This is a genomic window from Aeromonas sp. BIGb0445 (assembly GCF_024809075.1).
Taxonomy (GTDB): domain Bacteria; phylum Pseudomonadota; class Gammaproteobacteria; order Enterobacterales; family Aeromonadaceae; genus Aeromonas; species Aeromonas rivuli.
In genome coordinates this window covers 1-52992 of sequence record NZ_JANUES010000018.1, presented here as the reverse complement: position 1 = coordinate 52992, position 52992 = coordinate 1, and the positions used below count along the sequence as shown (strand labels likewise).

The window sequence follows — 52992 nt, the reverse complement described above, 5'->3', positions numbered from 1 at the left end:
AACTCGCGACCCCGACCTTGGCAAGGTCGTGCTCTACCAACTGAGCTATTCCCGCATCGATTCGACTGGCGTCGATGCATCTGCAAACACGGCTTCTTCGATTGGAGCGGGAAACGAGACTCGAACTCGCGACCCCGACCTTGGCAAGGTCGTGCTCTACCAACTGAGCTATTCCCGCACCGGGTACTGCTGGCGATCTGCAACTGCTTGGAGCGGGAAACGAGACTCGAACTCGCGACCCCGACCTTGGCAAGGTCGTGCTCTACCAACTGAGCTATTCCCGCATCATCTCGGTGTGAAACCGATGCAGCTGCATATCAATTGCTTTTTGAATCGATGTTGGAGCGGGAAACGAGACTCGAACTCGCGACCCCGACCTTGGCAAGGTCGTGCTCTACCAACTGAGCTATTCCCGCACAATCATCAATAAAAAAATCGTGCAGCATTTGGTTGCTTGCGCTACTACACGGGAGCCGAATTATAAGAGCAGAGTGATCAATTGCAAGGGCTTTTTTGTCGGGCAGAGTCCGTTCGCTCAAAAGCTGGTCGAACTGTCGATTTTCCCAACCAATGATGCCACTCCCCCTCTGCCTTGCCATCGAAACGGCCCCACGCAGAGGAGTAACCGCCGCTGACGCTGACAAGGGCTGCGCCCTTGTCACTACCCTTCGGCCATGCTGGCCGCTTGGTGCAGATAGCGGCCCCTTAAATCTTGAAGACGTGGCCGCGGTAGAACTGCAGCTCGGCAATGGACTCGCGAATGTCGTCCAGCGCCTGGTGAGAACCGCTCTTGGTGAACTGATCCAGCAACTCGGGCTGCCAGCGGCGTACCAGCTCCTTGATGGTGCTGACATCGATGTTGCGATAGTGGAAGAAGGCCTCCAGCTCGCCCATGTGTTTGACCATGAAGCGGCGATCCTGACCGATGCTGTTGCCGCACAGCGGGCTGGTGCGCTCCGGCACCCACTGCCGGATGAAGTCGAGGGTCTCCTTCACGGCGCGGGCTTCGTCATACTCGCTCGCCTGTACCCGAGCCACCAGGCCGGAGCCGGTATGTGTGCGCACGTTCCACTCATCCATCTTGGCCAACTCCGCCTCGCTCTGATGAATGGCGAGCACCGGGCCCTCGGCCAGCACATTCAGATCCTTGTCGGTGATGATGGTGGCTATCTCGATAACCACATTCAGTTCCGGGTCCAGCCCCGTCATCTCCATGTCGATCCATACCAGGTTCTGCGCGCTGACACTCATGCTTGTTCTCTCTCTATTGGGAGGAATGGCGGAACTTTGCCAATTTGCATGTATCATACTGGCTTTGGATCTGTTCATAAACTGGCGAATCGAGTGGCAAAGAAAGCAAAACTCAATCTGGGTCAACAAAGGCGCGTCCAGGTCAACCGCGACAAGCGGCTGCAAAAAGAGCACAACAACCAGGTCGATGACACCCTGTTCGGCCCGGCTATCGAAGGCATGGTGATCAGCCGTTTCGGCCAGCATGCGGACGTGGAAGCGAGTGATGGCAGCATCCACCGCAGCAACCTGCGCCGCAGCAGCATCACCAGCCTGGTATGCGGCGATCGTGTGGTATGGCGTCCGGGCCTCAACGAGGCGACTCCGGGCGTGATAGAGGCGGTACACCCCCGCCACTCGGTGCTGACCCGCCCCGATTTCTATGACGGCGTCAAACCCATCGCCGCCAACATAGACCAGATCATCATCGTCTCGGCGGTGATGCCCGAGTTCTCGACCAACATCGTCGACCGTTATCTGGTAGCCGCCGAAGATGTCGAGATCCAGCCGCTCATCGTGCTGAACAAGGTCGACATGCTCGATGACGCCGCCCGCGTGCGCATCGATGGCCAACTGAGCGCCTACCGCAAACTCGGCTATCAGGTGATCCTGGTCAGTTGCGAGAGCGGTGAGGGGCTCGAGGAGCTCAAGGCCCAGTTCAACGGCAAGATCAGCATCTTCGTCGGCCAGTCCGGGGTGGGTAAATCCTCCCTGGCCAATGCCCTGATGCCCGGCCTGGGTGTCTTGACCGGCGAGATCTCCGAAAACTCGGGGCTCGGCCAGCACACCACCACCACGGCGCGACTCTATCACTTCCCGAGTGGCGGCGATCTCATCGACTCCCCGGGGATCCGTGAGTTCGCCCTCTGGCACCTGGAAGCCGATCGCATCACCTGGTGCTTCGTCGAGTTCCGCGACTACCTGGGGGGCTGCAAGTTTCGCGACTGCACCCACAAGGAGGATCCCGGTTGCGCCCTGCGCACCGCGGTCGAGCGGGGCGACATCAGCGCGGATCGCTTCTACAACTATCACCGCATCCTGGAAACCATGCAGGAAGCCCGCCATGGCCGGCAACAAGCCCGGCTGTGACCCACTAAACCCCTCTTTCTATTAAAAGAGCAGATGAACATCATGAGCATTACTGACAACCTGAAGATTGCCGGTCAATACTGTCTGCCCAAGCATGCCCTCTCTCGCTTGCTCGGCAAGCTGGCTGCCGCCGAGGCGGGCAACCTCACCACCAAGGTGATCGAGGCCTTTATCAAGCAGTACCAGGTCGACATGAGCGAAGCGCTCCATGAAGACCCCGCGTTCTACAAGAGCTTCAACCACTTCTTTACCCGCGAGCTCAAGCCGGGGATCCGTCCCCTGGTTGACGATCCCATGACCCTGGCCCTGCCGGTAGATGGTACCGTCAGCCAGCTCGGCCCCATTAACCAAGGCCGTATCATCCAGGCCAAGGGCCACGACTACAGTGCCCGCGAGCTGCTGGGTGGTGATGAGGATCTGGTTGCCCCCTTCAAGGATGGTGACTTTGCCACCATCTATCTGGCCCCCAAGGACTATCACCGCATCCATATGCCCCTGGATGGCGTGCTGGAGAGCATGGTGTTCGTGCCCGGCGACCTCTTCTCGGTCAACCCGCTGACCGCCGAAAACGTGCCGAATCTGTTTGCCCGCAATGAGCGGGTGGTCGCCACCTTCCGCACCGCTCATGGCCCCATGGCCCTGGTGCTGGTCGGCGCCACTATCGTCGCCAGCATCGAGACCATCTGGGCTGGCAACATTGCGCCAGCTAAGCAGAAAGGACCGACCAAACAGAAAGAAGTGGTGCGTTGGGACTACAACGGCGATGAGGCCATCACCCTGCAAAAAGGGGCGGAAATGGGGTTGTTCAAACTCGGCAGCACAGTAGTCTGTCTGTTTGGCCCGGGTATGCTGGCCAGCTTCGATGCGCCGCTGGCGCCCGGCGTCACTACCCGCATGGGTCAGCCCTTTGCCACCCTGGCGAGCGATGCATGAGCGAACCGACCGATAACCCCCAGTCCGACCAGGTTGCGGCCGACAAGGCCCAGCCCAGGAATCCACTCCATGGCTTGACCCTGGAGGCGATCCTGACCGACCTGGTGGCGCACTACGGCTGGGAGGCCCTCGGACAGCAGATCAATATCCGCTGCTTTACCGACGATCCCAGCATCAAATCCAGCCTGAAGTTTTTGCGCAAGACCCCCTGGGCCCGGGAGAAGGTCGAGAGCCTCTATCTGTACGTCCAGCGCAAGCAGTCCAAAAAGAAGGAAGGCCCCCATGGCGTTTAAAATTACCTACACATACAAGAGTCAGGCCAAGGAAATCGGCTATTCCAACGACAAATTCCGCAGCATCTATGATGCCATCGCGGCCGCCGAGGGGCTCGACCTCAAGGCATTCCACGCCATGGAGGCCCAGTTGGCTCAGGTGTGCCGCCGTGACAAGAAGAGCGTGAAGGATTATCAGGAGAACCACTTCAAGGAGCTGGGTTTCTCCGCCATCACCATTTTCCGCGACGAAGAGTGAGCGTGGCGACAATAAAAAACCGGGCCTTGGCCCGGTTTTTTATTGCTGCGTTTTTCATGCCTGCCTGTTTGATGACTCGGCCAGGCAGCCACGCAAGGGCCGGGTCGTTCAGACCCCCTCTTAATTACCCAGGGTGGCGAACAGTCCCTGCTCCAGGGTACCGCGCGAGACGCAAACGGGTGTAATGGAAGGCGCGGCAACCCGCTCACCAGAACCTTCGACGAAGAACAGTTCGGTATTGCCCTTGACGTTGACGGTAGCCACGCTGTTGGTACCGCTCTGGGTGACGATCAGGTTGATCTGCAAGTTGGGGTTACCCAGTGCGACTTTGGATCCCATGGTGCCGCAATCGAGCCACTCCAGACCATCGGCCGCATTCTCGACATTGGCCGTCATCAGACCGGTGGCACGCTGGCTGGTCTCGATCTTGAGGCCGTGGTCGGCAAACCACATCTCGGCGCGAGCCCAGACCAGATCGACCGGGATCTGCATCTCCTGGGTGTTATTGGTCGCCTTGGCGATCGGCGGGTTATAACGGTACTGCTCACCACCATTGTTGTCCGCTGCACAGCCTGCCAGCAGCAGCGCTAGGGCGCTCCCCATTATCTTTTTCATCTGTCTCTTCTCGTCTCATCATGAGGCCATAGGCCAACCGGCGGCTATTATGGCGCCAGCGTCAACGGCTGTCAGCAGGACAATAAAGAAATGATCGAGGCCCGAGCGGGCTTTACAAAAAGAGTGTCCTATCATAGATTTGCTCGAAACTTGCCCTTTGAGCCCACCTTCACACCTTGTTCACCCCAGATCAGTTGCAAGCCATCATAGATCAACTCCCCATCAGCATTTTCTGCCGGGGTGCAGATGGCCGCTACCTGCTGGTCAATCGCCATTTTGCCCTGCATGCTGGCGCCACACATCCGGGCGAGCTCATTGGCAAGAGGGATGCGCAGCTCCCCTGGGGAGACGTATTTCACGAGGAGGACAGCCAGATCCTGGCACGGGGTGAGCCCTTGCTGCACCAGCAACAGCTCTGCCTGCGTGACGATAACGAGTTCTGGATAGAGACCCACAAGGTTCCTATCTACGACGAGGAGGGAGCCCCCCTCGCGCTGTTTGGCGTCGTGAGCGAGATAGGGCAACACAAGGAGCTGGAGCAGACCTTCAAGCAGCAGCAGCTGTTGCAGCGCCGCTTGCTCGACGCCATACCGGATCCTATCCGGTTCGAGGATCACGACGGCCGGGTGCTCGACTGCAACCAGGCTTTCCTCGATTTCATGGGGTTGCAGGCCAGCGAGGTGCTGGGCCAGAACGTCCGTCAGCACCTGCCCCCCCAGATGCCCATGGGCCGTGGTGAATATTGCCTGCTCGATGCCAAGGGGCAGGGTCGCCATCTGGAGATCATCAGAGTTGAGGTGCCAGACGACAACGGCCTCTCCCTCGGGATACTCACGCTGAGTCGCGACATCACCGGGCTGCGTACCACCCAGGCCCAGTTGCAGCAGGAGCAGCATTACGACAGCCTCACCGGCTTGCTCAAACTCTCCCATTTCTTGCAGACCAGCCGCCATCTCGGCGGGCGCCCAGCCAGTCTGCTGCTCATCGATCTGCAACATTTTCGCGAGATCAACGACAGGTTCGGCATCCGCATCGCCGATCGCCTGCTCAACCAGGTCGCTCAGCGCCTGCAACGCCTGACTCCGGCCAATGCCTTGCTGTGCCGGGTCGCCGCCGATGACTTCGCCCTGTTACTGCCCGAGCTGGACAAACCCCTGGCCGAATGGAGCCAGCGCCTGCAAGGGGAGCTGATGGCACCCTATCAGGTCGAAGAGCATCGCATCCAGATCACCTGCTTCCTTGGCATCGCCCAGGGACGAGCCAATGACGCCGAGCGCCTGCTGGGCCATGCCGAGGCCGCCCTGGCCGAAGGCAAGCGCCTGCAGCAGCACTGCACCCTGTTCGATCCCGAGCTCTACCAGCAGTTGCAACGCCGCAAGCAGCTCAGCGCCGACTTGCCCCAGGCGATCCGCTCGGCCGAGCTCACCGCCGTCTACCAGCCCATCATCTGCGCCAGGCAAGACAAGCTGCATGGCGCCGAACTGCTCTGCCGATGGCCCCACCCAACCCTTGGCATGGTGGCGCCGGACGAGTTTATCCCCCTGGCCGAAGAGCTGGGGCTCATCGGGCGACTCGGCGAACTGATGCTCGAGCAAGGCTGTGCCCAGCTCGCGCGCTGGCAACAGGTGTGGCCAGCTCTCATGCTGTCGGTCAACCTCTCGCCACTGCAGTTCCGCGACCCCGAGCTGGGCCAGCGCATCCAGGCCTGCGCCCTGCGCCATGGCATAGCCCCCGCGACCCTGGAGCTGGAAATTACCGAAGGGGTATTGATGGAGAATGCCGACGAGATAGAGCAGAACCTCTCCAGCCTGATCCAGGCTGGCTTCCAGCTTGCCATCGATGACTTTGGCACCGGCTACTGCTCCCTCGCCTATCTGCCGCGCCTCGAAGTCGCCACCCTCAAGCTGGATCGCAGCTTCACCCGGGATCTGGTGAGCAATGCCGCCACCACGGCCATAGTGCGTTCCGTCATCGGCCTGGGCCATGAACTCGGTATCCAGATCACCGCCGAAGGGGTCGAGACCCAGGAGCAGCGCCGCTGGTTGACCGAGGCGGGCTGTGACAGGCTGCAGGGCTACCTGTTCAGCCGCCCCCTGCCCCCTCAGGAGTTCGGTCGCAGTTACGGCCTGAGCGATACCTGAGCCCTGGGGCTCCATCCCGCATCTCATCGCCCGCCTGCGCTGTCACAGCTAAAAAAGCGGTCACCCTGGGGTGACCGCTTTTTTAGCTGCTGTACTCCCGGCGCCCTCCATGGCGGCGGTTTGGCCTTCCCTCACCACCCATCTGGCGGCGCCGGGCCCGGGAGATACGGCCTCACCCCTGGATATTACTCCTGGAAGTAAGTGCCCCAGCCATCGTAATCCACCCCGTATTTCTCGAGGATGGGACGCATCTTCTCGATGTCGGCGAGAATGCGCTCCACATTCAAGGCGCATTCGGCCGTGGCATCGAAACAGAAGATAGTGGCGCCGTCATCCAGCTCCATCTCTTCGGCATCGGTCACTTCGAAGCCCGCCTTGAACAAGTCCACCGCCGCCTTCTCCAGCAGATCGAAATCCTGGCAGGCGAAGTGGTGCTCTATCTCGTAGTCGAGCTCAGGGTTGCTGCCGTCGGCCAGCAGTTCGGTCACTATTGCGGTCGTTTCGTCGCGCCACTCTTGCATATCCAGACTCATGTTGCCTCCCAGGCGGTATGGTTGCGCAAAGCATACCTGTCCGGCGCGCCCCGCTCAACGAGTGTCGGTGTCCATCTGCCCTTTGTTCAGGCGCGCTCCCTCTCCCCCAAATGGGGACATGCCCATTTTGGGGGCCAATCCGCACTATCTGCCATACATCACCTGATGGGCCGCACATCCAGCAGACAAGCGCATCCAAACCAGAACAAATGAGTCACCAATAGCCTCTTCTCCAGAACAAGAATGCAATGAAGCCGCGATGACAAAGGGTACGCATCGGGTTATCAAGGGTCTGCAAGCCGAGCTTGCCGACGAGAGAGGAGCCCCTGCTGGCTCCTTTTTTTCACGTGATGGAGCACGTTAATAATGACTAAAAAAACCATACTGAGCCTGCTGATTGGCTCGACCCTTATGATTGGAAACCAGGTCAGCGCCGCCCCGGTGCATGGCCCCTTCGATGCCCCCCTGGCCGATGAGGCCAAGGTGCTGGAGATGCTCAAGAAGAGTGGCAAGATTGCCACCTTGGCCTCGCCCGAGATGGAGCAGGCCGCCCTGGCCAGCTTCTACCGCCAGAAGGCGCGTGCCCACCAGGGCCATGGTGCGCTGGCGGTGCAGGAGGGCAAGGTGCGCGAGCGCATCCTCAAGAAGATCCGCTTGAACGGCACGGCCCGTCCCGGCGATCGCATCCCCACCCTGCTGCTCAAGTCCATCGAGAAAGAGCACTATCGGGGCGCCAAGCGGCAGGACAAGATCCTCGCCATTCTGGTCGACTTCCCCGACTACCCGAAAAACAGTGTCCGCCCCGAGCTGACCAAGATGTATTACCCGGACTACACCCCGGCGCACTACAACGACCTGCTGTTCTCCCCTAAGGGTTACCAGGGCCCCAATGGCGAGACCTTCATCTCGATGCGCCAGTTCTACGAGCAGCAATCCGGCCAGAGTTACAGCGTGGGCGGTCAGGTGGCTGGCTGGTACACGGCCAGCAAGCCTGCCGCCGACTATGGCAATAACCAGAACGAAACGGCGGTGCGGGAGCTGGTGAAGGAGGCGCTGATCCAGGTCGCCAATGACCCCAGCATCGATCTCGCCGAGTTTGATCAGGAGGATCGCTACGACTTGAACGGCAACGGCAATCGCAACGAACCCGATGGCCTGATCGACCACCTGATGATCTTCCACGCCAGCGTGGGGGAAGAGGCCGGTGGCGGCGATCTGGGTGAAGATGCCATCTGGGCCCATCGCTGGAACCTGGGCAACCCCTACCCCATTCCCGGCACCAGCAGCCCGGCCGGTAACTTCAACGGCCAGTATGCCGCCTACGACTACACCATACAGCCCATCGATGCGGCGGCCGGGGTCTGCGCCCATGAATATGGCCACGATCTCGGCCTGCCGGATGAATACGACACCAAGTACACCGGCAAGGGCGAACCCGTCGCCACCTGGTCCGTGATGTCTTCCGGCTCCTGGGCGGGGGTGATTGGCGGCACCGAACCGACCGGCTTCTCCGCCTGGGCCAAGGAGTTCCTGCAAGCCTCCCTCGGCGGCAACTGGCTGCACGGCAGCAATGTGCATGTCGACGATCTTAGCCGACGCGGCAACGTCTATATGCTGGATCAGGCCAACGACAAGGGACGCAACGATGATGTGTTGCGCATCAACCTGCCCCCGAAACAGGTGCCCCTCAATCCCCCCTACGCCGGCCAGTTTGAATACCATGGTGGTAACGGCAATGATCTGGACAACCGCATGGTCCTCAACCTGGACTTGACCGGCAAGCAGAGTGCGACCCTTGGCTTCAAGGCCTGGTACCAGATAGAAGATGGCTTCGACTACGCGCGGGTGCTGATCAACGGCCAGCCCATTGCGGGCAACCTGACCACCTCGGACGATCCGAACGGCATCGGTTTTGGTATCGGCATCACGGGCCATTCGGGGGGCTGGGTCGATGCCGACTTTGACTTGAGCCCCTGGGCCGGTCAGCAGATCCAGCTCAGCCTGCAGTACCTGAGCGATGGTGGCGTGGCCGAGCAGGGTCTGTTCGTGGACGAGATCCAGATAGTCGCCGACGGCGAGACTCTGGTCAGCGACGGTGCCGAGGCTGCCTCAGCCTTCAGCCTGGTCGGCTTCGTGAAGAGCAATGGCAACGAGGCCAAGGATCACTACTACCTGGCCGAGTGGCGCAACCATGCGGGCGTCGACAAGGGGCTGGCCCACATCAACGTGAGCGACCAGCTGATGCGCTACGAGCCGGGCCTGCTGCTCTGGTACGTGGATAACAGCCAGAGCAACAACTGGGTCGGACAACACCCGGGGGAGGGTTTCCTCGGCGTGGTGGATGCGGATCAGCGCCCGCTCACATGGAGCGATGGCGCCGTGGCCAGCACCCGCTACCAGATCCATGATGCAACCTTCAGCCTGGGGATAGCCAAACCGCTCATCCTCAACCACCCGAGCGGCTCCTTCCTGCAGGATCTGTGGATAGCGCCCAAACGCATCTTCAAGGATGGCAACAGCTATCAACAGGCTGCCATCCCGGATGCCGGCAAGCGCCTGCCCCAGCTTGGCCTCAAGATAGCGGTCACCGGTCAGGCCAGGGACATGAGCACCGGCAGGATCATCGTCAGCAAGCAGTAACATTGATGTCAGTCGAGGCCCCTGCGGGGGCCTTTTTGCTGCCCCCAGTCCCGCGTTCGGCCAGCGCCTCCCGATTGATCGGCCAGTCACTGGCCAGGAAAACAGCGGATTGCACAGATGTCGAGCGAACGGCGAATTTATCCGGCCCTCAGGTTGACAGTGTCATCTCAAAAGGGTTTAATGCGCGCCGTTGCCCAGATAGCTCAGTCGGTAGAGCAGGGGATTGAAAATCCCCGTGTCGGCGGTTCGATTCCGTCTCTGGGCACCAATAATTCCTCCTTAGTTCAGTCGGTAGAACGGCGGACTGTTAATCCGTATGTCGCTGGTTCAAGTCCAGCAGGAGGAGCCAAATTTTTGCAAAAAGCCCGCTCAATGAGCGGGCTTTTTGCATCTGCGTGGCGGCACACCCAGCTTGGCGCGCGGCCACCACAGGGCGGGTAAGCGAGACGTCGTCAACCCGACTTCTCGCTCTGGATCCCGAGCGGGACGGGACAAATCACCAAACTTGCGGATGCAGCCAAAACCGGCGTGACCGGCTCCTGGGCCATGGTTATGATGTGGGTCCCCCAGTTGCCTCGTTTCGGGAGTACACCAGATGAATCGCCCCTTGAGTTATGTGCTGGATGGCATCCAGTGTGAGCCTCGCCTGTTCACAGTGCCACTCGACCATCAGCATGAGGACGGCCCTGAGCTCACTCTGTTTGCCCGCACCCTCTGTCGCAAGGACAAGCTGGATGCCGACTTGCCCTGGCTGCTCTACCTGCAAGGGGGACCCGGCTTTGGCGCGCCCCGCCCTACCAATCAGAGCGGCTGGCTCAAGCGCGCCTTGCAAGAATTTCGCGTCGTGCTGCTCGATCAACGGGGCACCGGCCACTCTACCCCGGTCAACGCCGAGGCGCTGGCGCACCTGAGCCCCGCTGAACAGGCCAGCTACCTAAGCCATTTTCGCGCCGACAGCATAGTGCGCGATGCCGAACTGATCCGTGCCCAGCTCTCCCCACACCGTCCCTGGAGCCTGCTCGGTCAGAGCTTTGGCGGCTTCTGCTGCCTCAGCTATCTGTCGCTCTTTCCCAAGGCCCTGCACGAGGTCTATATCACCGGCGGCGTCCCGCCAATGGGCCGCAGTGCCGAGGAGGTCTATCGCGCCACCTACCTGCGGGTGGCCGACAAGAACCGCGCCTTCTTCGACCGTTTCCCCCATGCGCAGGCACTGGTCAATCGCCTCGCCAAACATCTGCACCAGCATGAGGTCAGGTTGCCCAATGGGCAGCGTCTGACGGTAGAGCAGTTGCAACAACAAGGGTTGGATCTGGGGGCCACTGGCGCCTTCGAGGGCCTCTATTTCCTGCTGGAAGACGCCTTCATCGGCGAGCGGATCAATCCCGCCTTCCTCTACCAGATCCAGGCCATGCAGCCCTTCAACGCCCACCCCATCTTCGCCATCTTGCACGAGGCCATCTATGCCGAGGGGCGGGCGAGCGACTGGGCGGCCGAGAGGGTTCGCCGAGAGTATCCCGAGCTGGCCTGGGCGCCGGGCCAGGACCTCGCCTTCACCGGCGAGATGATCTACCCCTGGATGTTCGAGCAGTTCCGCGAGCTACTTCCTCTCAAGGAGGCGGCCCAGCTGCTGGCAAAGAAAGCGGACTGGGGCCCGCTCTACGACCCCAGCCAGCTGCAACAAAACCAGGTGCCCGTGGCCTGCGCCGTCTATGCCGATGACATGTATGTGGAGTTTGATTTCAGTCGTGAAACCCTCAAGGGCCTTGGCAACAGCCGCGCCTGGATAACCAACGAATACGAGCACAACGGCCTGCGCGCCGATGGCGAATATATTCTGGACAGGCTCATCAGGTTGAACCGGGATCGCTAGCACCGCCCCCTGAGTGGGGAGAGGGCGGCAAGTTCGCCCGAATGTGGAAGCAAACAATAACAATAAGGAAAGTGAACTTGGATCATCCGGAACTCTCGGCCGGCTGGCTGAGTCGTCTCTTCTATCACTGGACCGGCCCCTTGCAGCGCAAGGGATTGCAGGAACCCAGCGTCAGTCTGGACGATCTCTACCCCCTGCTGCCCCAAGACAACAGAGATGCGCGAGCCGACGCCTTCCTGGCCCTGACCGCCCGCCTGCCGGTGGGTCCCTGGGCCATCACGACCTACATCTGGCGCCACTATGGCAGCCGCATCGCCCTGCTTACCTTGCTGCAACTGCTGGCCATGCTGGCCACTCTGGCCAGTCCCTGGCTGCTCAACCATGTCATGACGCAGCTCGGTACTGGCGCCGCGACCGAGCACAAATTGCTGCTGGCCTTCGCGCTGTTTGGCTCTGTGCTCGCCGCGGGCATGCTGGCAGAACATGCCCTGCAACTGGCGCTCAAGATGCACGTCCCTATCCGCCGACTGCTGGCCGAGGCCCTGCTCGCCAAGGTGATGAAGCTCGGCGGCAAGAGCTTCGATGACAGAGCCGGCGGCCGAGTGCAGAACCTGATCAATCGCGATGTCTGGGACATCACCTGGATTCTTGCAGACCCCGCCATGCCAATCACCATGCTGTTGCAGCTGGCGGGTACTATAGCCCTGCTGGTGTGGCAGGTGGGCAGCGCCGGCCTGGTAGGCTGCGCCGTGCTGACCCTGTTGCTGCTGCTCTCGACCCGATTGATCCGCCGCATGAACCAGCAGGAACAGCACCTCAAACACAGCCAGGATGAGCGCAACGGCATCTTGGCCGAGTACATCAAGAAGCTGCGACTGGTACGCCAGAACGGGCTGGGCCCATTCTTCACCCGGGCCGCGGAGCAGAAACGTCAGCAGGAGCTCAGGGTGCTTGGCCGAGTGCTCAGGCTCGATGCCATCAATGATGCCCTCATGCTGGGGACACCGCTGCTGGTCACCCTGGCCACCTTCACCACCTACCTGGTGTCAGGCCAGAACCTGACCCTGCCCCAGGTGTTCACCACCATAGCCCTGTTCGCCGTGCTGCGTATTCCCATGCAGCGCCTGCCCTACCTCATCCGTACCCTGATCAACTTCAATACCGGCTTCCAACGGCTGTGCGAACTGCTCAACAGCCCGGAGCAGCATCGCCAGCTCGATGATGACAGCCTGACCAGGGGCACAGTGCTCCTCAACAAGGTGAGCGCCCATCACCAACAGCACCCGGTGCTGAGCGACGTCAACCTGACCATCAACCCGGGCGAGTTAATCGGCATCACCGGCAAGACGGGAGCGGGCAAGAGCTGTCTGCTGCACCTGATTGCCGGCTTCGATGATGACTTCGAAGGGGAGATCCGCCGTCACGGCAGGGTCGCCCACCTGGGTCACAAGCCCTGGCTGATGAATGACAGCATCCGCAACAACATACTGTTCGGGCAGCCCTGGGATGAGGCTCGCTACCTCTGGGTGCTGGAGGCTTGCACCCTGACCGGAGATCTCGCCCTGCTCGGCCACGGGGATCAGACGCTAGTCGGCGAACTCGGCACCCGGCTCTCCGGGGGACAGCAGCAGAGGGTAGCCCTGGCGCGAGCGCTCTACACCCAGGCCGACATACTGCTGCTCGATAATCCGCTCTCGGCACTGGATCCCATGGTCTCGGCTCAAGTGTTGCGCCTGGGGCTAACGTTCCGGCCCGGTCCGACCCGGCTGCTGGTAAGCCATGACCCCGAGGTGCTGGCGCACTGCGACCGGGTATTCTCCATTGAGCAAGGATCCTTGACCGAGCTGGCCCCCCGCCAGCTCGCCGACTTGCCCGTGCCGGTATCCGAACAAACTCTCCTCGTCCCCCAGGAAGCCGAGCTGTTCAATGAGGAGAAAATGGTCGAAGGCAAGGTGGATTGGGGACTGTTTGGCTTTCTGTGGCAGCGGCTCCAGGCTCCCGGCCTTATCCTGTTGACCCTGCTGCTGGCCCTGGGTCAGGAGGGGCTGCGCATCGCCTCGGATCTCTGGCTGGGCGGCAAGGCTGCCAACACTGAACTGGCGCCCCTGCTCGGCACCTACATGGCCCTGGGGCTCGGCTCCCTGCTCTGTATCACCCTGGTACGGGTGCTCAACTACAAGCTGGGCCTCAAGCTTGCCTGGAGTCTGTTCGAGGGCATGCTCGGCCGCATCAGCCGTGCCCCCATGGCTTTTTTTGACAAGGTGCCCCAGGGCAGGATCCTCAATCGCTTCGACAGGGATCTCGCCGAAACCCAGGAGACCTTGTTGCCCATGATGAGCGGTCTGTTTGGCATGCTGATCTCGGTGCTGCTGCAAGTGTTGGTCATCGGTATCAATCTGCCGCTGTTGCTGCTGGTGACGCCCCTGGTCGGCGGCGTGCTCTACCTGCTGCAGCGCCGTTACCGCGCGGTGCAGCTCAAGCTCAGACGCCAGGCATCCGTGCTGCGCTCGCCCCTCTATATCAGCATCAGCGAGACCATTCGTGGTGCACCCGCCCTGCGTCTGGCCGGGGCCGAGCGTTACGCCCTGGATCAGGTGCTGGTTCACTATGACAACAACCTGCGCAGCTGGTACACCACCACCTCCATCAACCGCTGGCTCGGCCTGCACCAGACCCTGCTCTCCGCCGCCCTGGTCGGCGCCGTGGCACTCATGGTTGCCCTGAGCGACAGCACGCTATTCGGGGCCGTGGCCATCACCTATGCCTTCACCACCTCGGCCATGCTCAATGCCCTGATCCGCACCTTTGCCGAAGTCGAGCAGATGATGAATGCCGTCGAGCGGGTGCGCGAATACAGCGAGATTGCCAGTGAACGCCAGGAGGGAGAGCCGCTGCGTACTCCTCATCCCCCAGTGCGCTTCGTCAACCTTGGTCTGCGCTATCCCGAGGCGAGCCAGTGGGCCCTGCACAAGGTCAACTTCGAGCTGGCTCCCGGTGAGAAAGTTGGCGTGTGCGGGCGCACCGGGGCGGGGAAAAGCTCACTGCTCGGTGCCTTGCAGGCCATGTACCCTTATGCGCAGGGGGAGATCTATTATGGGGAGCAACCACTGTCGACCCTGGCCCCCGAGGCCGTGCGCGCCCTCTATGACACCGTATCCCAGACGCCACTCACCTTCTTCGGCACCCTGCGCGCCAACCTGGCTCCCCTTGAACAGCAACATGATGTGCCCTCCGGCAGCACCGAGCTGCAACCTGACAATCTCAGCGCCGAACACAGCGACGCTAGGCTGACAGAGGCCCTGCAACGGGTGGGACTGGGTGAACGCTGCGCCGGCAGGCTGGATGAGGATCTCGACAGGCTTCAGCTCTCCGCAGGGGAGACCCAGTTGCTGGTGATCGCCCGCATCCTGTTGTCGCAGCGCCCGCTGATCGTGCTGGATGAGGCGACCTCGGATCTCAGCCACAGTGGCATGCGCGAGATGGCCGAGTTGCTCTATCGCTATAGACCCGATGCCAGCTACCTGGTGATAGCCCACCATCTGGAGCCGCTGCTCTCCCTCGACAAGGTAGTAGTCATGGAAGCCGGTACTGTGGTGGAGCAGGGCTCGCCGGTCGGCCTGCTGGCCAACCCTGGATCGCGCTTCCATCAGCTGTTTGCCCGCCAAGTCAATCGGCAGATCGATCAGATAGCCTGACCACACACGGCAGAGGGCTGCCCATGGGCAGCCCTCTTACCAAGAGAACAAGTTGGATCAACGCTCCATTATCTGAGTCACATCGTCCTTCCTGATCAGCATCTCCCTCCCCTCCTCATCGTAATACCGATACATGCCAGTGCTCTCATCCAGCTTGGGTCTGCTATCAGTGGTGATCAGCTTGCCATCCCGAGTGCTCATTATGTATTGGGAGCTGCATGCCGTGACACCCAACGCGCAGCAGAGTAACACCATGGAAAATCTCATCGCCTGCTTTCCTTGCCCGCCCCTCACCATGAGGGGAACACTCCAACAGCCTAGCTGAAGCGAATTTAAATCAATAATAAAAACAAGAAAGTCAACCACCAGAAAGAAACCTAAAAACCAACAATCAAGCACAAAAACACAACAGCATTTATACAAACACTCCTTCATCTCAGCACAAAAAACCATGAATGGCTCTAATGGCACCCATTTATTGAGAATTGTCTGATATTTGTTGCAAAAAAATACATTTTTGATAGATTCCGCCACTGAATTCAAATGGCAACCTAATTACTAAAACCATCAATAATAAATCTTTTTCGCCCACCTAAGTGCGACACAGGTTGTCTGGTGAACAGGTTAGGCAACAAATAATTCACAAAGCATGCCGGGATGTCATTCGGATGCGGTAGCTATGCCCATTTTTCCCTACATCTTGTCGATGGGATGAGACTCTTTATTGAGTAATTTGGTCGCACAGTTGGCAAGATAGTGATTTGTGCCATAAGTCAATACTGATTTTCTGTGAGCTCCATGTCATGTCATCCGCTATAAATGTCAATTTTTCGTAATTTACAATTTTAATACGTTTATTTCATGTGACTCGTAAATACTTAAAATAATTTCACCACAGAAAATAAAAATATATTTAATAGGCCCAGTTCCTTTCAGGGTGTGATGCACAGCAATAGTTAATATAGTCAACATGGAATGTCAGATACGTTCTGGCAACCATTTCTAATAGTTAGAACAAACACATTTCAAGGCTTTACCAAAAATGAAATTCATAACAGCGCCATGGATACTTGCTGCGGTTAGCTTAAATGCGTTCGCCGCACCGCAAATAAGCCCACAGATGATGGAACAGTTCAAGCGTCTATCGCCTGTAGAACAGCAATCATTGGCAAAACAATATGGTATATCAACAGAGCAACTGAAAAGCACAAGCGCCATTACCCCTGTCACGCCATCAGTCCCTGTTGCAGCCCCACGTGAACTCGATTACACCCAGGTATCCCAACGTCCGCTCATTGCTGGTGTGGCGCAACCCGGAGACTTACAGCCATTTGGGTATAATGTATTTGCCGGTGAGCCCATCCTGGATGCCCCTATTACCGACATGCCAGTTGCAGATGACTATGTTATTGGCCCTGGAGATGAAATTCATGTTCAACTCTACGGTAAAGAAAATGCGGTTTACGATTTGAGTGTCGGCCGGGAAGGCTTTATTGATTTTCCCAGTCTCGGCCCTATCTCCGCCAGTGGCTTAACCTTCCAGCAATTCAGAAGTGACCTTGAATCCAGGATCAAGGAGCAGATGATTGGTGTAAATTCCTTCATCAGCTTTGGTTCAATGCGTTCCATGCAGGTGTTTGTCATGGGAGACGCCTACCGCCCAGGTGCTTACAATGTCAGTGGCATGGCGACCGTGACTCAGGTATTGCAGGCCGCTGGTGGCATAGACACAGTCGGTTCCTTGCGAAAAATCCAGGTAAAACGCGCAGGGCAAAAAATCATCGATGTGGATCTCTACAAGATGCTTGTCTGGGGTGATACCAGCCAAGACATCCGTTTACAGGCCGGAGATACAGTGTTTGTGCCTGCCAAGGGCAGTGAGGTCGCCATCAACGGGCTGGTCAAGCGCCCCGCCATTTACGAGCTGAGGAATTCGGCACCACTGGCGGATGTGCTCGCACTGGCTGGCGGCGTCAAAGCCGCCGCGTTGCAAGAAGTTTCCGTAGAACGTCACACCGACAGCGGTCTCAGGGTATTCAACCTGACACTGGCCAACGCCCATGATCGCCTGTTCAGTATTCGGGACGGGGACAAGATATCGGTCAAACCGAGCAGCACCGAATATAGCCAGGCCATTGTGGTCAAAGGCGCTGTGGTTCGTGACGGCGTCTATAGCTTCTCTCCCGGTACTCGGGTCAGCACCATCTTGCAGAGTGTTGAGCGAGACCTCATTTCGGCTACCGATTTGAGTTACGCACTCGTGGTCAGAGAGATTGATTCCCAACGTAATATCAACGTGATTCAATTCAACTTGGGCAATGCCCTGCAACACCCTGGTGGCAAGGATGATGTCCTGCTTCAGGCCCGGGATCAGGTGCTGGTGTTCCGAAATGATGCTACTGACCGCCTCAGAGAGACAGCCACAACCTCAACCAAGGTGAAGGATCTCAAGGCGAAGTCTCGAGAACTGGACAACGCTGCCATGATGCGCACAGATGCATCCACCGGCGCCAATGTCACAAACGATGAATTGAATACCGATAGCCAGATCAAGCTCTCTTCACTTTCCGATAAAACCGCAACAGATGCCGTTGTGGCGGACTCCAGACAAGCCTTGTTGGCGCCAGTCATCGAGCGCCTGAAAGCGCAGTCGACTCAGGGCCAGCCGGTCAAAATCATGGAAGTCAGGGGGGAAGTGAAATACCCGGGCCTCTACCCACTGACCGAGAGCAGTCGCATGTCCGATGCCATTCTCGCCGCCGGTGGGTTCAATGAGCAGGCCAACATTGTCGAACTGTCCCGCGTCAATGAGCGTGGTGACAGCATCCTGGTCCAGAATGAGCGATTCTCCCTGGATACAGCCAATAGCCCGTACAGTTCGCCCCTACTGCAATCCAAAGACAATATCAACGTCCTGCCCCACCCACAGTGGCGGGAAGAAGCGACCGTCCAGGTCTTCGGTGAAGTGAAATTCCCCGGCACATATACCGTCCGACGCGGAGAAAGCCTGCACGATCTGATCGAGCGGGTGGGTGGCATTACGGCCTACGCCAATCCCAACGGGGCGATATTTGCTCGTAAGGCCTTGCGCCAGCAGGAAGAACAACGGTTGGTGATGCTGCGGGATGAGCTTCGCCAAGAAATATCGACCATGACCTTGCGCAGACAGAGTACCATTGCCAACTACAGCAGCTCTCCTGCCGAAGCCATGACGGTTGTGAATCAACTGGAGAACAGCAAGGCCATTGGGCGGATGACCATAGATATGCCAGCACTGCTCTCCGGAGAAAAGCAATCCGATATATTGCTGGAGGATGGCGATAAATTATATATCCCGACCATGCAGAATGTGGTCTCCATCGCAGGGATGGTGCAGTTCCCATCAGCTCACATATACAAAGGGGATACCAGCATCAATGAATATATCAGTCTTGCTGGCGGAACAAAGAAGCAGGCCGATACCGATCGCGTCTATGTGATAAAAGCCAACGGCAGTGTGATGTTGCCTAATGACAGTTGGTTTGGTGGACGAAAGAGTCTTGAGCCTGGCGATACCATCATAGTCCCGGTGGACTCTGATTATCTGGACAACCTGAGCATTATGTCCTCAGCAACTCAGATTATGTATCAATTGGGTGTGGCCTGGTCCGCAATAAAATAATGCTATTGAACGCATCAGTTCATATTCCATAGGACTCATTACATCATAATGGAAGCACAAAAAGTGAATGTCATTCCCTTACCGAGAGATATGTCTCCGGTAAGTGATGAAATTGACCTGCGGGAGTTAGTGGTTGCCTTGTGGCATGGCAAGTGGTGGATTTTTTCCACCACTTTCATTGCCACCGGTCTCGCCGTCGCCTTCGCACTCTGGAGCCCCAATATCTATCGCGCCGAGGCCTTGCTGACTCCCTCTCTTGAGCAGCAAGGTGGTGGACTCTCCGCGCTGGCATCCCGCTTCGGTGGGCTAGCCAGCCTGGCTGGTGTCGATCTTGGCAACAAAGGCGGAGATAAGGCCTCGATAGCCATCGAAGTGGGCAAATCACGGCTGTTTCTTGGAGATTTCATCCGCCACCACCAGCTGGCTGTCCCTCTGCTCGCCGCTACCGGTATGGATAAAACCACCGGCGAGTTGATCATCGACCCTCAGATCTACGATACGGTGACCCAGAAGTGGGTGCGCGAATTACCTGCTGGCAAGTCACCCGAGCCCACGGACTGGGAACTGATCAAGGCTTTCAGGGGGCTGGTCTCCCTCAATAGCGATCCCAAGACCGGATTGTTGACAGTCAACGTTGAATTTTATTCACCACAACTGGCCAAACAGTGGGTGGACTGGTTGATCAATGATCTCAACCACACCATGAAACAACGGGATCAAGAGGAGGCAAAGCGCAATATTTCCTATCTGACCGAGCAATTATCCAAAACCTCCGTCGCCGATATGCAGAAGGTTTTTTATCAACTGATCGAAGAGCAGACCAAGGCCTTGATGCTCGCCGAGGTCAATCAGGAATACGTATTTAAGGTACTTGATCCTGCCGTCATCGCCGAAGAGAAAATAAAACCAAAACGGGCACTGATTGTTGTATTGGGTGCACTATTGGGCGGCATGTTGGGAGTGATGATAGTTTTGGTTCGGTTTGCATTCCGTCATGATAAAAAATAATGGATGCAAATTAACCAAAAACGATGGTTTGCCATCATAATAGAGTAGAACGAACCTCGACTATTCTGATTTTATAAGGGAAATATATGAAGAAGAGTGTTTTGATTATGACTGCCCTGCTGGCCCTGTCCGGCCAGACCATGGCTGCCGAGACTGGTGGTGCTGCTGCCGGTGCAGGTGCTGCAGGCAGCGCTGCCGCTGGTGGTCTGACCGTTGGCGCCATCGCTGTTGGTGTCGCCGCTGCGGCTGCCATCGGCGTCGCCGTCGCCGTTGCCAGCAACGACAAAGACGACAACAGCTCCACCTCGACTGTGACCAGCACAGCTCGTTGATATTACGATTTAAAGACTGCCTGAGGGCAGTCTTTATTTTTATACCGATTCATTCAGCGATGTTTTTATGCTAACTAAGCGCATTATTATAGTGTTATCAATGTTGTTGTTTGGCTGTGCAGACAACAACGTTGATAGCTATCAGCAACTTAAATTTCTTCTCTCCGGAAATGAAGAAATAACTATCACCCCGGAAGCCATCAATAAACTCCCTTATGCCAGTGCATATGTCACCGTAGATGACAGACCAAAAATATTCGTCGTGCTTGCGTTTGCAGATGAAAATAGGTTGTCCTGGGTTAGCAGCGACAGGGGCATGATAGTGACCGAGCATGGTAGAATTACTAAAACATTGAAACTGGAAAATGATCTTCATTATTATTCCAGTACGATGAAGGACCCCTTGATTCAAGCATCCTTCGCCTCGGGTGCACAGTTCAGTTACAGCGCCGAATGGGCAAAGGATCGTCGCAGTGGGAGAAGCATGCGCAGTGTATTCCGCCAGCTCGCGGATGAAAGTCTGGATATCAATGGCACCATCATTGCGACCTCCCTCTATGAGGAAACCGTGCAGTCGATAAAAGATGATCAAATATGGAATAATTATTACTGGTTGGACAAAAAGTCTGGCCTGATCCGAAAGACCGTTCAAAAGCTAGGCCCTGACAACAGCACCATAGAGATGGTCTTTACCAAGCCTTACGCATCATGAAAAAAATAATACTCTCGTTATTGATAGGCTATACGCCCATTCTTCACGCTGACAGTGTTACCAAAGTAGTCTTAGGTAATGTCAATGGCACCACCATCTCCCTTTCGGATAGTCAGCGCCTTGAACAGCTACTGAATAACAGCCAGCTACCTGACCATATCTATTGGCCTGCCGCCATTATCTCATCCCCCGCAGAAGAGCGTGTGGTCCAGCAAGCCAAGGAATTATTGCTCAGCGATGTGAAATCGCTCCAGGTGATATGGATGAGAGAGCATCAAGGCGGTCTGGTTCAAACAACCCAGCAACTGTTGCGAGAGCTGGATCAGCTTGATGTCACCGGCCGGATTGATATAAAGCTGGATCCCGATCTCAGCAGAATTGAACCTGATAACAACCCCCGCTTGAGCGGCAACTACTCATTGTATGTCTCTCCTCGGCCATCCCGTTTATATTTGATGGGTTTAATCAATAGCCGTAAGTCATTGCCTCATGAGCATGGAAAAGGTTTGGCTGAATATTGGCAGGGCCATAGCTTGTTGGCCGGAGCCAACCCGGGTGAGGTATATCTCATCCAGCCAGATGGCAGCACCCAGTTATCACCTGTGGCCGTATGGAATGAATACCATATAGAACCCATGCCCGGTGCAACACTGTTTGCCGGGTTCGATCCCGAATTGCTGCCAGCCAAATTTAAAAACATCAATCTCCGTATTGCCGAAATGATTGCTAATCGGATACCCGAGTAATGCTAACCAGAATCGCCACTCTCTCTATTCTTGTCTCTCCTATCGCTTGCGCCAATACGGATAGTTTCTCCCCTGCCTTTCCGACCCAGAGTGACTTTGGTGGTGTAGGTCTGCTCCAGATGCCAACGGCGCGCATGGCCCCAGAAGGTGAGTTCTCTTTCAACTACATGGATAACCAGGAATATCGACGCTGGTCTATCTCCATGCAACCATTCGACTGGCTGGAAGCCACCCTGAGATACACCGACATTCGCACCCGCCTGTATAGCAATGATGAGAGCTTCAGTGGCGATCAAACCTATAAAGACAAGGGGCTGGATGTCAAAGCCAGGCTCTGGAATGAATCCACCTGGCGCCCTCATGTCTCTGTCGGGCTTCGCGATGTAATGGGGACCGGACTCTTTGATAGCGAGTACATCGTTGCCAGCAAGCGCTATGAGAACCTTGATTTCACCCTGGGCATGGCATGGGGAAACATGGGGCAGAGTGGCAACATCAAGAACCCCTTCTGTGAACTCCGCGATGGCTGGTGCCAACGGGACGACGGGTTCTCGGGCAGTGGTGGCAAATTTGAATTTGGCAGCCTGTTCCATGGGCCTGCCGCTCTCTTTGGCGGAATAGAGTACCAGACGCCCTGGCAACCATTGAGGTTGAAGCTTGAATACGATGGCAATGACTACAGTCACGAGTCGGCGGGCGTCATCACACAAAGCACCCCCATCAATGTGGGCATAGTCTACCAGCCCTATGATGCTCTCGACATGCACCTCAGTTATCAGCGCGGCAACACGCTGATGTGGGGGATGACACTGCATACCAATTTCAACGATCCCTCCTTGTCGCTGCCAAAGCTCATGGATCCCCCGGTTCCGGCCTATCAGACCAGCGAAACGGCCTCTCTGGATGAGGTGGACTGGCAAGATTTGTCCTCCCAGCTGGCCGCCAATGCTGGCTGGCAAGAGGTCTCCCTCTACGGTGATGACGACACCCTAACCCTGGTGGGTGAGCAGACCCGCTTCCGGGAGCAGGCTCAGGGCGAGCACAGGGCTACCATGCTCGCCGTCAATGAACTGCCTGCGTCGGTGAAGCAGTTGCGGATGATCGAGCAAAAACAAGGGATGCCACTGCAGGAGACCCGCGTCGATCTGGACTCGGTGCGCCGCGCCAACAGCGATCTTCCTCTCGGCCAGAAACAGGAGATCGAGGTCAGCCGGCAATCACCGACCCAGGTTCAGGGAGCACGGCGCCATGAGGCGGAGCCCCGCTCATGGAGTTTCAAAATTGTGCCCAAACTGAACCAATCCATCGGGGGCTCAGAGAGCTTTTACATGTATCAGGTCGGGTTGAATGCCAATACCGACTGGTACATGACAGATCACAACTGGCTGAGCAGCACGCTCTTCTTCAATCTGTTCAACAACTATGACAAGTTCAATTACACGGCTCCCCCGCCCGATGGTGAGGCCTTGCCCCGGGTCAGAACCTGGATCCGGGAATATGTCACCTCCTCAGATGTGCTGCTGAATAACCTTCAGCTCACCCATATGGATAAATATGGTAAAGATTGGTACGCCCAGACATATGGCGGCTATCTGGAGATGATGTACGCCGGGGTCGGCGGTGAAGCCTTGTATCGCCCCTTCAACCAATCCTGGGCCATAGGGGCAGATCTCAATCTGGTGAAACAGCGGGACTGGGAAAACACCCTCCAGCTTGCTGACTATCAGGTGGCGACCGGCCATGTCACCACCTACTGGCAGCCGGAGTTTCTCGACAAGGTGACGGCCCAGATCTCGGTGGGTCGTTACCTGGCAGGGGATTATGGTGCCACCCTCAACTTCGCCAAGCAGTTTGATTCGGGCATCAGTGCCGGTTTCTTTGCGACCTTCACCAATGTGTCGGCAGAAGAGTACGGTGAAGGGAGCTTCACCAAGGGGCTCTACATCACCATCCCGTTCGACCTCATGATGTTCAAGTCCACCATAGACAGCGGCACCATCAGCTGGGTCCCCCTGACCCGGGACGGGGGTCAGATGCTGGCCAGAAAGTACGGGCTCTACAGCCAGAGCAGTGTCGCCTCCTTCTGACATGAAATGACAATCCGTCGCAGATAAAAAAAGCACCTTCCATGAAGGTGCTTTTTTATTTCTGGCGCACGAGTCTCTGCGGTCAGCCCTTTGGCTTGCGCTCACCGGTGATGGTCGGATTCTTGGGATCAGAACTCCATTCGTACCAGCCGCCGTCGTAGACGCTGATCCGCTTCCAGTCCATCAACCAGGCGTAGAAGAAGGCCTCGGAGGCGCGCCAGCCAGTGCCGCAATAGAAGGCGGTCTGATCCTGTGGCGCTATCTGCCACTGCTGCCACATGGCCAGAATTTCACTCGACGGCTTCATGGTGCCATCCGGATTGTGGAAATCGCTCATGCTTTGCGAGTCAACCCCGCCATGACCCCACTTGGCGCCAGGAATGTCACCCTTGGGTTCGATATAGCTGTAACCCGAGGTCTCGCCGATGAACTCGTCCCAGGTACGGATGCTGACCAGCTCGCCATCGGACTGCTTGAGCAAGGCCTTGGCCTGTTCGGTCGAGGTGAGGTACTCAGGGTGCACCGGGATCTTGGCACCGAACGACTCGGCGGCCTCGTACTGGTGCGGCAGGCCGGTCTTGGTGCGCAGATGGGCGATAAACCAGGCCTCGATGCCACCATCGAGCAGACGAACGTCCTTGACGCCGGCGTACATCATCAGATGAGCGGCGCGGGCAGCAGCCATGGTGTTGCGACCATAGAGCACCACAGTGGTGTCATGACGGATCCCATTTTCCAGCAGCAGCTTCTCAAGATCGGCATCGGACACCTTGTTCCACAGCGGCTCCTGCTCCAGGCGATTGGTATCGATGTAATCGGCCCCCGGAATGTGGCTGATCAGAAACGCCTTGGGCGCCCCCCAATCCACTTCGAACAGTTTCCAGTCGCCCTTGGGAGCGGCCACGACGGGTTTGCCCGCCTGCAAATCCGCCAGCCACTGGGGATAGACCAGTTGCTGCCAGCGCACCAGGCGCTCTCGCTTGGCCTCTTGCCAGCCTTTGAGCTCGTACAGCTGATGGAAGCCGCGCATACGCAACATCCGCGCCACCTCGGCCAGGCCACGCTCGCTGCCATAGAGGGCGACCGGCTTTCTGGCATCCAGCCCTTTGTCACGCAGTGCCTGGGGCCACTGCTCGTCATCATATTTCCAGTCCGCAGACAGGCTGACCGCCCCCGATACATGGCCGCCCTGACTCTCCCCTTCCATGGGCCATCCCTGATAGAAGTGGCTGGGACGGGTGTCGACTATGATGGCGCCCTGAGCCTTGGCCTCCTGCATGGAGAGGGGGGCCAGCTCGCCCGCTTGCGCGGAGAAGCTGCACCAGAGCAGCAGGCTGGCCGAGGCCGCCAACAGCTGCTGAATCGCGTGTTTCATTGACTTGCTCACTTATGATGAATGGCAGTTAAAAGATGGAGCGGCCGAGGCGCTCGGACAGTCGCTCGAGCGCCGCCGTGCCTGCCAGAGAATTACCGGCCTTGTTCAGTTCGGGTGACCAGACACAGACACAGAGCTCACCCGGGATCAGCGCCATGATACCACCGCCGACCCCGGATTTACCCGGCATGCCGACGCGGTAGGCAAAATCCCCCGCTTCGTCATAGAGGCCGCAGGTGGCGAGCAAGGCATTGACCTGTTTGGTGGTGCGCGCCCCCAGCAGCGGCTCGCTCGCTCCGAGTGGCAGGCCACGATTCGCCAGATAGACGAAGGCGCGCGCCAAGTCGACGCAGCTCATGCGAATGGCGCAGGCGTTGAAGTAACTCTGCAGCACCTTGTCGACTTCATTTTCAAAGTTGCCGTGGGACTTCATCAGGTAGGCGATGGCGGCATTGCGGGCCGAGTGTTGGTATTCGGACTTCGCCACCACGGCATCCGCGACGATGGCTGGATTGGCCGCCAGGCGGCGCACCAGCTCCAGGGTCCGTTGACGGGGCGCCGTGAGCCGGGTTTCCAGCAGATCGCTCACCACCAGGGCACCGGCATTGATGAAGGGATTACGGGGAATGCCTTGCTCAAACTCAAGCTGAACCAGCGAGTTGAACGGCTGACCCGAGGGCTCCTTGCCAACCCGGGCCCAGATCTCCTCTTCCCGGTAGAGGGTGAGGGCCAGGGTCAGGCTCAGCGCCTTGGAGATACTCTGGATGGAGAAGGGTTCGAAAGCATCACCGGCGGTAAACAGTTCGCCCCCCACCGTGTAGACCGCCATGCCAAGCCTGTCGGCCGGCACCTGGGCCAGCGCCGGAATATAATCTGCCACCTTGCCTTGCCCCAGCAGGGGACGCACTTCATCAAGGATGCTTTCCAATAATTGCGATGACAACTGCATTGAGAGGTTCCACGACTCAAACGGGGCGATCTACCCCACAGACAAAAATCCCGCCAGCGGCGGGATTTTTCATTCGGCCAATCAGGCCGGTTCGCCATACCAGAGGTCGAACAGTTCGGTGACCTCGACGGCCTCCATGCCTTTGGCTTCCAGCCAGCCCTTGAGAACGGCTCTGTCCTCATCGGTGCATTTGCCCAGCGCCTGGGTGCAGATCATGCCTTCCCATGCCAGGTGGCCGGAACCGGCGAATGCCAATTTACGCGGCTCAATCACCTCATCGATCAGGGCATCGATGACGGCATCTATGGTCGCTTCGGCGGTGTTGACCGGGAAGTTAAAGCTCAGATCGAATCCCATTTCCTGGAACTCTTCGACGCGCAATTTCTTACGCAGACGGCGACTACGGTTTGCCATGACAGCTCCTCAGGTTCAGTTAACGCGTTTAAAAATCAGATCCCAAACCCCGTGACCAAGACGATGGCCCCGTTGTTCAAATTTGGTCAGCGGACGCCACTCGGGACGCTCCGCCCAGTTGCCCGCGGGCGAGGTGTTCTCATAGCCTTCGGCGGCGCTCATCACTTCCAGCATGTGCTCGGCATAGTTTTCCCAGTCGGTGGCCATGTGGAAGACGCCACCTATGGCCAGCTTCTGGCGAATATCCTGGGCAAAGGCAGGCTGCACGATACGACGCTTGTGGTGACGGCTCTTGTGCCAGGGATCCGGGAAGAACAGCTGCAGACAGGCGAGCGAGCCATTCGGGATCATGTGTTCCAGCACTTCGACCGCATCGTGGCAGATGACGCGCAGGTTGGTGACACCGGCCTCCTGAGCGCTGCCGAGGCAGGCGCCGACGCCGGGGCTGTGCACCTCGATACCGATAAAGTTCTTCTCGGGAGCTTGCTTGGCCATCTCGACCAGGGAGGTCCCCATACCAAAGCCAATCTCCAGCACCACGGGGGCATCGCGACCAAACAGGGCGACGAAGTCCAGCGGGGCAGTGTCGAAATCGATCCCCATGACTGGCCACTGTTCGGCCAGAGCCTTCTCCTGACCCTTGGTCAGGCGGCCTTCACGACGGACAAAGCTGCGGATCTTGCGCATGAATTTGCCGTCTTCGTTAAATTCGTCTTGGGTCACTGGCATATTGGATCACTCGTTATTTCATCAATCTGGGTCACAGCCGACATGGGTTGCTCGTTATTTCATCTATCGGCAGAAACTGGGTAGCGAATTATCCCAAGATGGGCCCAAGGCGCAAGTCTTTCCGACAACTAATGACCGAGCCGCGCCCATCCTGTGCTGCTCAATGGACAATTGCCAGCTGGCTCACAGTATCAAAGGCTTCATAAGGGCATGCTGTGCCGCGATAATAAAACCATACACAACAAAGGATTGCAGTATGAACAAGACCCTTGTCGCCCTCAGCCTCGCCGCCCTGTTGGCCGGTTGCAACACCTCCAGCAATGAGTCAGAGGCCCCGGCTGCCCCGACGCCGGCCGAACAGGCCTTCGAATACCTGACCCAACTCAGCTCGAGTGCCGAGGGCATTGGTGCCCGTCCGACCGGCAGCGCCGCCGAGACCCGCGCCGCCGACTGGATCCAGGATAACCTGACCGGCTGGGGCTATGAGGTCGAACGCCAGCCGTTCAGCTATCAGCGCCGCGGGGAGGAAAAATCGTCCCAGAACCTGATCGCCGAACTCAAGGGTGAGAGCGATAACGTCATTCTCATCGGAGCCCATTACGACAGCACAGGGGAAGAGCTGGGGTCGGAGGGGGCCACCGACAATGGTGCTGGCGTGGCCGCCCTGCTGGCAGTCGCCGAGGCACTCAAGGGCCAGACCCTGCCTTATACGGTACGTTTCGCCTTCTTCGGCGCCGAGGAGAACGGCCTCAACGGCGCCAAGGCCTATGTTGCCAGCCAAGATGAGGCCGCCATCGCCCGACTGCTCGCCATGGTCAACTACGACACCATCGCCGGGGGCGACATCGTCTACGTCCACTCTGCCCACTCGGATGAAGCCGAGTATGGCTGCGCCGAACCGGCCCGTTACAGCCATGATCCCAAGGTACGGGATCGTCTGCTCGCCATCTCGGAGCTGACTCAGACCCCGTTCGCCATCCATCCCAGTTATGCCGGCTACCCGGAAGGGGAAACCGGCAGTTGGTCGGATCATGCCCCCTTCGCCTGCCTCGGGGTGCCCATCGCCTATGTCGAGGCGACCAACTTCACCATCAATGGTGCTGATGGCTTTGATGGTTATTCCCAGAGCACCCACCCGGCGCTGTGGGATTGCTACGACGAGGGGAGCAAGAGCGCCTGCGATCGGGACAGCGAGACCCAGTGGGGCAAGATCTGGCACACCAGCCATGATCGCCTCGACAAGATGGCCGAGCTCTTCCCGGGCCGGGTCGAGCAGCAGCTTGGCGCCAATACCGACATCATGATCCGCTTCCTGCGCGATCCTGGCTTGTAACAGGCCCCCCAGCCGTTTTGGCGAGGGGATGCCAAACCGGGACGATAAAATGTGGGCAGGTGCCAAAGCTGCCCTTTTTTATCGATTTTTCCACCAGCCATTGCCTCAATTTTTAAATCTGATACAAACGGATAACTTGGCGGTTGAATGGAGCGACCGCCCACCAGTCAGAGAGAGTCCTATGCAGCCGTTTTTTGCCCAGCGTTTCGAGAAGGTTGAACCCTCCTTCATCCGCGAGATCCTCAAAGTTGCCGCCAATCCGGAGATTATCTCCTTTGCCGGCGGCCTGCCCAATCCTCATCTGTTCCCGGTCAAGGCCATCGACCAGGCCTGCCAGGACGTGCTGCGCGAGCAGGGTGCCGCTGCGCTGCAATATGCCGCCACCGAGGGCTTCGCCCCACTGCGCCAATATATTGCCGACCGCTACCTGGCGCGCCATGGCATGACCGTCAACCCGGACAATATCCTGATCACCAGCGGCTCCCAGCAGGCGCTGGATCTGCTGGGCAAGGTGCTGGTCAACGAAGGGCAGGATCTCATCATCGAAGAGCCGGGTTATCTCGGCGCCATTCAGGCCTTCTCCGTCTATCAACCGAACTTCCGCCCCATCACTCTGGGAGAAGAGGGACTGGATCTGGCCGCGCTGGATGCGCTGCTGGCCGAGGGATCCACAGCCAAGCTGCTCTATGGCGTGCCCAACTTCCAGAACCCGAGCGGTGTCTCTTATAGCCGTGCCAACCGCGAGGCGCTGGCCGAACGGCTGGTGCGCCATGAACTGCTGATGGTGGAAGATGACCCCTATGGCGAGCTGCGCTTCGAGGGTGAGCACCTGCCCCCCATCGCTAAGCTGGCGCCAAACAATACCGTGCTGCTCGGCTCCTTCTCGAAGACGGTGGTGCCCGCGTTTCGTCTCGGCTGGATGCTGGTACCGGACTGGCTGCGCAAGAAGGTCACCATCGCCAAGCAGGCCACGGATCTGCACAGCAACGCCTTCAGCCAGCAGGTGCTGCACCGCTTCCTGACCGACCACTCGCTGGATGCCCATCTGGAGAAGATCAAGGAGGTCTATGGTCGCCAGCGCGCCGCCATGGAAGCCGCCCTGGCTCGTCACTGCCCGCCGGGGGTGAGCTATACCCGTCCGGAAGGGGGCATGTTCCTCTGGCTGACCCTGCCCGCCAGCATCTCGGCCATGGCGCTGTTCGATGAGGCGATCAAGGAGAAGGTCGCCTTCGTGCCCGGCGCCCCCTTCTATGTGCGCCCCGAGATCCAGAACACCCTGCGCCTGAGCTTCTCCTGCGTGGACGAAGCCACCACAGAGGAAGGCATCAAACGACTGTGCAACGCCATGAGGCGCATGCTCTAAGCTCCTCTTTACCAATAAAAAAGCGGCCAAGGGCCGCTTTTTTATTGGTGATTAGCGTCACATCGACGATGTCTGCCCTCCGTCTTTGCCAAAGGTGGTCATGATCTGTTCAAAGCCGACCATAGGCAAGGGGCGGCTAAACAGGTAGCCCTGCAGAAAATCGACGCCGTGAGCCTTGAGATAGTCCGCCTGTATCCGGGTTTCGACCCCCTCGGCCACCAGCATGAGACCGAGCCGGGTCGCCAGGTCGATGACGTTGTCCACTATGTGGCTGGAGAGGGCATCGGAACCTATCATGGCGACAAAACTCTGGTCGATCTTGAGGAAATCGACCTGAAACTTCTGCAGATACGTCAGGCTGGAGTGGCCGGTACCGAAGTCGTCGATGGCGATAAACACGCCGAGATTATGCAGCTCGGCAAACAGGCTATCTGTCATGGCATTGGGTTCAATCAGTTCACGTTCGGTCAGCTCCAGCACCAACTTGATGGGGTTGGCCTCGAATGCCTTGAGGAAAGCCCGGCAATCCTCCACCAGGCTGAGATCCTGACAATGGCGGGCGCAGATATTGAACGCGAAGTGAAAACCGACGGGTAACTCCCGGGCCTTGGGGGCGAAGCGCTCGCGCACCTGGCGCATCAAGTCGCTGGTCATGGGAATGATCAGGCCACTGGCCTCCGCCATGGGGATGAAACGATCCGGCGATATCATGCCCTGTTGCGGGTGTTGCCAACGCATCAGTACTTCACAACCGGTACACGCCTCATGGACGCCATCCATCACCGGCTGGAGATAGGGGATGAATTCCCCCTTGGCGAGCCCCCGTGCCAGCTCCTCCTCTGGCGACACCGGACGCCCCAACACCCAGAACGCCACCCCAGCCCCCAACAACGCCAAGATCAGGAAGAGCACCATGCTGCCATTGCTGTAATCCCTGGCTCGCTGCCAATATTGTTGCGGCGTGATACTCGAGCCCAATCGATAGGCATAACGCTGGGAGGCGAGACTGAACTTGCCCCCATCGAGATGAGGCTCCCCATCCAGGACGCGACCATTAGGACCCATCCAGCGTTGGCCCACCAGCAGCATCATGGGGACCTCGCGACTCATTAGTTGCAGCGTGTTGGCCAGGTAATAACCATCCACCCCCACCAGCACACTGCCCTCCTCCCCTTGGGCGCGGTAAACGATGAGGGCGCGATCCGGGGTGAGCGAGTTCCCCGGCGCCAGATCCAGCTGTCCCTGCACATAGCCGCTGGGGTCATAATCCTGGTCGTATTCGCCATAGAGGGAAGTGCAGTAGATGCGATTGCCTCGGGTCAGGTTGACGGTGCGCACATCCGGCACCGTCGCCACTTGGTGACGCAGTATCTGCTTGACGTTGGCACAGGGTTGACCCAGCAAGGGTTTGACCGTCATGGCCGCCTGATAGGCGTTATCCAGGGTACGATCGAACATGTCGCGAGCATGCTGCAATCTGGTCTGGTTATCTGCATTCATGTCACTCACTGTCTGCCAGCCGATGATGGTGGCACCAAGCAGCAGGATCACCAGGAAAACGAGACCAGACTGGACTCCTCGCATGATCTGTTGACGCAATTTGAAGCGGCGAAAAGGCATTGTGGACCCCGGGGTGATGGCGAAAAAGGCATCGATGATACTGGTTTGAATCTGCCTTGTAACCCGGCAATTGGCCAGTGGCAGATATAAATAATTGAATCAATAATGTGCCACCTCCCACCCGGCAAGCCAGAGATCACGATTGTGTTCCCCTATGCGCAGCCATCATCCTAACGAAAAAAAGAGCCCCGAAGGGCTCTTTTGGGACGAGAGTGAGAGGGACTCAGGCTCGCAGGGATTTCTCTGCCCGGGAGATACCACAAACCCCGGAACGCACCACCTCGATGATCTCGTTGGTCTGGGCCGCCGTCTTGATGAAGGCATCCAGCTTCTCGCTGGTACCCACCAGTTGGACAGTGTACTGATCCGGGGTCACATCGACTATCTGACCACGGAAGATATCCGCCAGCCGCTTCAACTCGTCGCGAGTACCGCCAATGGCACGGGCCTTGACCAGGGCTATCTCCCGCTCTATGTGCTCCCCTTCGCTCAAGTCACACACCTTGAGCACGTCCACCAGCTTGTGGAGTTGCTTCTGGATCTGCTCAAGTACCCGCTCATCACCCATGGTCACTATGGTCATGCGCGACAGGGTGGGATCCTCGGTGGGGGCCACCGTCAGGGTCTCGATGTTGTAGCCGCGCTGGGAGAAGAGACCCACCACACGGCTCAACGCGCCGGACTCGTTTTCCAACAGAACGGAAATAATATGTCTCATCAGGTTCTCTCCGTCTTGCTCAGCCACATCTCATCCATGGCGCCGAACTTGATCTGCATCGGATAGACGTGCTCATCGGGGTCGACCGAGATATCCATGAACACCAGCCGATCCTTCATGGCGAAGGCCTTCTCCATGGCGCTCTCAAGCTCCGCCGGATCGCTCACTGCCATGCCGACATGGCCATAGGCCTCCGCCAACTTGACGAAGTCCGGCAGTGACTCCATGTAGGAGTGACTGTGACGGCCGCCGTAGAACATCTTCTGCCACTGCTTGACCATGCCCAGCGCACGGTTGTTGATGGAGATGATCTTGATGGGCACCCCGTACTGCATGCAGGTAGAGAGCTCCTGGATGTTCATCTGTACCGAACCATCGCCGGTGACGCAGCACACCACGGCATCGGGGTTGGCAAACTGGACGCCCATGGCGGCCGGGATACCGAAGCCCATGGTGCCGAGGCCCCCTGAGTTGATCCACTGGCGCGGCTTGGCAAAGGGGTAGTAGAGGGCGGCGAACATCTGGTGTTGGCCGACGTCGGAGGAGACGAAGGCCTCCCCCTTGGTCACCTTGTAGAGGGTCTCGATAACCTGCTGTGGCTTGATCAGGGTGGGGTGAGTCTCGTAGGCCAGGCAGTTGCGGGAGCGCCACTGATCGATCTGGCTCCACCAATCTGCCATCGCCTGCTTGTCACTGTCGAAGCCACACTCGCCGATCACATCCAGCATCTGCTGCAACACGGTTTCTACCGAGCCGACGATGGGCACATGGGCCTGCACCGTCTTGGAGATGGAGGTGGGATCGATGTCGATGTGCACTATGGTCGCATTGGGACAGAACTTGGCCACGTTGTTGGTGACGCGGTCATCGAAGCGGGCCCCCACGGCGAAGATCAGATCCGCGTTGTGCATGGTCTTGTTCGCTTCGAAGGTACCATGCATGCCCAGCATGCCCACGAACTGCTTGTGGATGCCGGAGAACGCCCCCAGCCCCATGAGCGTGGTGGTCACCGGCAGGTTGAGCAGCTCGGCCAGCTTGGTCACCAGCTGATCCGCGTTGGCATTGATGGCACCGCCACCCACATACATGACCGGGCGCTGGGCCTCGGTCAGCAGCTTGGCCGCCCGCTTGATCTGGCCCTTGTGCCCGGCCTTGGTCGGATTGTAGGAGCGCAGGGAGACGGACTCGGGATACTGGTAGGGGAACTTTTCTTTCGGATTCTGCACATCTTTGGGCAGATCCACCACCACGGGCCCCGGGCGGCCAGTCGCAGCTATGTAGTAAGCCTTCTTGATGGCGTCGGGGATCTCGCTCGCCGTCTTGCACAGGAAGCTGTGCTTCACCACAGGACGGGAGATACCGATCATGTCGGTCTCCTGGAACGCATCCTCTCCGATCATGCTGGTCGGCACCTGGCCGGACAGGATCACCAGGGGAATGGAGTCCATGTAGGCGGTGGCGATACCGGTAATGCAGTTGGTCGCCCCCGGGCCCGAGGTCACCAGCACAGTGCCCACCTTGCCGGTGGAACGGGCGTAACCATCTGCCATGTGTACCGCCGCCTGCTCATGGCGTACCAACACATGTTCCATCTTGCCGTTTTCGAAGAGGGCGTCATAGATGTCGAGCACTGAGCCACCCGGGTAGCCGAACACATGTTCAACCCCCTGATCCTCCAGCGCACGTACCACCATCTGAGCGCCTGATAACATCTCCATGATAAAGCCCTCCAGGCTTTGCTCCGTTTAGCAATTCTATCGACGGCTCCGCTGCTTCCCGGCACCACCCGGTCTGCCTGCTATTTCTTATGGGTCAGACGGAGTGAGTACGGAGCGCGATAGTTGAAAAATAGGGTTTGTCCATCATACCCCCACAAAAGGGGGTGAAAAACCAAGTTAACCCGCTTCCCCCGGCTTGTCCACGGCTTTATCTGACAATAACAGTCATAAATTTCAAACAGATATTAACATTTAGTGAGGGGGGCGAGAAAAATGGCATGATTGCCTGGATGCTTCGGAAGGGAGTAGTGGATCCTGCTGAAGAGGAAATTGTTGGCAGGGGAATGCCCATCCCGCGGGGATGGGCATTAGAGGGGGTAATCTAAGGATTGTCTTCCGGTTCGGCCAACCAGATCTGCTGATCCGGGTCAGTCTCCTCACAGACGGAGATACTGACGCCCATATCGAGCAACTCATGGAGAGTCAGACCATCTGCCAGGTTCATCACTTCACCATGCTCATTGGTAAAACGCATCTTGCTTATCCTCAGCTAGGGGGCACTCATCAGTCTAGTCCATTGGGCGCGGCCGGGCACTGAACGCCATGCCACCGCAGCCAGCCATCGGCCGTTGATGAACTATTCGAAACTACCGAGCTGGGATAGCCAGGTCGTGCCAATGGACTCCCCTCCTTCCAACTCACTCAGCCGATCACCCACCTCCTCGGGAAACAACGCCTTGGCCCAGAGTCGCCGTGACAAGTTGGCCAGCGTCTCCTCGGCGCCCTCTGCCAGCCAGAGCGCCAGGGCCGTCGCCACATCCGGATAGACAATCTGCCCAGGCGACGGCGCATCGAGCCAGTTACGCACGGCATTGGCATCCAGACTGTCCATCAGCTGCGCCAATCCCATCAGTTCCAGGGTCTTGCCGTTAGTCAACTGCTCGAACTGGCCACCCAGCGGCTTGACCAGCAACTTCTTGCCCAGGGTCAGCGCCTCCGAGGCGAGCTCGAAACCGGCATTGGAGATGACTCCGCGACAACCGCAGAGCTGGGCCTTGAAACCATCCCTGGCCGGTGGCTCGAAGCGGATATTGCGCCACTGGGTGGTCGTGGTCACCCCTGGATGGAAACAGACAAACTGATGCTGGCTAAAGCGCGACAGCAGGGCCGCGATGGCATCTTGCTGCTCGAAGGGCAGATAGACCAGGATGCTGTGATTGTCGGGGGCCGGGCGCATGGCATCGACGATGGGGGGTAATAAAGGGAAACCAAAGTGGAACCAGTGCAGTCCCAGAGATTGCTGGACAGGGGCGTAGTGGCGCATCAACTGCTGGCTGAGCCGGTTCTCGCCCCAGCGAGGAACGGGCCAGTGGAAACTGGCCTGATGGCTGATGCTGAGGCTCGGCACCCCCTGCCGACGGGCCGCATGAGCGCTCAGGGGCTCGAAATCGCTGATGACAAGGTCATAGCGGCCACAATCCAGCCCCTTGAGATCCTGCCAGAAACGCAGTGGCGCCAACTGACGCGCAGTGTGCCAGGGGCTGACCTGCCCCTCCCGGGTGACGAAGCTGAGCCCCCCGAAGCTGCGATAGTCACCGAAGGCCTCCATCTCGAAGTAACCGTCACGAGCACGGCCACTGAACAGATAATCCACCTCTATCCCTTGCGCGGCCAAGGCTCGCGCCAGGGTGCGACTGCGACTGATATGGCCATTACCCGTGCCTTGAACCCCGAACAGTACCCTCATCCCTGGCTCCAGCTCAGCGCCAGAGTGGCACAGCTCACCCCCAGCAGGGCACCGGCCAGCAGATCGCTGCCATAGTGCACCCCCAGCAGCAGCCGCGAGGCCGCCACCAGGCTCGCCCAGGCAAAGAGTGGACCGGCCCACTCTGGGTAGCTGGCAGCCAGCACTGTCGCCATCAGGAAAGCGGCCGCGGTATGACCAGAGGGCAGACTGTAGCGATCCGAGGGGGTGATGAAGACCGGTAATCCACTGGGACGAGCCCGTCTCAGGCTGTTCTTGAGCAGCAGATAGAGCGGCAGTTCCAACATGAAGGCGAACAGCGCCGCCTCCACCGCCCCCTGGCCACGCGCACCTTGCTGCCAGAGCAGCAGGGCCAGCAACAGATAGAGGGGGCCATCGCCACTGTGGGAGATGAGGCGACTTATCCGGGCCAATGTTCGGTTATAGGGATGGAGCAAGCAGAGCTGGCACACTCGCAGATCCCATTGCTGGATTTTATTCATCACCCTCGCCTCCTCGTCATCCTGAATGCCAGATTGAGGCGGTGGTATGACAAAAAGGTGAAGAGGGGATAACAGATTAATGAAAAAGGGCCTCATGGCCCTTTTCTCATCGTGCGGATCTCGAATGCGTCAGTTCAGACTGGGACGCAAGCCGGACTCCATCAAGCGACAGTTGTGGTTCGCCAATCGCGCCATGAACTGCTCATCGACCTTGAGGCCGAACACCTGCTCATAAAGCTCCTTCATCACGAAGGGCTGCCACATCATGCTGAGGAAGGAGACCTTCAGCATCTCGGGATCCGCATCGGCATTGAGCTCGCCGTTATCCTTCATGGCGGCCAGCAGGGCATCGAATTGAGGCATCTGCCGCTCGAGGAGGCGGTTCAGGACAAAATCCCGGCCCGGGCTCTTCTCACTGGATAAGGCACTGGAGATGGCAGAGGTCAGTTCGCTGTTTGGCGCCATCACCTGGTAGTAGGTGCTGAGCAGATCGTTGAGGCTGCGGTGGCTGCCCTCATCCTGCCAGGCTTGCTCCAGCGGCTCGGCGACATCCCCCAGCACCGCTTGATAGAGACCCTCTTTGCTACCGAAGTAGTAGTGGATCATCGCCAGGTTGGAGCCAGCTCGCTCGGCAATCTCACGGGTGGTGACCTTGCTGTAAGGGGTGCTCAAAAAGCGCTCTCGAGCAGCGGCGAGCAACTTGTCACGAATGTCAGAACGTCCAACCGGACGACCGGGTCTACGTTTTTCCATGAAATACCTCGAATGAATGCGCGAAAGGCTGATAAGTCGATACGTTTGTGCAGGTGATCGAGTGCAGCAGGAATGACCGGATAATCGAGCAAGCACCGAACATGGGACAAGGAAATTTGCACTCCTTTACAATTCGATTAAATAACGCAGGGGATCCCATGGGTAAAGTCCGGTTGACACAGGATAAAAAACTCGATATTGGTAAAGCATGACTGACTGGAAGGATTGTTCACCTCATGGGTATTGCCGCTCAACAACTACTAAGCTCCCTAATCGCGACTTCTCGCGCGGGAACCTTGTAGCCGGGCTCAGGCAAAGCCGGTCATTACAAAAACCCGTGCAACCTGCACGGGTTTTTTTATGCCAATAGCAGGATGCACACCAAAGCACTTAGGAAGAGGGAAAACAGATGTCAAATCGAGTGATCATATTCGATACCACCTTGCGTGATGGTGAGCAGGCATTGGCGGCCAGTCTGACGGTCAAGGAGAAGCTGCAGATTGCCCTGGCCCTGGAGCGGCTCGGTGTCGATGTCATGGAAGTGGGTTTCCCCGTATCCTCCCCCGGCGACTTCAACTCGGTGCAGACCATAGCCCGCCACATCAAAGACAGCCGGGTCTGCGCCCTGGCCCGCGCCCTGCCCAAAGACATCGATGCCGCCGCCGAAGCCTTGAAGGTTGCCGAGGCATTTCGCATTCACACCTTCATCTCCACCTCCTCCATCCATGTGGAGAGCAAGCTGAAAAAGAGCTTCGAAGATGTGCTGGAGATGGGCATCAGCGCGGTCAGACATGCCCGCCGCTACACGGACGACGTGGAGTTCTCCTGCGAGGATGCGGGCCGCACCCCCATCGACAACCTGTGCCGCATGGTCGAGGCCGCCATCAAGGCCGGCGCCCGCACCATCAATATCCCGGACACTGTGGGTTACACTGTCCCGACCGAGTTCTCCGGCATCATCCAGACCCTGTTCAACCGGGTGCCCAACATCGATCAGGCCATCATCTCCGTCCATTGCCACGACGATCTCGGTCTGTCGGTGGCGAACTCCATCGGCGCCATCCAGATGGGCGCCCGCCAGATAGAGTGCACCATCAACGGTATCGGTGAGCGAGCGGGCAACTGCTCCCTGGAAGAGGTGGCGATGATCCTCAAAACCCGCGCCGACCTGCTCGGGGTTCACACCAACATCCGTCACAACGAGATCCACCGCACCAGCAGCCTGGTCAGCCAGCTGTGCAACATGCCGGTGCAACCAAACAAGGCCATCGTCGGCGCCAACGCCTTCTCCCACAGCTCCGGCATCCATCAGGACGGCGTGCTCAAGGCCAAAAACACCTACGAGATCATCACCCCCGAGAGCATCGGTCTGACTCAGAACAGCCTGAACATGACCTCCCGCTCCGGTCGCCACGTCATCAAGCACCGCATGGAGACCATGGGCTACGCCGAGAGCAGCTACGATCTCGACCATCTCTACGACAAGTTCCTCACCCTGGCCGACAAGAAGGGCCAGGTGTTCGATTACGATCTCGAAGCCCTAGCCTTCTTCAGTCAGATCCACGAAGAACCCGAGCACTTCAAGCTGGAGTACCTGGGCGTGCAGAGCGGCAGCTCGGTGCTCGCCACCGCCTCGGTCAAGCTGAAAGTGGGTCAGGAGACCATCAGTGAGGCCGCGACCGGCAATGGCCCTGTCGATGCCGTCTACCAGTGCATCAATCGCATCACCGGCTATGAAATTCGCATCGACAAATACGAACTCAAGGGCAAGGGGGAGGGCAAGAACGCCCTCGGCCAGGTCGACATCGTCGCCGAATACAAGGGACGCAAGTTCCACGGCATGGGCCTTGCCACCGATATCATCGAGTCCTCTGCCCAGGCGCTGATCCACGTGATCAACAGCATCTGGCGGGCCGATCAGGTCGCCGAGCAGATGGGACGCACGAATAACATCAAATCGGAAACTGTCTGAACAGCGATCGGAGCGGCAATGCCCAGTCCCTGAGCAGACGGAATGGCATAACAACATCGAATCGGAAACCGTCTGAACAGCGATCGGAGCGACAATGCCCAGTCCCTGAGCAGACGGAATCGAATGACAACATCAAATCAGCAGCCATCTGAGCCGCGATCGGACCTACAGAGTCCGCTCCCCAGACAGATGGAACGGAATGACAACATCAGGACGGAGACAGTATGAGCAGTTATCGGATCGCAGTATTGCCGGGTGACGGCATTGGCCCGGAAGTGATGGCCGAAGCTATCAAGGTGCTGGACAAGGTGCAGGCCAAGTTCGGCTTCTCCCTCACCTATGACCGCCATGACGTGGGCGGCATCGCCATCGACAACCATGGTTCCCCCCTGCCCCAGAGCACCCTCGAAGGGTGTGAAGCCGCCGACGCCGTGCTGTTTGGCTCGGTGGGCGGTCCCAAGTGGGAGCATTTGCCGCCACAGAGTCAGCCTGAGCGCGGTGCCCTGCTGCCCCTGCGCGCCCACTTCAAACTGTTCTGCAACCTGCGTCCGGCCCGTATCTACACCGGTCTGGAGCAGTTCTCCCCTCTGCGTGCCGATATCTCGGATCGCGGCTTCGACATCGTCTGCGTGCGTGAGCTGACTGGCGGCATCTACTTCGGCCATCCCAAGGGGCGCGAGGGCGAAGGCGCCCACGAGAAAGCATTCGACACCGAGGTCTACCACCGCTTCGAGATAGAGCGTATCGCTCACCTCGCCTTCCAGGCCGCCCGGGTTCGTCGCAGCAAGGTCACCTCCATCGACAAGGCCAACGTGCTCGCCTCCTCCATCCTGTGGCGCGAGGTGGTGACTGAAGTGGCCAACTCTTACCCGGATGTGGCCCTCAGCCACATGTATATCGACAACGCCACCATGCAGCTCATCAAGGATCCGTCCCAGTTTGATGTACTGCTCTGTTCCAACCTGTTTGGCGACATTCTCTCCGACGAGTGCGCCATGATCACCGGCTCCATGGGATTGCTCCCCTCCGCCAGCCTGAACGACGCCGGTTTCGGCCTGTTCGAACCAGCAGGCGGATCTGCGCCGGACATCGCCGGTAAAGGGATCGCCAACCCCATCGCCCAAATTCTCTCTGCCGCTCTGATGCTGCGTTACAGCCTCAAGCAGGAAGATGCCGCCCTGGCCATCGAGAAAGCCGTGGCAGAGGCCCTGTCCGAAGGCTACTTCACCGCCGATCTGCATCAGGCCGATGCCCGTCATCCGGTGCAGAGCACGGCCGCCATGGGCGCCCAGATCGCCGCGCGCATCTAAACATCAGGAAGGAGTGAGCAAGATGGCAAAGACCCTCTATCAAAAAGTATTCGACGCCCATGTGGTCCGTGAAGTGGCAGGCGAGACGCCGCTCATCTACATCGACCGCCACCTGGTCCATGAAGTGACCAGCCCGCAGGCCTTTGACGGCCTGCGCGCCATGAATCGCCCCCTGCGCCGCCCGGACTTGACCTGGGCCACCATGGATCACAACGTCTCCACCACCACCAAGGACATCGCCGCCTCCGGCGAGATGGCTCGCATCCAGATGGAAACCCTGGCAGCCAACTGCAAGGAGTTCGGGGTCCGGCTCTACGATCTGAACCACAAATACCAGGGCATAGTCCACGTGATGGGGCCTGAACTCGGCATCACCCTGCCCGGCACCACCATCGTCTGCGGCGACTCCCACACCGCCACCCACGGCGCCTTCGGCTCCCTGGCCTTCGGCATCGGCACCTCGGAAGTGGAACACGTGATGGCGACCCAGACCCTGAAACAGGGCCGGGCCAAGACCATGCGCATCGAGGTACAAGGCAAGCTGGCCGAGGGCATCAGCGCCAAGGACGTGGTACTGGCCATCATAGGCCGGGTCGGCGCTGCCGGCGGTACCGGTTACGTGGTGGAGTTCGCTGGCGATGCCATCAGGAGTCTCTCCATGGAAGGGCGCATGACGGTGTGCAACATGGCCATCGAACTCGGCGCCAAGGCGGGGATGATAGCCCCGGATCAGACCACCATCGACTACATCCAGGGCAAGGTATTCGCCCCCACCGGCGAGTCGCTGGCACAGGCCATCGCCTACTGGCAGACCCTCAAGAGCGATGAAGGCGCAATATTCGATGCCGAGGTGGTGCTCAATGGCGCCGACATCGCGCCACAGGTGACCTGGGGCACCAACCCGGGCCAGGTGATCGCCGTCAATGAACCCATTCCGGCACCGGAATCCTTCAGCGATCTGATGGAGCAACAATCCGCCCGCAAGGCACTCGCCTACATGGACTTGCAACCGGGTCAGAAACTCAGCGATGTCAGCATCGACAAGGTGTTCATCGGCTCTTGCACCAACAGCCGCATCGAGGATCTGCGCGCCGCCGCCGCCATTGCACAAGGTCGCAAGGTTGCCGCCGGGGTGCAGGCGCTGGTGGTGCCGGGTTCCGAGCAGGTGAAAGCCCAGGCCGAGGCCGAGGGGCTCGACAAGATCTTCATCGAGGCAGGCTTTGAGTGGCGCCTGCCCGGCTGCTCCATGTGTCTGGCCATGAACAATGACCGGCTGCAACCGGGGGAGCGCTGCGCCTCCACCAGCAACCGCAACTTCGAAGGGCGTCAGGGCCGTGCCGGCCGCACCCACCTGGTGAGCCCGGCCATGGCCGCCGCCGCCGCCGTCACCGGTCGCTTTGCCGACATTCGCGCACTGTAAGAGGGAGTTAACATGACAGGTTTCAAGCAACACAAGGGGATCGTCGTCCCCCTCGACAGCGCCAACGTCGATACCGACGCCATCATTCCCAAGCAGTTTTTGCAAAAAGTGAACCGCACCGGCTTTGGCAAGCACCTGTTCCACGACTGGCGCTTCTTGGATGATGCAGGCCAGCAACCCAACCCCGAGTTCGTGCTGAACCAGCCGCGCTACGCAGGGGCCAGCATCTTGCTGGCCCGGGAGAACTTCGGCTGTGGTTCGAGTCGCGAGCACGCCCCTTGGGCGCTGGCGGATTATGGCTTCAAGACCATCATTGCCCCGAGCTTTGCCGACATCTTCTACGGCAACGCCATCAACAACGGCATGGTGCCGGTGCGTCTGAAGGAAGAGGAGGTCGAGGCCCTGTTCCAGCTGGTCGCCGCCACCCCAGGTCTGCAGATCGAGGTGGATCTGGAGGCGAACCAGGTGCGCGCCGGTGCGCTGTGCTTTAGCTTCGAGATCGATGAATTCCGCCGCTACTGCCTGCTCAACGGCCTGGATGCCATCGGCCTGACCCTGCAACACGGGGCCGCCATCGATGCTTTCGAAGCACGGCAGCCGAGCTGGATCTGAGTCTGAACATCATCGATGCCTGACGGACGACGTCACCACATCGCCACCCGGGATCGGGATGCCATCGACGTCAGGCAGGTCAGCTGACGCTGAACGCTGTAGTATGAACGGGGAGCCTTGGCTCCCCGTTTTCATGGCTGTGCCGACCCCACAGGAGATGTTGACCCCCGATGAGCAGAACCCTCTTAGTCATGACATGGCGCCTCTCTTTGCTGCTGAGCCTGGGTGGGATAAACCAGGCGCTTGCCGCCCAGAGCCACTTTATCAACAGCGCAGGTCTGCTCAATGTGGGCTGGCAGGACAACAAAGGGGAGACCCAGCAGCTCAGCTATCAGTTGGCGACCGGTTCCTTGCCGCCGCTTATCGCCTATCGCCCGGCACGGATGCAAGAAGATGTCTGGCAGAGCCTGCTGCGCGAGGAGAATGACAAGTTTCCCGAGGTGCAGTTTTCCCTGGCAAGGCCCGCCTTCGAGCTGAGCCTCAAGAGCCGTAACCAGGATAAGGCGCAAGCGGCCATCGCCTGGGTAAAGAGTCGCCGCGCCGAACTGGAGCAGGGGTGGCTGCGGCAATACTACTTCCAGTACTTCACCCCGCCCGATGGCAGCAGAGCCATCAAGCAGGATCATGTGCGCATTGCCCTGGAGAGCCGCAACGAACTGGCGCCCCTTGCCGATCTGCTCAAACAGGGGGGGGCCACCGAGTTTGAGGCCTATCAGAACACCACGGCCCGGGTGCTCGATTTTGTGCAGAACATTCCCTACTTGCTGCTCGATGAACCCAGCGGCCGGGGGGGACGAGGTCTGCTTACCCCCCGTCAGGTGCTGGAGCAGAATCGTGGGGATTGCGACAGCAAGGTGACCCTGATGGCCGCGCTGCTGGCGCAGCTCTTCCCAGAACTCCCCCAGATCATGATATTCGTACCGGGCCATGCCCTGCTCGGCGTCGCACTGCCCGTCCAGAGCAGCCAGGAGAGCCTGATGTGGGAGGGTCAACGCTACCTGTTGATGGAACCAACCGGCCCCGCCGAGTTACCCCCAGGCCAGCTGGCCGCGAGCAGCAAGACGCTGGTAGACAGTGGCCAGTTGAGTATTCAGGCGGTGCGCAGCGAGGAGGTGGGAGGGTAAGGGCCGGCGGGTCATCCCATCTCGCCCCCACTTTCGCGCCGCAAGCAGATCGGAGATGGATGATGCAACGCCCCGCGGGCGCCCTATCAACGGATGGGCAGGAACTCCACCGCCAGCAAGGTCCCCTCTTGCGCATCCAGCTCCCGGATGATGCGCGCCTGAGCCTCGAACGGTGGCAACAGGTTGCTGTGGGTGGCCAGGCTGACCCGGATCGGCAGACCGAGCTCCAGATTGTGCTCATTGACCAATATGCCCATGCCCGTGGCGCTGAGATCCCGGCAGATCCCCATCAGCACGGTATCGCCCTGATAGAGGGTGATAGGGGCATTGATAATCATGCGCTGGAAGGCGCGCCTTTCCTTGGTACTGATGATCACGCAGAACTCCTCTCTCGACTGGGGCCCGGCCCGACACCAGATTGTGCTGGCCTGCCCTCCAGAAGGTTAATACAATGCGACTCCTTGCTCAAACGGGGTGCGCCCAGGCGCTGAGATGATACCCGTGAACCTGATCCAGATAATGCTGGCGGAGGAATTTGAGGCTAGAGGCGCACAGCGCCTCCTCATCCGTCGGCACCTCACAGGAGTGCCATAGATGAAAACCATGCTCACTGCCGCCGCTGGCCTGTTGATCTCCGTCGCCGCCAACGCAGCCTCGCCCCAGACTCTCACCGTCTATACCTATGACTCTTTCGCCTCCGAGTGGGGACCCGGTCCCAAGATCAAGCAAGCCTTCGAGCAGCAGTGTGCTTGCACCCTCAATCTTGTTCCCCTCGAAGATGGGGTCGCCATCCTCAACCGGTTGCGCCTCGAAGGGGGCCATGGCAAGGCGGATCTGGTATTGGGACTGGATGATGCGCTGGTGGCAGAGGCCAAGAAGAGCGACCTCTTTGCCAAGCATCATATCGATTTGAGCGCCCTCAAGGTGCCGGGTGGCTGGCAAGACGACACCTTCGTCCCCTACGACTACGGCTACTTCGCCTTCGTCTACAACAAGGACAAACTCAAGCAGCCCCCCACTAGCCTGAAAGAGCTGGTCGAGCGCCCGGATCTCAAGGTGATCTATCAGGATCCGCGCACCTCCACCCCGGGTCAGGGGCTGATGCTGTGGATGAAGTCGGTCTACGGGGATGAGGCGCCTGCAGCCTGGGCTCAGCTTGCCAAGAAGACGGTCACCGTCACCAAGGGCTGGTCCGAGGCCTATGGCATGTTCATGGATGGCGAGGCTGACATGGTGCTCTCCTACACCAGCTCCCCCGCGTATCATCTGATTGCCGAGCAGAAGAGCCAGTATCAGGCTGCCGCCTTTAGCGAGGGCCACTATCGTCAGGTGGAAGTGGCCGCCAAGCTGGCGGGCAGCAAGCAGGAGAAGCTGGCGGATCAGTTTCTTCAGTTCATGATAAGTCCCGCCTTCCAGCAGGTGATCCCGACCGGCAACTGGATGTATCCGGTGATCAATACCGAATTGCCCAAAGGCTTCGAACAGATGATCACCCCAGCCAAGACCCTGAGCTTCTCCTCTGATGAGGTGGCGAGCAACCGCAAGGGCTGGATCCGCGAGTGGCTGCAAGCCGTCACTCAGTGAATCAGACCCGCCCCTGCTGGTGGCTGCCGGGTCTCGGCGCCACCAGTCTCATCTTGTTGCTAGCCCTGGGGCCCCTGCTGGCCCTGTTGTGGCAGGCGGGGACCCTCTCCCTGTCCGGCCTGCTCGCAGACCCCTATCTGCGCCATGTACTGGGTTTCAGTCTGGGGCAGGCCCTGCTCTCCACCCTGCTTAGCCTGGGTCTCGCCATTCCGGTGGCCCGCGCCCTGGCCCGGCGTCGCTTCCCCGGCCGTCGCCTGCTGCTCAAACTGTTCGGTCTCTCCCTGGTGCTGCCGGTCATCATCGCCATCTTCGGCATAGTGGCGGTCCATGGCCGCCAGGGCTGGCTGCCGCAGCTGCTGCGAGCCCTCGGCCTGGATCCTGGCAACTATCTGTATGGCCTATTTGGCATCTTGCTGGCCCATGTCTTCTTCAACATGCCCCTGGCGGCCCGCCTGCTGCTGCAGAGCCTGGAGACCATCCCCGAATCGAGCTGGCGCCTGGCCAGTCAGCTGGGCATGCGCTCCTCACACATCTTCCGCTTGCTGGAGTGGCCGCTCATTCGCGCCGCCCTGCCGGGGCTCGCCAGCCTCATCTTCATGCTCTGTTTCACCAGCTTCACCACTGTGCTGGCCCTGGGGGGTGGCCCCAAGTCCACCACCCTGGAAGTGGCCATCTATCAGGCACTGCGCTTCGACTTTGATCTCGCCACCGCCGGGGGCCTGGCCCTGATGCAACTGCTGCTGACCGCCGCGCTCCTGTTGCTGCAACACAAGCTGCAGACCAGTCCCGCCAGTCGGGTCAGCCGGGTGCGCACCTGCCTGCGCCCGGACCGCCTGCAGCCCGGTACGCGATGGGTGGACAGTCTGGTGCTGCTGCTTGGGATTGGCATCTTCCTGCCCCCCCTGCTGGCCATACTGGTGGCCGGGCTCAATCCCGCCTTGCTCACGGCCCTCGGCTCCGCCGCCTTGTGGCAAGCGGCGGGCCACTCACTGCTCATTGCCATCGGCGCCGGCCTGTTCGCCACCCTGCTCGGCTGCGCCCTGTTGCTCACCAGTCGTCATCTCAAGGTCCGCAAGCGCAGGCGCCGCGCCGCCGCGCTCTGGGAGGCCAGCGGCGCCATGATCCTGATGATACCGGCCGTGGTGCTCAGCACCGGCCTCTTCATCCTGTTCATGCCCTTTACCGATGTGTTCGCCCTCGCCCCCTGGCTGGTCGTGCTGGTCAATGCCCTGATGGCGCTGCCCTATGTGCTGCGCACCCTCTCGGCCCCCATGCAACTGGTGGTGCGTCAATATGACCGATTGGCCGACAGCCTGGGCGTGAGCGGCCTGAACCGCCTGCGTCTGGTGGAGTTGCCGCTGCTGCGCCGCCCTCTTGCTCTGGCCATGGCGCTGTCGATGATCTTGTCTCTGGGGGATCTCGGTGCCATCGCCATGTTTGGCAGTCAGAGCCTCACCACCCTGCCCTGGCTGCTCTACCAGCAGCTCGGCAGCTACCGGCTGACCGAGGCGGCCGCCACCGCCCTGCTGTTGTTACTCTTGTGTCTCTCGCTGTTCTGGCTGGTAGAGCGGGGGCTTGGAGGGAAAAATGCAGCACATTAAGACGCTGACCATCTGCTGCCGCTTGTCTGGCCAGCCCTTGGCATCAATGACTGGTCGAACGACACCTTTGAGGGGAAAACATGCTGATCATCGATGAGCTGGTCACCAGCTACCCGGACTGGCGCGTGAGCTTCAGTGCCCGACTCGCGCCGGGCCAGATCACCGCCCTGATAGGGCCAAGCGGCGCGGGAAAATCGACCCTGCTCGGCATGATCGCCGGCTTCGTACCGGTCGAATCCGGCGCCCTCACCTTCTGCGATGAGGATCTGCTGCCGCTGGGACCCGCAGCCCGCCCGGTCACCACCCTGTTTCAGGATCACAACCTCTTCTTGCATCTGTCGGTGTTCGACAACATAGCCATCGGCCTGCACCCTGGCCTGCGTCTCAATCCTGCCCAGCGCCAGCAAGTCACAGACGCCGCCCGGCGGGTCGGACTCGGTGAGATGCTGACCCGATTGCCCGAGCAGCTCTCCGGCGGTCAGCAGCAGCGAGTCGGCCTGGCTCGCGCCCTGGTGCGCGGCAAGCCGCTGCTGCTGCTCGATGAGCCTTTCTCTGCCCTGGACCCCGCCCTGCGCAGGGAGATGCTGGCGGAGGTTGCGGGCCTCGCCCGCGAGCAGAACATCACTGTGCTCATGGTCTCTCACAATCCGGAAGATGCCGAGCTTATCGCCGATCAGTTGCTGTTCGTCGATGAGGGACGTATCGCCCTGCAGGGGCTGCCCAGTCTGCTGCGCGACTCGGACCACCCGGGCTTGCGCCGTTACCTCGGCCTCTCCCAAGGGGCCTGACTGGCATCGAATGCCAGCCATGAAAGAGGGGAGCCACAGGCTCCCCTCTTTGCCATCCTGAGGATGAACGTCAGAGATTCTCTTCGGCAAAGGAGGCGAGTCGACTGCGCACCACGCCGTTGAGGTAGATGTTGGCACTGCCCTCGAAATCCTTGAAACGCTCGACTATGTAGGTCAACCCCGAGGTCACAGGACTCAGGTAATTGGAGTCTATCTGGGCCAGGTTGCCGGAGCAGACTATCTTGGTCCCTTCGCCGCAACGGGTGATGATGGTCTTGAGCTGGGAGGCGGTCAGGTTCTGGCACTCGTCCAGCAGCACGAAGGTATTCTGTATGCTGCGTCCACGCATGAAGTTGACCGATTTGAACTGGATGTTGGCCTTCTCCATGATGTAGCTGAGCGAGCCACTCATGTTCTCGTCCTGTTTGTGCAGCACCTCCAGGGTGTCGGTGACCGCCGCCAGCCAGGGCATCATCTTCTCCTCTTCCGTCCCCGGCAGGAAACCGATGCTTTCGGCTATTTCAGGGGTGTTGCGGGTGACGATCACCTTCTCGTAGATCCCCTTCTCGATCACCAGCTCCAGGGCCGCCGCCATGGCGAGCAGCGTCTTGCCGCAACCAGCCGGGCCGGTCAGGATCACCAGATCGATATGGGGATCGAGCAGGGCGTCCAGGGCCATGCCCTGATAGATGTTCTTGGGATGTATTCCCCAGGCCTTGCGTGACATCAGCCGCTCGCGGCCCAGATCCCGCAACCGGATGTGCTGTTCATCATGAGCAAGCACCCGGGCGGCGAAGAAGTTCTCCTCGTCAATCAGGTACTGGTTGACGTGTACGTGATCGAGCAGCTTGGTCTCGACCACATGCACCGTCTCCCGGCCATGGGTCTCGCTCTCGCACTCGCCGACCCGCTCCCAGAAGCTGCCGGGCACCTGCTGGAAGCCCTTGGCCAGCAAGCGAATATCGTCGATAAGCTGATCGGAACGATAGTCCTCCACCCGGGACAGACCGGCCCCTTTGGCCTTGAGGCGCATGTTGATATCTTTGGTGACCAGCACCACCTGGCGTTTTGACTCGTGCTTTTGCAGGTAGAGGGCGGCGTTGATGATGCGGTTGTCCGCCTCCTTGTCGGTGAAGATCTCGGCATCCTGAGGCAGATGGTGGTCGCTGAAGATGGAGATGCGGCCCGATGCCTCACCCGCCAGGGGCACCCCGCTGGTGATCTGCTCCGGGGTCGCATCGCGGAACACATCTTCCAGGGCGCGGATCGCGACGCGTGCATCCCGACTCACATCCTTCTGACGATCCTTGATGTTATCCAGCTCTTCGAGCACCGTCATGGGGATCAATACGTCGTGTTCTTTGAAGGAGTAAATCGCGAGGGGTTCGTGTAACAGAACGTTGGTATCCAGGATAAACAGCTTCCGGTCCGTATTGTCCATAAGCATCCTCCTTGGCACTGGGGGTGCCACGTGTGTGAATCTCAGATGTCATTGAAACCACACGGCCGTGACAGTTTTATTACTTCCAACGCTACGCCCGAATTTACCGACGCGCAACAAATCCCTTAACGCGCTCAATCAGTTGAACACAAAATAATCAATAAAAGAGCCGGCACAGTGGCCGGCTCTTCTACCCTCTCACCTATCTCTCAGGGGCTCAACCGCACTTGGAGTCGCCACAGTTGAGGCAGGTCAGGCAACCATCCCTTTGAACAAGCGCCTTGGTGTGGCACTTGTAACAGAGCCCTGCACTGGCCGGGAAACCGCTCGCCCCTTGCTCATGACTCTCTTGCACCTCGGGTTCGGCAGCGCCCTGCAACTCGGCCTGCTTTTTCGCCAGAAACTGCTGCTGGTGCTCATCCAGCCCCACGGGTTTGATCATGCCTATCTCGGTGAGATGAGCCTCGATCACGTTGCCAATCTCGGCGATAAGCGACGGAACATACTTACCCTTGTTCCAGTAACCCCCCTTGGGATCGAACACGGATCGCAGCTCCTCGACCAGAAAGGTCACATCCCCCCCTTTGCGGAACACCGCCGAGATGATCCGGGTCAGCGCCACTATCCACTGGTAGTGCTCCAGACTCTTGGAGTTGATGAAGATCTCGAACGGACGGCGCGTCTCATGAACCGTGCCCTCGTTGAGAATGATGTCGTTGATGGTGATGAACAACGAATGCTCCGAGACATGTTCCGGCGTCTTGAGCTTGTAAGTCGTGCCCATCAGCCGTTCAGGGCGCAGCACTGTCTCGTGCATCTGGACCACCTCAGACTCAGGGGCAGGCTCCTGAGGTTCATCGCGGGTACGCACCTTGTAGGCGGTGATTTTCTTGTCGATCTTCTTAACCATGGTCATCGTCTCAGAATTTACCGTAATAGCCTTCTTTCAAGGCGTCATAGAGGTTGGCCGCGGTGTGCAGCTCGCCGTCGTACTCGATCTCTTCGTTGCCCTGTACGCTGACCACAGAGCCATCTTCCAGGGTGAATTCATAGCAAGTGTTCGCGAGATCCTGCTCCTTCACCAGCACCCCCTGGAACACCTCGGGGTTGAAGCGGAAGGTGGTGCAGCCCTTGAGACCCGCATCCGAGGCATGCATGTAGATATCCTTGAACTGCTCGAACGGGAAATCGGTCGGCACATTGGCGGTCTTGGAGATGGAGGAGTCTATCCAGCGCTGGGCGGCGGCCTGGATATCGACATGCTGAGTCGGCGTGATGTCATCGGCCGTGATGAAGTAGTCCGGCAAATGGCTCCCCTCATCGGTGCCATGGGGCATGGCATCGGCATTGATCAGCGCCCTGTAGGCCAGCAATTCGAAGGAGTAGACATCGACGCTCTCCTTGCTCTTCTTGCCCGCTTTGATGACGTTGCGGCTGTAGTGATGAGCAAAACTCGGCTCTATGCCATTGCTGGCATTGTTGGCAAGGGACAGCGAGATAGTACCAGTGGGCGCTATGGAGCTGTGGTGGGTGAAGCGACCACCCAGCTCAGCCAGCTCGGCCACCAGAGCAGGATCTACCTCGGCCACCTGCTGCATGTAACGGCTGTAGCGAGCATGCAGCACCTTGCCCTTCACCTTGTCACCCAGCTTGATGCCATCTGCCGCCATTTCGGGGCGCAGCCGCAGCATCTTGCCCGTCACCTCAAACTCCTGCGCCATGATGGGCGCCGGACCCTTCTCCCTGGCCAGCGCCAGGGATTCCCGCCAGCCGGTCATGGCCAGCTCCTGGGCGACCTGCTCGGTGAAGGCGACCGATGCCGCCGAGCCGTAGCGCAGTTGCAGCATGGTCAGCGCCGATCCCAACCCGAGAAAGCCCATGCCGTGGCGGCGCTTGTTGATGATCTCTTCCCGCTGTTTGGCGAGCGGCAACTGATTGATCTCCACCACGTTGTCCAGCATGCGCGTGAAGATGGCCACCACTTCACGGAAGGCCTGCCAATCAAACTGGGCACTGGCCGTGAAGGGATCGCGCACAAACCTGGTCAGGTTGACCGAACCGAGCAGACAGGCGCCATAAGGAGGCAGCGGCTGCTCGCCGCAGGGGTTGGTGGCGCGGATCTCCTCGCAGAACCAGTTGTTGTTCATCTCGTTGACCTTGTCGATCAAGATGAAGCCAGGTTCGGCATAGTCATAGGTGGAGGCCATGATGAGATTCCACAGCTTGCGGGCCGGCATGTTCTTGTAGACCTTGCAGGCCACCTGACCCAGCTCGTTGAGCTGCACTCCCTGCCGGTTTGGCCAGTCGGCCCACACGACCAGCTTGGGATCATCCAGCGCGATGCCATCCTGGCTGATCTCCTGCCGGGTGTAGGGGAAGATAAACTGCCAGGGCGCATCAGCCTTCACCGCCGCCACGAACTCTTCGGTGATGAGCAAGGAGAGGTTGAACTGGCGCAGGCGGCCATCTTCACGCTTGGCCTGAATGAAATCGGTCACGTCGGGGTGACGAATATCCATGGTGCCCATCTGGGCACCACGGCGACCGCCGGCTGACGAGACGGTGAAACACATCTTGTCGTAGATATCCATGAAGGAAAGCGGCCCCGAGGTATAGGCACCCGCACCGGAGACGAAGGCTCCACGCGGCCTCAGGGTCGAGAAGTCATAACCGATGCCGCAACCCGCCTTCAGGGTCAGCCCAGCCTCATGTACCTTGGCCAGTATGTCATCCATCGAATCTTCTATGGTGCCGGACACGGTGCAGTTGATGGTTGAGGTGGCAGGCTTGTGCTCGAAGGCGCCAGCATTGGAGATAATACGACCGGCCGGAATGGCGCCCTGGCGCAGTGCCCACAAGAAACGCTCATACCAGGCATCACCATCCTGCTCTTGAGCCGCCAGGGCACGAGCCACCCGCTGATAGGTCTCATCAATGGAGCCATCGACTGGATCCCCCTCCTTGCGCTTGAGGCGATACTTGCTGTCCCAGATCTCCAGGGACGTCTCCTGCAGGGGAATAAGAGGGCTGAGCCGTGCGGGCTCGCGTACTGAATTGGATTTTGTCATCAAGAATCAACCTTCTGTCATGCAGCCAAGAACAGCGGTCAACATACTACCCATTGTGTTAACTTTAATTTAAAACACAATATATAGCGTTTAACCTGAAGTGTAGCGCATCATCTGCCGCTGAGGGAGCGCATTCTAACGCAAAAAAATCCCCTGACCAGCCGAGATCGACACCAGGGTGAGTGAGTGATTAATTTAGGCGCAGATCTTGATGCAGACCTTGATGGTGTTGAGGCAGCCAGCCTGCGGCAACGGCAGACTTCGGCTCCCTCATTCGGATCAAGACAGGCACTCAGCGACAGAGAACAGCATCATGGAGTGAGAGATAGCGGGTATGGCGAGTATTTATTAGTCAAACGACTCGGTTTTCACATCGATATGCTGCTGGAAGAGGGGGTGGTGGAGATGCTGCTGCCGTGTGGCGGGTCAGGTGAATAAACCTAGCTCCCATCGGTTAGCTCAGCATGGCGGTCTGGCTCGCCAGATCCGCTGGCAAGCACCTGCCAGCCCGCTGGATGGGTGCGCCGATGTGCTGGCACAGCACATTTCAGGCATGAAAAAAGCCCACTCGTGAGAGCGGGCTTTAAGGGTCTGGCTACCAGCCAAATGCATCTGCATTTGTGGCCAATCACATCGCTGTGACCGTAATTAGGAGCCTGGCAGTGTCCTACTCTCGCATGGCGAATGCCACACTACCATCGGCGCTACCGCGTTTCACTTCTGAGTTCGGCATGGGATCAGGTGGGTCCACGGCGCTATGGCCGCCAGGCAAAAACTTCAATCTCGGAAAGCTGACGTGAATAATGATTTGGCCTTATTGGCTTGTCACTATCACTGAATTAGGTAAGTAGTCTCGCACTTGCTACAAGTCTCAGAACACTTCTTGGGTGTTGTATGGTTAAGCCTCACGGGTAATTAGTATGGGTTAGCTCAACACGTCGCCGCGCTTACACACCCCACCTATCAACGT

The 52992-nt window shown here is 58.9% G+C and carries 45 protein-coding genes, 5 tRNA genes, 2 rRNA genes and 1 riboswitch; of the genes, 28 read left to right on the top strand and 24 right to left on the bottom strand.

What is annotated here, in order from left to right:
* Positions 1–102: 102 nt before the first annotated feature.
* From M2367_RS19865 to orn, 4 genes are all read right to left on the bottom strand, one after another.
* Positions 103–178 (bottom strand) — tRNA-Gly (locus M2367_RS19865).
* 30 nt (positions 179–208) lie between these two features.
* Positions 209–284 (bottom strand) — tRNA-Gly (locus M2367_RS19860).
* Positions 285–340: 56 nt separating this feature from the next.
* Positions 341–416: transfer RNA gene (locus tag M2367_RS19855), tRNA-Gly, on the bottom strand.
* 289 nt (positions 417–705) lie between these two features.
* On the bottom strand, positions 706–1251 hold the full coding sequence (gene orn, locus M2367_RS19850; protein WP_042040969.1) for an oligoribonuclease: 546 nt from the start codon (positions 1249–1251) through the stop codon (positions 706–708).
* Positions 1252–1344: 93 nt separating this feature from the next.
* Here orn and rsgA point away from each other — a divergent pair, with 93 nt between their 5' ends.
* The 4 genes from rsgA to M2367_RS19830 are packed head-to-tail and all read left to right on the top strand — an operon-like array spanning position 1345 to position 3843.
* Positions 1345–2379: a small ribosomal subunit biogenesis GTPase RsgA gene (rsgA, locus tag M2367_RS19845; protein WP_042040970.1), complete on the top strand. Its 1035-nt coding sequence runs from the start codon at positions 1345–1347 to the stop codon at positions 2377–2379.
* A 42-nt stretch (positions 2380–2421) separates the two neighbouring features.
* Positions 2422–3312, top strand: a complete 891-nt coding sequence (asd, locus tag M2367_RS19840; RefSeq protein ID WP_404972889.1) for an archaetidylserine decarboxylase — start codon at positions 2422–2424, stop codon at positions 3310–3312.
* Positions 3309–3605: a VF530 family protein gene (locus M2367_RS19835; RefSeq protein WP_259238110.1), complete on the top strand. Its 297-nt coding sequence runs from the start codon at positions 3309–3311 to the stop codon at positions 3603–3605. Before asd ends, M2367_RS19835 begins: the two co-directional genes overlap by 4 nt.
* A complete protein-coding gene (locus M2367_RS19830) occupies positions 3595–3843 on the top strand; it encodes a DUF2960 domain-containing protein (RefSeq protein ID WP_042040972.1) in 249 nt (82 codons plus the stop codon). Before M2367_RS19835 ends, M2367_RS19830 begins: the two co-directional genes overlap by 11 nt.
* 120 nt (positions 3844–3963) lie before the next feature.
* Here M2367_RS19830 and M2367_RS19825 read toward each other — a convergent pair whose 3' ends face one another.
* On the bottom strand, positions 3964–4458 hold the full coding sequence (locus M2367_RS19825; RefSeq protein WP_259238107.1) for a hypothetical protein: 495 nt from the start codon (positions 4456–4458) through the stop codon (positions 3964–3966).
* Between the two features lie 176 nt (positions 4459–4634).
* Here M2367_RS19825 and M2367_RS19820 point away from each other — a divergent pair, with 176 nt between their 5' ends.
* Positions 4635–6599 (top strand): bifunctional diguanylate cyclase/phosphodiesterase, encoded by a 1965-nt coding sequence (locus tag M2367_RS19820; protein ID WP_259238106.1) that lies wholly within the window; start codon positions 4635–4637, stop codon positions 6597–6599.
* Positions 6600–6784: 185 nt separating this feature from the next.
* Here the strand turns inward: M2367_RS19820 and rraB are convergent, their stop codons facing one another.
* A complete protein-coding gene (gene rraB, locus M2367_RS19815) occupies positions 6785–7120 on the bottom strand; it encodes a ribonuclease E inhibitor RraB (RefSeq protein ID WP_042040974.1) in 336 nt (111 codons plus the stop codon).
* A 378-nt stretch (positions 7121–7498) separates the two neighbouring features.
* Between rraB and M2367_RS19810 the strand changes: the two genes are divergently transcribed.
* The 5 genes from M2367_RS19810 (at position 7499) to M2367_RS19790 (ending at position 15337) form a co-directional block, all read left to right on the top strand.
* Positions 7499–9772, top strand: a complete 2274-nt coding sequence (locus M2367_RS19810; protein ID WP_259238104.1) for an immune inhibitor A — start codon at positions 7499–7501, stop codon at positions 9770–9772.
* A gap of 192 nt (positions 9773–9964) precedes the next feature.
* Positions 9965–10040: transfer RNA gene (locus M2367_RS19805), tRNA-Phe, on the top strand.
* 5 nt (positions 10041–10045) lie between these two features.
* Positions 10046–10121 (top strand) — tRNA-Asn (locus M2367_RS19800).
* Positions 10122–10367: 246 nt separating this feature from the next.
* The gene (locus M2367_RS19795; RefSeq protein ID WP_259238103.1) at positions 10368–11642 is read left to right on the top strand and encodes an alpha/beta hydrolase; all 1275 of its coding nucleotides are present in this window, start codon (positions 10368–10370) and stop codon (positions 11640–11642) included.
* A 77-nt stretch (positions 11643–11719) separates the two neighbouring features.
* Positions 11720–15337: an ATP-binding cassette domain-containing protein gene (locus tag M2367_RS19790; protein ID WP_259238102.1), complete on the top strand. Its 3618-nt coding sequence runs from the start codon at positions 11720–11722 to the stop codon at positions 15335–15337.
* 57 nt (positions 15338–15394) lie between these two features.
* Here M2367_RS19790 and M2367_RS19785 read toward each other — a convergent pair whose 3' ends face one another.
* On the bottom strand, positions 15395–15604 hold the full coding sequence (locus tag M2367_RS19785; RefSeq protein ID WP_042041059.1) for a YgdI/YgdR family lipoprotein: 210 nt from the start codon (positions 15602–15604) through the stop codon (positions 15395–15397).
* Positions 15605–16457: 853 nt separating this feature from the next.
* Between M2367_RS19785 and M2367_RS19780 the strand changes: the two genes are divergently transcribed.
* From M2367_RS19780 to M2367_RS19755, 6 genes are all read left to right on the top strand, one after another.
* Positions 16458–18998, top strand: coding sequence for an SLBB domain-containing protein (locus M2367_RS19780; protein ID WP_259238099.1), 2541 nt, complete (start codon positions 16458–16460; stop codon positions 18996–18998).
* A 48-nt stretch (positions 18999–19046) separates the two neighbouring features.
* Positions 19047–20006, top strand: a complete 960-nt coding sequence (locus M2367_RS19775) for a Wzz/FepE/Etk N-terminal domain-containing protein (RefSeq protein ID WP_259238098.1) — start codon at positions 19047–19049, stop codon at positions 20004–20006.
* Positions 20007–20092: 86 nt separating this feature from the next.
* Positions 20093–20338: a hypothetical protein gene (locus M2367_RS19770; RefSeq protein WP_259238097.1), complete on the top strand. Its 246-nt coding sequence runs from the start codon at positions 20093–20095 to the stop codon at positions 20336–20338.
* Between the two features lie 67 nt (positions 20339–20405).
* Entirely contained in the window at positions 20406–21050 is a 645-nt protein-coding gene (locus M2367_RS19765) for a YjbF family lipoprotein (protein WP_259238095.1), read from the top strand.
* Entirely contained in the window at positions 21047–21796 is a 750-nt protein-coding gene (locus M2367_RS19760) for a capsule biosynthesis GfcC family protein (protein WP_259238093.1), read from the top strand. The genes M2367_RS19765 and M2367_RS19760 overlap by 4 nt, the downstream gene beginning before the upstream one ends.
* Positions 21796–23883 carry a YjbH domain-containing protein gene (locus M2367_RS19755; protein ID WP_259238091.1) on the top strand — a complete coding sequence of 696 codons (2088 nt, stop codon included), beginning with the start codon at positions 21796–21798 and terminating at the stop codon, positions 23881–23883. Before M2367_RS19760 ends, M2367_RS19755 begins: the two co-directional genes overlap by 1 nt.
* A gap of 82 nt (positions 23884–23965) precedes the next feature.
* Here the strand turns inward: M2367_RS19755 and M2367_RS19750 are convergent, their stop codons facing one another.
* From M2367_RS19750 to trmB, 4 genes are all read right to left on the bottom strand, one after another.
* Positions 23966–25258, bottom strand: a complete 1293-nt coding sequence (locus M2367_RS19750) for a sulfurtransferase (protein WP_259238089.1) — start codon at positions 25256–25258, stop codon at positions 23966–23968.
* A gap of 28 nt (positions 25259–25286) precedes the next feature.
* Complete coding sequence (gene glsB, locus M2367_RS19745) at positions 25287–26207, bottom strand: glutaminase B (protein ID WP_224431191.1); 921 nt, start codon at positions 26205–26207, stop codon at positions 25287–25289.
* An 81-nt stretch (positions 26208–26288) separates the two neighbouring features.
* The gene (locus M2367_RS19740) at positions 26289–26621 is read right to left on the bottom strand and encodes a 50S ribosome-binding protein YggL (protein WP_042041064.1); all 333 of its coding nucleotides are present in this window, start codon (positions 26619–26621) and stop codon (positions 26289–26291) included.
* A gap of 15 nt (positions 26622–26636) precedes the next feature.
* Positions 26637–27350 carry a tRNA (guanosine(46)-N7)-methyltransferase TrmB gene (gene trmB, locus M2367_RS19735; RefSeq protein WP_259238084.1) on the bottom strand — a complete coding sequence of 238 codons (714 nt, stop codon included), beginning with the start codon at positions 27348–27350 and terminating at the stop codon, positions 26637–26639.
* A 256-nt stretch (positions 27351–27606) separates the two neighbouring features.
* Between trmB and M2367_RS19730 the strand changes: the two genes are divergently transcribed.
* Both M2367_RS19730 and M2367_RS19725 read left to right on the top strand, forming a co-directional pair.
* Positions 27607–28683, top strand: a complete 1077-nt coding sequence (locus M2367_RS19730) for a M28 family metallopeptidase (protein WP_259238082.1) — start codon at positions 27607–27609, stop codon at positions 28681–28683.
* A 181-nt stretch (positions 28684–28864) separates the two neighbouring features.
* Positions 28865–30046, top strand: coding sequence for a PLP-dependent aminotransferase family protein (locus tag M2367_RS19725; RefSeq protein WP_224431193.1), 1182 nt, complete (start codon positions 28865–28867; stop codon positions 30044–30046).
* A 57-nt stretch (positions 30047–30103) separates the two neighbouring features.
* Here M2367_RS19725 and M2367_RS19720 read toward each other — a convergent pair whose 3' ends face one another.
* The 7 genes from M2367_RS19720 to M2367_RS19690 all read right to left on the bottom strand — a co-directional run bounded on the left by M2367_RS19720 (position 30104) and on the right by M2367_RS19690 (position 37102).
* The gene (locus M2367_RS19720) at positions 30104–31666 is read right to left on the bottom strand and encodes a cyclic diguanylate phosphodiesterase (protein WP_259238078.1); all 1563 of its coding nucleotides are present in this window, start codon (positions 31664–31666) and stop codon (positions 30104–30106) included.
* 223 nt (positions 31667–31889) lie between these two features.
* Positions 31890–32384, bottom strand: a complete 495-nt coding sequence (gene ilvN, locus M2367_RS19715; protein WP_005899311.1) for an acetolactate synthase small subunit — start codon at positions 32382–32384, stop codon at positions 31890–31892.
* Positions 32384–34102, bottom strand: coding sequence for an acetolactate synthase 3 large subunit (locus M2367_RS19710; RefSeq protein ID WP_042039621.1), 1719 nt, complete (start codon positions 34100–34102; stop codon positions 32384–32386). Before M2367_RS19710 ends, ilvN begins: the two co-directional genes overlap by 1 nt.
* 382 nt (positions 34103–34484) lie before the next feature.
* Positions 34485–34637 (bottom strand): hypothetical protein, encoded by a 153-nt coding sequence (locus M2367_RS19705; protein WP_157013829.1) that lies wholly within the window; start codon positions 34635–34637, stop codon positions 34485–34487.
* Positions 34638–34739: 102 nt separating this feature from the next.
* Complete coding sequence (locus M2367_RS19700; RefSeq protein WP_042039619.1) at positions 34740–35849, bottom strand: MJ1255/VC2487 family glycosyltransferase; 1110 nt, start codon at positions 35847–35849, stop codon at positions 34740–34742.
* Positions 35846–36349, bottom strand: a complete 504-nt coding sequence (locus M2367_RS19695) for a phosphatase PAP2 family protein (protein ID WP_224433036.1) — start codon at positions 36347–36349, stop codon at positions 35846–35848. The genes M2367_RS19700 and M2367_RS19695 overlap by 4 nt, the downstream gene beginning before the upstream one ends.
* A gap of 129 nt (positions 36350–36478) precedes the next feature.
* Positions 36479–37102: a TetR/AcrR family transcriptional regulator gene (locus M2367_RS19690; RefSeq protein WP_042039617.1), complete on the bottom strand. Its 624-nt coding sequence runs from the start codon at positions 37100–37102 to the stop codon at positions 36479–36481.
* 409 nt (positions 37103–37511) lie between these two features.
* Between M2367_RS19690 and leuA the strand changes: the two genes are divergently transcribed.
* The 5 genes from leuA (at position 37512) to M2367_RS19665 (ending at position 43540) form a co-directional block, all read left to right on the top strand.
* Positions 37512–39074 (top strand): 2-isopropylmalate synthase, encoded by a 1563-nt coding sequence (leuA, locus tag M2367_RS19685; RefSeq protein ID WP_259238071.1) that lies wholly within the window; start codon positions 37512–37514, stop codon positions 39072–39074.
* Positions 39075–39298: 224 nt separating this feature from the next.
* Positions 39299–40384, top strand: coding sequence for a 3-isopropylmalate dehydrogenase (gene leuB / locus M2367_RS19680; protein ID WP_259238069.1), 1086 nt, complete (start codon positions 39299–39301; stop codon positions 40382–40384).
* Positions 40385–40406: 22 nt separating this feature from the next.
* A complete protein-coding gene (gene leuC, locus M2367_RS19675; protein ID WP_259238067.1) occupies positions 40407–41804 on the top strand; it encodes a 3-isopropylmalate dehydratase large subunit in 1398 nt (465 codons plus the stop codon).
* 12 nt (positions 41805–41816) lie between these two features.
* The gene (leuD, locus tag M2367_RS19670) at positions 41817–42416 is read left to right on the top strand and encodes a 3-isopropylmalate dehydratase small subunit (RefSeq protein ID WP_042039613.1); all 600 of its coding nucleotides are present in this window, start codon (positions 41817–41819) and stop codon (positions 42414–42416) included.
* 170 nt (positions 42417–42586) lie between these two features.
* The gene (locus M2367_RS19665; protein WP_404972888.1) at positions 42587–43540 is read left to right on the top strand and encodes a transglutaminase domain-containing protein; all 954 of its coding nucleotides are present in this window, start codon (positions 42587–42589) and stop codon (positions 43538–43540) included.
* Between the two features lie 86 nt (positions 43541–43626).
* On the opposite strand, the gene M2367_RS19660 is transcribed toward M2367_RS19665, so the two are convergent.
* Positions 43627–43917 carry a PilZ domain-containing protein gene (locus tag M2367_RS19660; protein ID WP_224431199.1) on the bottom strand — a complete coding sequence of 97 codons (291 nt, stop codon included), beginning with the start codon at positions 43915–43917 and terminating at the stop codon, positions 43627–43629.
* Positions 43918–44000: 83 nt separating this feature from the next.
* Positions 44001–44091: riboswitch (TPP riboswitch) on the top strand.
* A gap of 52 nt (positions 44092–44143) precedes the next feature.
* On the opposite strand from M2367_RS19660, the gene thiB reads away from it, so the two are divergent.
* The 3 genes from thiB (at position 44144) to thiQ (ending at position 47513) form a co-directional block, all read left to right on the top strand.
* The gene (gene thiB / locus M2367_RS19655) at positions 44144–45124 is read left to right on the top strand and encodes a thiamine ABC transporter substrate binding subunit (RefSeq protein ID WP_404972890.1); all 981 of its coding nucleotides are present in this window, start codon (positions 44144–44146) and stop codon (positions 45122–45124) included.
* Positions 45100–46725, top strand: coding sequence for a thiamine/thiamine pyrophosphate ABC transporter permease (gene thiP / locus M2367_RS19650; RefSeq protein WP_259238060.1), 1626 nt, complete (start codon positions 45100–45102; stop codon positions 46723–46725). The genes thiB and thiP overlap by 25 nt, the downstream gene beginning before the upstream one ends.
* Positions 46726–46805: 80 nt before the next feature.
* Complete coding sequence (gene thiQ, locus M2367_RS19645; RefSeq protein WP_259238057.1) at positions 46806–47513, top strand: thiamine ABC transporter ATP-binding protein; 708 nt, start codon at positions 46806–46808, stop codon at positions 47511–47513.
* A gap of 70 nt (positions 47514–47583) precedes the next feature.
* On the opposite strand, the gene M2367_RS19640 is transcribed toward thiQ, so the two are convergent.
* From M2367_RS19640 to M2367_RS19630, 3 genes are all read right to left on the bottom strand, one after another.
* A complete protein-coding gene (locus M2367_RS19640; protein ID WP_042039607.1) occupies positions 47584–48954 on the bottom strand; it encodes a PhoH family protein in 1371 nt (456 codons plus the stop codon).
* Between the two features lie 217 nt (positions 48955–49171).
* Positions 49172–49864 carry an NrdJb gene (locus tag M2367_RS19635; RefSeq protein ID WP_259238054.1) on the bottom strand — a complete coding sequence of 231 codons (693 nt, stop codon included), beginning with the start codon at positions 49862–49864 and terminating at the stop codon, positions 49172–49174.
* A gap of 10 nt (positions 49865–49874) precedes the next feature.
* Positions 49875–52022 carry an adenosylcobalamin-dependent ribonucleoside-diphosphate reductase gene (locus M2367_RS19630; protein ID WP_259238053.1) on the bottom strand — a complete coding sequence of 716 codons (2148 nt, stop codon included), beginning with the start codon at positions 52020–52022 and terminating at the stop codon, positions 49875–49877.
* Between the two features lie 186 nt (positions 52023–52208).
* On the opposite strand from M2367_RS19630, the gene M2367_RS19625 reads away from it, so the two are divergent.
* On the top strand, positions 52209–52460 hold the full coding sequence (locus M2367_RS19625) for a hypothetical protein (protein ID WP_259238051.1): 252 nt from the start codon (positions 52209–52211) through the stop codon (positions 52458–52460).
* On the top strand, positions 52453–52596 hold the full coding sequence (locus tag M2367_RS19620; RefSeq protein WP_259238048.1) for a hypothetical protein: 144 nt from the start codon (positions 52453–52455) through the stop codon (positions 52594–52596). Before M2367_RS19625 ends, M2367_RS19620 begins: the two co-directional genes overlap by 8 nt.
* A gap of 80 nt (positions 52597–52676) precedes the next feature.
* Here the strand turns inward: M2367_RS19620 and rrf are convergent.
* Both rrf and M2367_RS19610 read right to left on the bottom strand, forming a co-directional pair.
* Positions 52677–52791: ribosomal RNA gene (rrf, locus tag M2367_RS19615) — 5S ribosomal RNA — on the bottom strand.
* Positions 52792–52916: 125 nt separating this feature from the next.
* A 23S ribosomal RNA gene (locus M2367_RS19610) occupies positions 52917–52992 on the bottom strand; the annotation flags it as partial.

Bases quoted from the DNA above. Each gene is read 5' to 3' on its own strand.
- M2367_RS19835 (WP_259238110.1), top strand. From the start codon at position 3,309: ATGAGCGAACCGACCGATAACCCCCAGTCCGACCAGGTTGCGGCCGAC.
- M2367_RS19730 (WP_259238082.1), top strand. From the start codon at position 27,607: ATGAACAAGACCCTTGTCGCCCTCAGCCTCGCCGCCCTGTTGGCCGGT.
- M2367_RS19710 (WP_042039621.1), bottom strand. From the start codon at position 34,102: ATGGAGATGTTATCAGGCGCTCAGATGGTGGTACGTGCGCTGGAGGAT.
- M2367_RS19740 (WP_042041064.1), bottom strand. From the start codon at position 26,621: ATGGCAAACCGTAGTCGCCGTCTGCGTAAGAAATTGCGCGTCGAAGAG.
- thiQ (WP_259238057.1), top strand. From the start codon at position 46,806: ATGCTGATCATCGATGAGCTGGTCACCAGCTACCCGGACTGGCGCGTG.
- M2367_RS19635 (WP_259238054.1), bottom strand. From the start codon at position 49,864: ATGGTTAAGAAGATCGACAAGAAAATCACCGCCTACAAGGTGCGTACC.
- M2367_RS19825 (WP_259238107.1), bottom strand. From the start codon at position 4,458: ATGAAAAAGATAATGGGGAGCGCCCTAGCGCTGCTGCTGGCAGGCTGT.
- M2367_RS19795 (WP_259238103.1), top strand. From the start codon at position 10,368: ATGAATCGCCCCTTGAGTTATGTGCTGGATGGCATCCAGTGTGAGCCT.
- ilvN (WP_005899311.1), bottom strand. From the start codon at position 32,384: ATGAGACATATTATTTCCGTTCTGTTGGAAAACGAGTCCGGCGCGTTG.
- rraB (WP_042040974.1), bottom strand. From the start codon at position 7,120: ATGCAAGAGTGGCGCGACGAAACGACCGCAATAGTGACCGAACTGCTG.
- leuB (WP_259238069.1), top strand. From the start codon at position 39,299: ATGAGCAGTTATCGGATCGCAGTATTGCCGGGTGACGGCATTGGCCCG.
- orn (WP_042040969.1), bottom strand. From the start codon at position 1,251: ATGAGTGTCAGCGCGCAGAACCTGGTATGGATCGACATGGAGATGACG.
- M2367_RS19705 (WP_157013829.1), bottom strand. From the start codon at position 34,637: ATGCGTTTTACCAATGAGCATGGTGAAGTGATGAACCTGGCAGATGGT.
- M2367_RS19690 (WP_042039617.1), bottom strand. From the start codon at position 37,102: ATGGAAAAACGTAGACCCGGTCGTCCGGTTGGACGTTCTGACATTCGT.
- M2367_RS19770 (WP_259238097.1), top strand. From the start codon at position 20,093: ATGAAGAAGAGTGTTTTGATTATGACTGCCCTGCTGGCCCTGTCCGGC.
- M2367_RS19780 (WP_259238099.1), top strand. From the start codon at position 16,458: ATGATGGAACAGTTCAAGCGTCTATCGCCTGTAGAACAGCAATCATTG.
- M2367_RS19665 (WP_404972888.1), top strand. From the start codon at position 42,587: ATGAGCAGAACCCTCTTAGTCATGACATGGCGCCTCTCTTTGCTGCTG.
- M2367_RS19810 (WP_259238104.1), top strand. From the start codon at position 7,499: ATGACTAAAAAAACCATACTGAGCCTGCTGATTGGCTCGACCCTTATG.
- M2367_RS19720 (WP_259238078.1), bottom strand. From the start codon at position 31,666: ATGCCTTTTCGCCGCTTCAAATTGCGTCAACAGATCATGCGAGGAGTC.
- M2367_RS19630 (WP_259238053.1), bottom strand. From the start codon at position 52,022: ATGACAAAATCCAATTCAGTACGCGAGCCCGCACGGCTCAGCCCTCTT.
- M2367_RS19785 (WP_042041059.1), bottom strand. From the start codon at position 15,604: ATGAGATTTTCCATGGTGTTACTCTGCTGCGCGTTGGGTGTCACGGCA.
- M2367_RS19695 (WP_224433036.1), bottom strand. From the start codon at position 36,349: ATGAATAAAATCCAGCAATGGGATCTGCGAGTGTGCCAGCTCTGCTTG.
- M2367_RS19750 (WP_259238089.1), bottom strand. From the start codon at position 25,258: ATGAAACACGCGATTCAGCAGCTGTTGGCGGCCTCGGCCAGCCTGCTG.
- leuD (WP_042039613.1), top strand. From the start codon at position 41,817: ATGACAGGTTTCAAGCAACACAAGGGGATCGTCGTCCCCCTCGACAGC.
- thiB (WP_404972890.1), top strand. From the start codon at position 44,144: ATGCTCACTGCCGCCGCTGGCCTGTTGATCTCCGTCGCCGCCAACGCA.
- M2367_RS19755 (WP_259238091.1), top strand. From the start codon at position 21,796: ATGCTAACCAGAATCGCCACTCTCTCTATTCTTGTCTCTCCTATCGCT.
- M2367_RS19700 (WP_042039619.1), bottom strand. From the start codon at position 35,849: ATGAGGGTACTGTTCGGGGTTCAAGGCACGGGTAATGGCCATATCAGT.
- M2367_RS19725 (WP_224431193.1), top strand. From the start codon at position 28,865: ATGCAGCCGTTTTTTGCCCAGCGTTTCGAGAAGGTTGAACCCTCCTTC.
- M2367_RS19760 (WP_259238093.1), top strand. From the start codon at position 21,047: ATGAAAAAAATAATACTCTCGTTATTGATAGGCTATACGCCCATTCTT.
- M2367_RS19830 (WP_042040972.1), top strand. From the start codon at position 3,595: ATGGCGTTTAAAATTACCTACACATACAAGAGTCAGGCCAAGGAAATC.
- M2367_RS19640 (WP_042039607.1), bottom strand. From the start codon at position 48,954: ATGGACAATACGGACCGGAAGCTGTTTATCCTGGATACCAACGTTCTG.
- glsB (WP_224431191.1), bottom strand. From the start codon at position 26,207: ATGCAGTTGTCATCGCAATTATTGGAAAGCATCCTTGATGAAGTGCGT.
- asd (WP_404972889.1), top strand. From the start codon at position 2,422: ATGAGCATTACTGACAACCTGAAGATTGCCGGTCAATACTGTCTGCCC.
- M2367_RS19765 (WP_259238095.1), top strand. From the start codon at position 20,406: ATGCTAACTAAGCGCATTATTATAGTGTTATCAATGTTGTTGTTTGGC.
- leuA (WP_259238071.1), top strand. From the start codon at position 37,512: ATGTCAAATCGAGTGATCATATTCGATACCACCTTGCGTGATGGTGAG.
- leuC (WP_259238067.1), top strand. From the start codon at position 40,407: ATGGCAAAGACCCTCTATCAAAAAGTATTCGACGCCCATGTGGTCCGT.
- M2367_RS19775 (WP_259238098.1), top strand. From the start codon at position 19,047: ATGGAAGCACAAAAAGTGAATGTCATTCCCTTACCGAGAGATATGTCT.
- trmB (WP_259238084.1), bottom strand. From the start codon at position 27,350: ATGCCAGTGACCCAAGACGAATTTAACGAAGACGGCAAATTCATGCGC.